The following is a 57,671-nucleotide window of genomic DNA, read 5'->3' on the forward strand; positions in this document are numbered from 1 at the left end:
TAAATAAATTAATCATGAAATGTAAACTGATCGTAACGTTTGTTCTTTTAACCACTTGTTTTTCTGCGTTTAGTCAAGAAAAGCACAACACGGCTGTTGTTGAAAAAGGCTTAATTAAAGTATCCGTCATGTACCCTTATGCCGAAGGTAAAACCTTTAATATGGAGTACTATGAAACGAAACACATGCCTATGGTAGCCGGGTTTTTAGGATCAAATTTGGTCAAATACACCATTGAAAAAGGGCTTGCCAGTGGTATTCCTAACCAACCATTGCCTTTTATGGCTATCGGCATATTTTATGTAAAAAGCATAAGCGACTATCAAGCGGCTATAGGGCCAAACAGAGACGCTATTCGTGCAGATTTTCCAAATTACACCAATATCAATCCTATCATTTTGGTAAGTGAGGTGGTAAAGTAAACAAGGGTATAGTGAGGTGATCCGGTTTAGCGGCACACCTCAGGTGATGGTCAAAAACATAAATAGGTCAGTGTACCCTGGTAAACAACCGCCCAAACTAGTCAATGTAGTTTGGGCGGCTTAGTATAAAATTAGTCCAACTTATTTCAGAGGCACAATCTGACTGTAGGCTTCGCCATATAAGCTATTCGGTATAAAGTAAGCCTGCGCCTGCTTGAAGTTTTGAAAACCACCACCTTGTACAGTTGAGCTTGTTGCAAATGAACCGTCAACCACCGGTAGCGTTAGGTAAGCCTGTTTCGAACCGTCTGAATAAATTACGATTACCTGCCCACTTCTAACTGGTTTTTGATGACCTGCCGTCTGAACTCGGCCGGATGCCCGGTTATTATGGGCATCAAAGCCCACAATTTGAACTTTCCGCCCGCTACGCACCTGCATTTGCGCTCCACCAATTAATCGGATTATATGCATGTGCTCGGTTGTGGGGTCAGGCATGTAAGCTGTCAAGGCCACTTGATTGGGGTGAAGTAAAAGTCTATGTAACTCTCCAGCGTTTGGGCCAGCAGTTAAGGCTCTCAATTCCATAGCACTCATGAATGGCACGAACGCCTGGCGTTCTTCGTCCCAATCCAGTCGTGACTCCATCATCACGGTCACCTCTCGCACTTCCTTCGCCTTGAGTTGAATCCAGCGGTTTGACAAATAAGTTCGGTAGAAAGGATTGTTCTGAGACAGAATCAAATACGCCACGGTTGGCCTGTCGTGCGGATTACCCACCTTCACGGTTGCAATGGTTCGCTCCGTTGGCGAGGCCGCAGCCAGGTTGCTGGTCGAGTAGTTTGACTGAGCGACATTATTGGCGGGGTTCATATCGACCAATAATGGAGGACCGGCGGTGGCATATGGAAGAATTTCGACGTAAATGCAGAAGTGCCCATCTTTGGGTGGTATCCACTGGTGGGCTGTAAATTCAACCGTCGCTCCGGCTGGTACGTTTTTAACTACCTTGGCCAGCAGTTGAACAGGCGGTGTATCTCCGCCCACATTGTAGTCTTTCACTGAAATATTAACCGCTACGTTTGGCGCGTCGGCAGTCCCACTGTTCGTGATTTTAGCCACTACGTCGTTAGGTTGTCCCGTCCAAGCCATGTTGAAGTAAGTAGCATCGTTCTTTGACTTTTCGTTGCGAACTTCAATATCCGGGCTTTGCCACGGCCGGTCGGGGCTGGCTGGCCAGGGTCTGATACCCAGGTCTACACCGAATACTTTGTACTGGACACGCACCGTTGCCAGCCCATTTTTTATACTTAATACACTAATCTTTAATTGCTTGCCATTCCCATTTGGATCCTGCTCTAAGTAGCTCTGGTTCGGTCCCAGAATCGGTCCGTTACTTTGAATGGTTGGATCGTTCAATAACAACATCACCTCTGGTCGCTGCGACGTTACCTGAAATCCCTGCGCAATCGCGTCGGTACAAACCACGCGATCATTGGCGGGTAGGGCAACATCACCAATTTGGCCCGGTTGATGCGAGCGGTATTCAATATAGTAGTTCCAATTCGACCCAATCCTGATTTCGGCCCCAATAAACGCTCCCACTGCAGGAGGACCCTTCTCGACTGCGCTGATAGAAAACGTTTCATCTACATCGTTCTTAATGTGGAAGTTGAATCGTTTCAGCCATTGAGGAAGCACCCAACCCAGTTTCAGTCGTGAGACCATTGAAAAGTGCGGGTTCGGCTGTTCAAACGCCATGGTATCCCAGGTATTTGCGCCAAAATCCCATAAATTCCGGAATGGCCCTGTTGTAGGATCGTTTGGCCCTACATCAAAGACCGTTGGCCCGTATAAATCGCCTAACCCGAGACTGTGGCCGAACTCATGACTCATGGTATCCTCGAACGTTCGATTCCCACTAAAGGTAGGCCAGTCGTCGGGCAGGTTAAAGGGATCTAAGTCTTTATCAACCGTTGCTCCTGGATTACCGGCCACGGGTGCAGGAATCTTCATCGTTACATACTGGCGACGTGGCCAGTAGCATTTAAACGCATCCGTCGGGCTCGTTGGTCGTACTGTCCGGATGAGCAGGCAGAGGATGTCAACGTTTTGTAAGTCAATCTGCTGGTTGGGAGCCAACGTTTTATTCCGGTCAACAACGGCATCAATGATCGGCTGATAATGATCCGCTGTGCCATAATAGCGACGCGTCACAATCTGCTTCTTTTTAGCAGGATCTGGTTCGGGGTCTGTTGGGTCTGGGCCTGTGTCATGGGTATATTCAGCCGGAAAGTAATCTTCCCACATGCCAGATAGAGAAATTGGTCCGTCCACGCGCCCATCAATCGTCAGCCCGATAGCCGGACTAGCGCCCTTTACGTAGTAAGACATCTCTTCGTAAAATGCTCGTACGCTGCGCGTTACATTATCCCCCAGCGTGTCAGCGATTCCGTCGGTTAGGGCACCCCGCATATTTGCCAGCATCGTTGTTGCCTCAGCTGCCGAAAACCGATCACTTTTCGTATCCACCAGTAAAACCAGCACCCGCTTAGCCCCTAGAGCTGGCTTCACTTCTGGGTACGTCTGCGTGATTGGCCCTCCTGCCCCACCTTCACCCCAGTCTGCCTGCCCCGATGTTAAGCCCTTGACGATCCCGTCGATCCATACAGGTGGGCCATCGCCCGACGCGGCCGTTCGTCGACCGTCCACCGTAAATTTCAACCGACCCACGATGCGCGGATTCTGGTTAAGCACTGGTGCCAGTACCAGCAAGGTGTACGTACCCGACCGTGCGCCCGCAAGTAAGACAATATGTGGATTGGCAGGGTCAAACGTTGGATCGTGTACGCTCGATACGTTGCCTCCACCGTCGGTAACCTGAAATTGAAGCTGATCAAAGACGACTTTTGAGGTTTTGGCAATCTGCAGTGGAAACCGACGCCATGAGCCAGGGTACAAGGTCGGCGTTTGGCCCCCTCGCACCGGAAATGTTACCTCGTCGGCCGTTAGGTTCGGAAAGATTCTAATGAGCTTGTTTAAATCCTGTTGCGACAGGTCAAGCACTCGTTTTGAAACATCAAGCGGGATAGAATCAAAGATTGTTTTCATACAAACGACTTAGTTAGGAATTTAACAAACGTGCCCCTTGCGCGTTGTCAACTCTATGATCGTCATTCAATACTTTGCCGATAACAATCTTTTCGTAAACGGTTGAAAAATTGTCTTATGTCGATATCTATTATCAGTTTTCCAATCAAAATTGACCATTTTCGGGCTCAAATCGGGAAACTTTTCATCCAACACATTCGATAGTCAGACGGGTTACAAACGCTTCGACGCGGGGCTATACGTAACGGCGGGCTATCAGCTACCACAAGGCCTGCGTTTAAATATTGCCCACGAGATAGGCTTGATCAATCTTCAGAAAAACAACCCTGATGAACAGGCCTATCCACTTAAAAAGTTAATAGCCCTCGTTAAGAAAAAATCACCAATCAACTAAGTCAACAGGTTCATCTTAAAAAACTATACTTTTAGTACTTATAAACTTAAAGTGTAGGCAGCTACTCATAAGGGATTTACGGTTTCAATCACGACGGTTTAGTTAGATATGCCTTCAGCATGTCTTCCAACAACGTTTCCCCGCACATATGCTCAGTATTGCTGCCTTCGAAGACTATCCATTGCCGGTTAAACCCGTCGTTCATTTCGGCCATCAGCCGGGACGCATCCTGGGTGAATCCAAAGGAGGAATAAACTTTTTCATAGTCGGTACCTGGAATAGGCACCGCGCTGATTGACCGATCTGTATGGTAACCCAGAATAGAGGCTACATTATCGGCCGAGTATCGGCTAGGTCCTTCGAGTTCGATGATACGGGGTCCCGTCCATGACTGGGCCAGCAGATCAGCCGCCAGCTTACCGATATCGTTTACGGCGATCATCGGTATAAGTAGGTCAGTAGGATTTAAAAAGCTGTGTAATAGTCCCGATTGAATAGCTGGAGGAATACTTCCGGTAAAGTTCTCCATAAACCAGCCCGCCCTAATGCCAGCGGTTGGAATGTCCAGACGGGTAAGTGCCTGTTCCAGGTCATACAATTTCCGGATCGCCCCTGTGCCTTTTCGTAAATGTCCACCGATAGAAGACAGATAAACCACCTTTTCAGGTCTGGCATTTTTTAGCGCCCCTAGAATGGCATCCAGCATCTGTTGGTGCTGTTCAATGACGTTTTCAAAGTCTAGCGCTGGAGGTGTCATAATAAACACACCTTCCGCACCGCGAAATGCTTCAGTGAGTGCGCTTTCGTCGAATAAATCCGCTATAGTTACAGCTGCACCCCGTGCAGCCCACTCAGTTCCCTTGGCTGGATTCCGTACGACCGCCCTGACTGGTCGGTGCTGATTTAACAATATCTCTCCAGTCACTCGGCCAACATGGCCTGTGATTCCAGTTATTGCAAACATGTTTTTTGTTTGGGGGGAGTAAAAGAAATTAATCGCAAACCGGCTATGTGCCGTTGTCTATTGCAAAGCAATGCCCGATTGTGGCTTGCTGTTCAGTTATTTATGGGTACAAATTTCTCGACTATGAATGGCGATGGATTTACCAAATGGTAAAAAATGAACTAAAAGAGATCATTTAAAAAAGCTTATTCCTGGATGAAAAGGTTACTATTCTGAAAGGATTACTATTCGGCATAAAGCGCTTAAAGGTGCAGAAGAGGGAAATACGGCAACCTACACGTCAGAAATAGCATAATGGTGGACTTACTTTTCAAAGGAATCCGAGGCTTGGTATGGTTCAATTGCCTGGGGCTAATTACGACTGGATATGGGCAAACCAAACCCACTGCTTTAACGCTGATTCAACCTTTTGAAAAAGTATATATCCAAACTGACCGGGTTCAATACGTAGCCGGAGATACCATCTGGTTAGCGGCTTATCGAGTGAACGCAACGGACCATAGCCCCAAGGCCCCCAGCCAAACCCTATATGTGCACTTGCTCGATTCCATGGGGCTATCCAAAGCGAGCCCAATTCTACACATCGACAGCAGTGGACATGCCTCCACGACCATTAGCCTACCCGACACGCTACCCGCTGGCACCTATCAACTCCTGGCTTATACCAACTGGATGCGCAATACAGACAGTGACTGGATGTTTCGCAAACGTATCCACATTGAAGCCACTACCCACCAGGTAACTCAGCCTGGCGCACTTCTCACGACGGGGCTCATCTTACAGCTCTTTCCCGAAGGAGGGCACCTGGTAATCGGACTCACCAGCCGGATCGCTTTTCAAGCCCTGGATAAACAAGGCCACAGCTTGTTTATCCAGGGAGTACTGGTGAATCAGCAAGGCGATACGCTGACCGATTTTCGCAGTATTCATCAAGGCATGGGTACCTTTTCGCTCACCCCCCAAGCCAATCAGCACTACCGGGCGATTGCTATCACTCAGGATGGACGAAAGGCAGTAGTCGATTTGCCCCCCGCCCTACTCACTGGCTATCAACTAGCGGTCGATAACCTGACGGATGCCCATCATGTGCGGGTAGTAATTCATTCCAGTCAGCCCCAACCAGGACAACTGATTCTGCTGGCTCATCTGCGCGGACAGATCTGTTATCAGCACCAACTCGATGCCAATCAGCCCGAACTACGGGTGAGTATCCCCTACGATTCGATTCCTCAGGATGGCATTCTGCATTTAACCCTGTTTGATACGCATATTCAGCCAGTCGCTGAGCGTCTGGCCTTCATCAACCGGCATCATCAACTCACCATCCGTATTCAGGCGAATCAAGCCAGCTATCAGCCGGGGCAACCGGTTTCGCTGTCAATCTCCGTTACCGATCCGGCTGGCAAACCCGTAACTACCCAACTGTCGCTAGCTGTCACTGATCGGGGGCAGGCGCTCGAGTTTGCCCCTAATGAGGCCACTCTGCGCAGCTATCTATTGCTTAGCTCCGACTTAAAAGGGTATATCGAGGAGCCAGAGTATTATTTTGATACCACCCAGGTTCATGCCCGCCAATACCTTGATTATGTGATGATGACCCATGGCTGGCGACGTTTTAGTTGGCAAGCGATTTTGAGCGATAGCACCCTGCAACCAGTTTTTAAGCCGGAAACCGGCTTGAGCATAGTCGGCCAGGTGCGCTACCGAGATGATCAGAAAGTAGCGCGTGAAGCGGTGCTGACGGGCATGTTGAAGACCAATCGGCAACTGGTGCCACTGAATATCACGACCGATAAAGAAGGTCGGCTAGCGCTTGAAAATCTGTTATTTTCGGATACGGCCACGCTAATCCTGCGCCATCGAACAAATCGACCAATTAAGTTTGCGTTGACTTCCCCGCCACCACCACCTTTTGTGGCTTTACCTCCCTGGGTTGTGGATCGCGTAGCGGAGCGGCAGGCCTCAGTCAACCAGACCCTTGAAATGCAGGCGTTTATGAAACAACTTCGTGCCAATGGAGGGCGGCTGCTGCAGGCGGTGAACGTGAAGGCGAAGCGGTTAGATGCCAGCCGAACGGATGCCCGGCGGCAAGGGTACGGGATACCGGATCAGACGATCAAAGTAACCGATCAGATGACCTCGGGCAAACATTCGGCGAGTCAATTAATTGGTCGTTCCCGGTTTACCAAGCCTATTTATATGATCGATGGGATGCCCGTCTCGGGGGATGCCCTTGACGCATTAAGTGCATCTGATGTGGCGGCCATTGATTTGGTTTATGCGGGAGCTCCGGACGGAGACGGGGTGATCAATATGCTAACCAAGCAAGGACCTGAGGCCGGTAAGCATATCAATCAGGTGATCAGGCAACTAGTGGGCTATGCGGTTAGCCGGGAATTTTATTCGTCTCCCTTAATGGAGCATCAGTCGCCCAAGCCTGTTGATTACCGATCGACCCTCTATTGGAATCCTGCTCTTCAAACGGATAAGAATGGCCAGGCGAGGATTTTATTTTATACAACCGACCGGGTTACGACGATTCAGGCCGTAGTCGAGGGGATTAACGGGTTTGGTCAGCCCGGATATGGACGAATCCTTTATAAAGTCCAACCAAAGTAATCCACTACAAATCCTTATTTTGAATCGTACAGTGACGTAATCCCTATCAGAGCCAGCGTTAAAGACCTGCCACGTTTAGATTCCTACACGATTAGACGAGCACCCAAACGATACCGCTATTTCCGGCTTAAAACCTCCTTTAACAAACATTCCAGTTCAGCCTGCTTTTGCTTCACAGCCTGTAACTCCTGCTGATCCTGTTGACGTGCCTTCTCCAACTGAATACTATACAGAGTCAGTTCCTCCACTTTCTCCAGCAGGGTAGCATTCATCTTTACCAGATCAACACCGTCCTCAACTACCTGCTCTGCCGACGGTAAACCTGGTAAATGCTGGTTCGCATCGATGTATTTCTTTACCTCGGCCAATGATTGCAAGTGATAGCCTGGTGCAAATACTTTATCGCTCCATTCAGAAGGATTATTAATCCGTAGCAGATACCGGGCCTTGACGACATCCCCTTGCTCGTTGACTGTGAGGAATTGATCGGTCGAGCGAGAGGTTGGACTAGATGCTGTTAGTTGTTCCAGTCGCACACCGGATTGATTAGCCTCTTGACTGTTTACATGGAGACTGGCCGTAGGCGCTGAAGTTCCTATACCAACGTTGGCCTGATTGCCCAGTATCAGGGCGTTGCTGATGGCGACTCGGGAACCGGAGCCAATAGCTGTGGCATTGTGCAGGCCGTCTTCACTATGACTATTATAGCCAATCAGAATATTGTCATCACTAGTTGTAATGGCCGTACCAGAGTTAGGGCCAATGACAATATTATTTGAGCCTGTGCTGAAATTGGCGGCAGCAGAAAAGCCAATAAAAATATTGTTACTGCTTTTTTGATTTGCAAAGCCTGCCAGTACGCCAAGGAACACGTTGTTGTTGCCGGTTTCATTATTACCCCCAGTAGCATTTCCTAAAAACACATTATTGATGCCTGATATATTTGCAGAGCCCGTACCGCTTCCAGCAAATAAATTGCTATTTCCGGTTGTGTTAGATTGGCCAGCCCCTAGACCTAGGAATACATTTTGGAATCCATATGTATTATGAAAACCAGCTGTGCTTCCCAAAAAAACATTTGCATTCCCTGTTGTATTATTATAGCCAGCTTTGTAGCCTGTAAATACATTATCCTCTCCAGTTGTGTTAGTATAGCCTGCGTTATAACCTAACAATGTATTATGCCCACCGTTTGAATTACTGTAGCCGGCCTTTGAGCCAACAAAAACATTATAGGAATTAACACTGTTCAGTCCAGCCGAATCGCCAACCATTACATTATTATGTCCTGCTTGATTGGCATAACCAGCAAATTGCCCAACAGAAATGTTACTGTAGCCAGTCGTATTTTTTGAGCCAGATGAAGAGCCAAAAAAAGTATTAAACCTACCCGATGAGTTACTAAGTCCGGCTTCCCTGCCAATAAACACGTTATCTAACCCTACTGTGTTAGCTAGACCGGCTGCCGTTCCGACAAACACATTACTTAAGCCTGTCGTATTACTCTGACCAGCTTGACTACCTATCATTGTATTGCCAGAACCTTCTGTATTATTCTGGCCAGCTTGAAAGCCAACAAATGTATTGTACCATCCATTTGAAGCCATATTTTGACCGACTCTTAGGCCAATTAAGATATTGTAAGCTCCAAGAGAGGTAGAGTTGGGTGTTCCGATAAAGTTGGTTTGTGAAAAGGATAGAATTGGAAGTAAAAAGAGGAAGGTAAAGAATCGTTTCATTGTGGAATTAAATTCGATGATTAAAAATTATATAATTTCAGTGTATTGTCTTGCTTAAAAAGAAATACATTCCCCAGGATTCCCAGTCCAATTACATCATTATAGTTATTGAGGCTCACCTTGGTTAATGAAAATACGACGTAATTATCCCGGAATATTAGACTGCTGATCGTTTTGTCCATAAGACTAGCGCCCAACATCTCTTTTTCTCCACTTGCTTTTACCTCCTCAAAAATCTCATTACCAGCTTTTTCCAAATAGAGCGCCTTAATCGTTGCCCGATGCTCGTCTATGTCTGGATTCGTGAGAATCAGTACCAGGATGACAAAAGCGCTGACAAACAGGCTAAGTTGGCTTCTTTTCATGGTGTAGAATGTTTTCTTCTCACCTTTAGTGTAAGTTAGTGTTCTCTGACAATCTCAGCAGGAATAAATTCATTAAGAGACTTGCCGCTTACTAAGGTGTCTACTGGAATGGGTACGAGGAGATGTCCCCTGGTCCAATGAAAAGACTAAGGATATAACGTAAACACAGGAAGACACCAGAAATCCTTTCATGTAATTGCCAATTGGCAAACTAAAGTACTTTGGCTACTTGGCTCTACTGTCGTCCTGATAGGGAAAATACACCTTTTTTATATCGTCTTTTTCCCGTTTCTTTTAGGCCAATGCTTCCGTCAGCACTTGTCTATAGCCTTCTATTTGCTCTTTTGACAATTGACTACCACGCTTCCCGGCTACATTCACTCAAAAAAAGCAGGAGGTCGCCGATTAGACTTGTTGCAGTGGGTTAATTTTGGAATATGAAACTTTTAATTACCGATTTAAAGACAGAACGGCAGTGGCGATCAGCAAGGGGTTTAGATCAAAAACGATTTGATAAACTCCTGCTAGTATTCGAAAAAGCTTATCTGGATTTATTTGACCAATCCATCGAGCAACGACAAGATGATTGTCCCGAACAACCTTGTTTGAATACCTACACTGACCTACTATTTTTTACCCTATTTTCCTTAAAATCAGGGCTTACATATGATTTTCTAGGCTTGGTAAAGCGGTTTGATTACTGTATCCGTGGCTCTCCTGCCCACTAGGCCCGTCAGTTAGGCATACCAAAGGAGTGGAATGTATAAGAAAACGGCACGGGTTATTTCTTTTTGACTAATGCAGTCAGTTTATTGAGCGGGTAGGCCACGTTGAGACTCCAGACACGATTCTTAACTTTGTCGTAAGCTCCGCCATTGGGAACCAGATTCACTAAGCCTAATTCATAGGCTACACTCAAACGCAGGCTTTGTGGTAATTGATACCCTGCCGTAAGCAGGAGTCCCGCATCGAAGTGTTTATAGCCGCTGTTTTTGTCGAATGCCGATACCGACCCTGGGAAAGCCGAATCGGTAATGGTTCCCCCTAATCCGTATGCCAGGTAAAAACCCAGGCCACCGAACACCTGCCCTTTCCCATTGGGCAGGTCGTGATTGTACAGGATGTAGGCTGGAACTTCGAGGTAAGTCATCCGGGTCGTGGACGTACCCATCTTGCCACCCTTGCCAATCAGTTGAAGTCCGTAGGCCACATCAAGATGATTCAGGAACGAATCGTTGTCGGTGGGTGCTACCGGCTCGGGCACTCCATCGATAGAGGCCACCAGTGTAGCCGGGTCGGGTGGATTAGGGCTTCGGTACGAATGTGGCGAATTCAGAAAGTCGCGCCAGTTATTGATTAGTTGGTTGACCCCAGTCAGTAATAAAATAGCCGCATTGTAGCGAAGGCTGGTACCCACTGCGTCCCGATTTGCATAGGGTGTACCAGCAGCGGAGGAGTTTAACAGTTCCTGTTTGGCCAGGTCGACCGACACGTTAAACAATATTTTCAGAGCCCTGTCCCCTTGTGGGTCCAATAGCGGAGTTTCCGGTGGTGGCGGCACTTTGGGGCCAATCAGCGGAGGATTCTGGCCCCGTCCCCCAATAGACCACAGCCCAAGCAGCAGCAGCAGTATCCATCTCGCGTTTTTCATAATTGTAGGAGCTTTGTCTGATCAATCAAAATTCCACTCCTACAATCGGCCATACAATAGTTAACGCTAACTAGTTTAGCTAATATCTCGTATCCTCTGTCGATAAGAATGACAAAAATTGGCGCTTCGGATCTGGCTTAACGTTCTTGCTTTTAGTGCCGAAATGGATTGAATTAACTTATTTTTCCTACTCCGCAACACGCTATAAAGGCGATAATTCCAGTGCCCTAAGTGCCACACGAAAAAAGCCCAGCTCTATAAGCCAGGCTTTGTCCTTAGGGGCTAGTCTACCTGCGCCCCATTGTGATAGAAAGCATGCAAAAGGGAACAGGCAGAAAAAAAGATTGTTATTTCAGCCTACATTTCCTACACTACCTACACCGATTATCTCATTATTTATGGTTTAACACCTGTTGTAGCATTTGTTTTAACTGAGCCTGCTCCCGCTTGATAGACTGTAGTTCCTCGTTTTGCTGCTGGTTCATCTTTTCCAGTTGAATGCTGTATAGAGTCAATTCTTCTACCTTCTCTAGCAGAGTAGCATTCATCTTGACCAAATCAACACCCTTGTTGACGACTTGCTCAGCCGAGGGTACACCCGGCAAATGCTGGTTGGCATCGATGTACTTCTTTACCTCAGCCAATGACTGCAGTCTATAGCCCGGTGCAAACACCTTATCACTCCATTCACTAGCGTTGTTGATCCGTAATTGATACCGTGCCTTGACCACATCGCCCCTCTCATTGACGGTCAGAAACTGATCAGTTGAACGAGTTGCGGGACTGTTCGAGGTTAACTGCTCCAAGCGTAAGCCAGATTCATTCGTCTGTGGACTAGTCACATGCAACATGGCGGTCGGCGCAGAGGTGCCAATGCCGACTTTGGTCTGATTGCCTAGAATCAAGGCATCACTAATGGCTACACGAGCACCTGAGCCAATGGCAGTAGCATTGTGCAGCCCATCCTCGGCCTGTGTGTTATAACCCATCAGCACGTTATCGCTCCCATCCGTAATGGCCGTACCTGAGGTTGGCCCAATAATGATATTGTTGTTACCCGTAGTGACGTTATAGCCCGCATGATAGCCAAGGAAGGTATTATTCGTCGCGGTGGTGTTATTGTAGCCTGACTTGGAGCCGATAAAGGTGTTACCCGAGACGGTGTTCTTGAACCCGGCCGAATCGCCAATTATGACATTAAAATTACCGCTGACATTCGTGTATCCAGCAGTATACCCCATTACCGTGTTCTGTTGACCACTTGTATTGCTACCACCAGCACCACTGCCCACAAAAGAATTTAAGCTCCCCGTTTTATTGGAAGCTCCTGATCCAGTGCCGACAAAGGAATTATTACTACCCGCTGAATTGTAGTAACCAGCTTGGCTGCCGACAAAGGAATTATTATTACCCGTTGAATTGAAATAGCCAGCATTTACGCCAAGAAAGGAATTACCTGCTCCGATGGTGTAAAAGCCAGCATTATACCCCAAAAAGGAATTATAACTCCCCGTACTATAAGCTCCCGCCCCAAAACCAACAAAGGAATTATTAGTCCCGCTCGTATTGGCTTGACCGGCCTGAGTACCTAAAAAAGAGTTACCAGACCCCGTTGTATTGGCTTGGCCGGCAGTATAGCCCACAAAGGAGTTACCAGACCCGGTTGAGTTGGTTTTTCCACTTTGTGAACCAATAAATACGTTGTCTGATCCTGTACTAGTATGTCCAGCCTGAAAGCCAATACTCACCGCATCGGATACCGAACCAGACCCTACTCCCGCTTGATAGCCAATCGATACGTTGTTGTTATTATTAGCTCCAGACCCTACACCAGCCTGATAGCCAACCGCCACATTCTGAGTGCCAGTCGTATTATTGTAAGCGGCTCCCAGACCCAGATAAACATTATTAGTACCAGAGGTTGTAGCATAACCCGCCTGATAACCGCTGAACAGGTTACCTTGACCCGAGGAGCCAACGTTAAACCCAGCTTGTACACCTACCAGCGTATTATAAGCACCGGTTGAGGAATTGTTGCCTGTATTAGCGACATAGTTGGTTTGGGCTAATCCTAACCTGGAAACAGTTAACCAAAGCAAGAGAGAAGAATACAGTTTAATCATGATCGAAGCTAGTTGAGGAGATATAAAGTCATATGACTTACAAACTATCTGTTTTTCAATTGACAGTCAACGAGTTAATCAAGTTTTAATATCTCTTTTATTAGGGGAGGTCTGCCATACCCCTTTTGAAAAAGGGTAGTCTAAAGCTGAGGAGCAGAACTCTTGATTGGAAATCGACGACTATTCTTGCCGTTATGGAACAACAAACGCCAGCCCTTTGCAGAGCCAGCGTTTGTTAACATCTCACTACTAAGATTCAATTCAGCCGCTGACATCATTGATCGACGTGGCAGAGATCAAGGAACAATTTTCGTACTTTGGGAAGTAAAGTACGAAAGGGGGTAATGATGATTCTACAATACAAATGGTCATTATATTGTCACGAGACAGGTGGAACCTGTTAGCTCGCCACTATTTATTATACCTAACCATTTTTGGGATTTTAAACATATTGCCGCTTATATAACACTCAAATTAATAGTATATTAAAGTTGTATATTAAAATATCACAATAAGCGCGCTTATTTGTTAATTGACCACGAATTAAATCCTATAGATTATGAAGTCCACATTGCTTTCCTTATTGGGTAGTTCTCTGCTTTGTGCGATGCTGGCTTGTTCAAAGCCTGAGACCAATGTAATACCGACTTCGCTGAGCAATGGTCAGACCAGTTTGAATAACATTGTAGTCGGTTCATTTAACCAAGCGACTGCTTCACTAACTCACGCCAGTACTAGTACTTCGGTATGGGTTATCGTTCTCACCAGCCCAGATACACGCAATACGTCTCTAAGTTTCAGTATTGTGCCTACTCAATCAGGCACTATTCCAGAAGGAACATTCTTCTTTAACAGTTTTCTTTATGATGGCAGCCCAGAATCACTGGCTATGTTTTGGCTCAGAGATGTGGATCCGGTTCTGCATACGGATTATCATGCTAATGGTACAAGCTTGTCCATTAAGCGACAGAATGGGCAATACGTTTTCACTTGGACTGGTGCGGTACGGAAAGGGCTAAGTTTAGCGGATACCACTACCTACCGCGTCACAGGACAGTACATGGGTGGGTTGAGAATCGTTCAATAGCTTTTTGCAGGCTTACTTTAGTAGCTGATTCACATTTGATACTTCTCTAAAAAATACAATACTTGGTCAAATTGATCAGCAACAAATAGTATACTTTTTTTGAAATTTATATAACTAAAATAAAAAAGGGAACTAATATATTATAGCAATAGAACTTAAAATAATTACATATAAGCGGTTACATACACTTCCTTGAGCAGTGTGTGTTTATTAAGCTTTTCGATCAAGTTTTTGTCTTCATCCGTAGGTTTTTTAATTTGATTCTCACCTTCCAGCTGAAAACTTATAGGCAGAAGATAAGTACCTTGATAAATGATTTTTCGATTCGGTAGCTCTGCTAATGCATCCATAACGGCTTGTTGAAAAGCCGGTATAACATCGGAAAAGTTCAGGATTTTAATTTGTTCGATTTTGCCTTGATCACTAATAACAAAGCTAGTGTAGACTTTAGCAACTAACTGTTGCTGACGGGCATTATCTGGATAGCGAATAAAGCGAGCAATTTCTCGAGTAAATGTAGAATCCTCCTGTAATGAGTAATTTTTTTTCTGACCAACGACCTGGCTTAAGGAGATAAAGCTCAGCAGTAAGTAAATACAGAAAGTTTTCATAGGCTTCAACGTTTTTGTTATATAATCTCCATGACTGTTGCAAAAGTCAGTTTTGCCAGCCTTCTGGCTTGAAGGGCGTTCGGCTATCACTCGGGACACAAACGGCCAGCGGGGGACGGTCCCGACCCGATGAGGGCTCATTAACTGGACCACGAGCGTTCAGGGCAAAAAATAAGCCAGGGGCAATACCCGTCGCATCACTTCGGCTTAACCAGTACCGGACCGATGAAACACTCGATACACTGAAGTAGCCGACCACGGCTTCATTTTCCTTCGCCACATTATGCACATTGCCCACTAACAAAGCAGGCTGACCACCCGCCACTCCACCCGTAGATTGGGTCTGCTCGTTCAATCGGTTAAAGTAGGCATAAGCCTGTTTGGTTAAAGAGCTTTGTCTAAGCTCAACCAGGCAAGACTCCTTGGAGTATAGAGGTACCCGACCAATGAGTAAGCCCTTGACCGGATTGCCATTGCTATACTTATCCGTGAACAAAACCAGGTCATGACTATAGAGAATTTCCCAACAGGCCGTTCGACAATTGTAATCAAAACTAGCCGTGAAGGATGAGTTTAGATTGGTACTGACACAGTCTTCGATTAAGTTGCCTTGGGCATCTTTGATTTGGTAGAGTCCCCGGTTGCAACTGCGGCACCACTCCTGGCGTTCCCAGTCCATCCAGTCCCACCGGTAATAATTGGGTTGATCGGCCGGATCGGTAAAGTCCACATAAAAATCATGAGCGGCCGAGTAGACATTATTTAATCGCTCAGTAGACGTAAGGCTAGTGGGATTAAATAGGGCTCGAACTTGCCCAATCGGCGCCACTGGCTGAAGTAGCTCCGGGGTGGATTCATAGCGGGTACCATCGGCTAAGGTGAACTTGAGTTGGTAAACATGACCGACTTGGCCCTTGAAGTCAGCAGGTAGTTGATAGCGACCATCGGTGGTTTCTTCGGCCACCACGACCTCAACGGAATCAACGACGATCTGAACATTGGCCTTGGTGACGGGTACATACCCGAATCGACCGGTGAGTCGATCTGCCTGAGAGCGACTAAGTCGAATAAGTTGCGTCTCTGCTTTATCGGTAAGGGTACCATCAACAATCAAGACATTCAGCGAGCTATTGATGGTTGATTCAACTGGGTCCACACAGGTAAGCAGGCTGAAACCCATGCTTAAACAAATCGACAAGTTCACCGCTAATGACCGCATACCGAGCTAGAAACAATTCCTCTGGTAAAGAAGCGGAGTACGCTAACCTACTTCCAGTTGTCTCTTGCTTAGAAAGAGTCTTGCCGACTTTAACAATATTAGCGGCTAAGATCGCCTATACTTATGTCCAGTTGATAGCAGCCAGAGTAAGTCATCTTAACCAGTTGTTCCGATCAAGACTTCTGGCTAAACGTTTACTTTTGGGGGATTGGTACCTATCGCCATTATTTCTTAGATCAGGAGACCAGGTTGACACTTAGTGAGGAGAAAAGCCAATAGATTACCTGAGTCTAATGGACATTTATAACACCCGAAGATTAATGAAGAATTAAAAACAGGAGTTACCATAACATAAGGCTTGTGTTCAGTAGTTTATAGTCAGATCGCAATGTTATATACGCTATGACTTACCTTAATCAATGGGTTCGATTGGCCTTGGCTCTGAGCGTTTCCGCTGGCGTTTTTGCCTGTAAGCAAGATTCTCAGCTGAACACAACGGTTCCTCCGATAGTAACCCAATCCATTCCTCAACCTTATCCCGCTAGCGACCACGCACCCATTGAGCCCATCATTGGCACCTATAAGGCCAACTCGTTTGAGGAAGTATCGTCTCCTGTTTCCTATCCCATTAATGGACAAACGGTTTCGTTAGTCATTAAACCCGCATCCGGCGACACGGTACAAGTCAGCATCCAGGCAACAGCAAATGGCAAGTACTCGCCTGGCAAGGATTTGTTTTATCCCAAAGCAGTAGTTGTCAGTAAAACCCACACGGACGGAACGGTAATTTATTATGTGTATTTAACTCCGCCTACCACCACAGATTGCGGCTATAATACTTTATACATTTATTCAAACCAGACCATAGATTATAATTTTATTCCACCTGGCAATGGTCCTTGTTTAGGTGCTCGTATTCGCTTTGGAAAGGAGTAGCGATTTTGCATTTGGCAAATACAAGTGGTTGATCATTTTGTACAAAACGTTCAGCCTTTATAGTAGTCCTCTGCCGATTTTACCCAGTTTGGGCCGTCAGCCACTTTCTTAACCCACATGCAGCAGATAAAAGCCCCTGCCAGTCCTTTAGGTATTTCTGGTTCGAGAGGAGGTTTGGGAAGGCTTTAAAATACCAGATGAGGTAGAAGCTGAACGGAGTAAAGAAAGCCTAAAAAATTGCTGGATTACTTAGATTAACGGTTTGGATAGGGTCATTCGACCTTTATTTAAGATAGGATATTTTCATTTTCGTACTATTCTAGGAAATACGAACATAAAGCTGGCTAAAAATGCCCACCTATGAAGCTTAAGGCAGGAAATTAGGGTAAAATGGGTGCCGGTTTTCGTACTTTAAGAAGAAAAGTACGAAATCAAATAAAGCCTCACTAACTCAAGCGATGCTGTGCAAATGAGACATTGATTAGTGAGATGGCAATTTGAGACAACAGCTAGTTCAAATTGTCAATGACAATGTAGGTAAAGCAATCTTCTTAGAAAAACGGGCGTTTTAGGGTACACTGAAATCAACAGCAGTAATCAATACTTGTGAATTGTATCAGCAGCTTCCGAAAAAGTAAGACATTTTGAGCGTTTCACGACAGCAATTTGGACGTTTCACGCAACTTACGTAAGTAGACGGTAACTTACTTTTGCCAGAAAAAAATCAACAGTTATGGCAAAGATAGTTTTGGTTACTGGGGCTTCCGCTGGAATAGGCAAAGCTACAGCAATTTATTTAGCACAAAACGGCTACGATGTTTATGGTGCAGCACGCAGGATAGAAAAAATGCGGGACCTCAAAGATTACGGCATTAAACCTATCACGCTGGACGTGACAAAAGATGAAAGTATTACGGCTTGTGTTGAACAGATTTTTAAAGAAACAGGAAGCATTGACATACTGGTAAACAATGCAGGTTTCGGTTCGGAAGGTGCTATTGAAGACGTAACAATAAAGGACGCAAAATACCAAATGGAAGTAAACGTGTTTGGAGCAATGCGTTTAACTCAATTAGTGTTACCGAAAATGCGACAAAACAACTATGGTAAAATCGTAAATATTTCTTCTGTTGGTGGAAAAATTGCTTTACCATTGGGCGGTTGGTACCATGCCAGTAAGTTCGCGATTGAAGCATTGAGTGACTCTATGCGAATGGAAGTAAAACCATTTGGTATAGATGTAATTGTTATTGAACCGGGCGGAATAAAATCAGAATGGGGCGACATCGCTATGGAAAGTTTGGTTCGTGTTTCGGGAAGCTCTGCATATAAAGAAATGGTTAAAGGGGCAGAAAAAAGTTATAAACAAACAGAAAATAATAACTCTGAACCTATTGTAATTGCAAGATTGATTAAAGAAGGAATTGAAGCAAACAAGCCCAAAACACGATACGCAGGTGGCTCTATGGCAAAAATGTTGTTATTCTTACGAAGTATTTTGTCTGACAAAATGCTGGAGAGGTTAATAATAAGCCAAACAAAATAGTAAACTTAAAAAAATAATATCAGCCTTCAAGTTCAAAGCAGTAATGACTGTCGAAATCCAAAGAAATTATGTAATGAAAATGTAGTTTCACTAAAAAATAAAAAATATGTATCCTACAATTTTGGCAATTCATTCCCTGGTTCGTTGGTTCGTTCTGATGAGCTTGCTCTTTATAATTTACCGTGCTTATACCGGCTGGTCTTTACGTAAATCGTTTTCAAAATTTGACGACAGGGTTAGACGCATTACTGTATCAATTGTAAATATCCAAGTTGTTGTTGGGCTTTATTTGTATTTTATCAGTCCAATCACTGACTACTTTTCGCATAATTACAAGATCGCCGTCAAAGTTGGGGAAATGCGTTTTTTTGGATTAGAGCATGTGTTATTGATGATCATTGCACTTACAATCATTTCGATTGGGTCTGTTAAAATAAAAAATAAAAGCAAAGACACCGAAAAATTCAAGACAATGGCTATTTGGTTTACAATAGGACTTCTTGCAATCCTTACATCTATCCCGTGGCCATTTTCACCTTTAGCAAGCAGACCATATATTAGACCATTTTAAATGATATTTGAGGTAATCAGTGTTAACAAAAATGCGACAAACTAAATACAGTACTATTGTAAGCATTCTTCGGTTAGCAGCATAATCATTGTTGTTAACACGAAAGCAAATTTACGATGCCAAAAAAAAATCGTTATGCAACAAGAGCAAAATAATAACAATATTATACTGTATGCTTGTGAAGGCGAAACACATTTTGGGCATGATCCATTTGTGTATGAACATTTCATTGGTATTATCACTTCGGGAAGCGCACATCACTTTACAGACAAAGGAGTCGTAGATTATCCGTCAGGTTCATTATGTTTGGTTAGAAGAAATCAATTAATGAAAGCAATAAAGAAACCAGACGGAGAAAAACCATACGCAACAATTACAGTTTTTTTAGAGCAAAAAACATTAAAAGAATATAGTTTGGAATATGACGTAAAAGCAAGTGGAGTTTATAGCGGAGAACCTATTCTGGTATTGGAAAATGATGCTTTTATGAAAGGGTATTTTGACTCGCTAATGCCGTACTTTGATCAGCCCGAAAAGCTGACACCGATTTTAGAGCAGGCAAAAACTACTGAAGTCATTACATTGTTACTCCGCAATCCTGCATTGAAAAACTTCCTGTTCGACTTCAGCGAGCCACGCAAAATAGATTTAGAAGCGTATATGAATAGATATTTTCCATACAACGTTCCTCTAACACAATTTGCGAAACTGACAGGGAGAAGTCTTTCAACATTTAAGCGTGACTTTGTGAAAATTTTCAATTTAACACCCGAAAAATGGTTGCAAAAACGCAGGTTGGAACAAGCTCATTTTCTTATCATGCAAAAGAACAAACGCCCATCTGATATTTATTTAGAATTAGGTTTTGAAACCTTATCGCACTTTTCTTATGCTTTCAAAAAGCAATTTGGACATCCACCGACAGAATTACAGAGCATATCAAGGGCAAGTCTCAATTAACACTCTTTAAATGGGAGTACTGATATAGTTCACTCAATAAATTGACCAGTCACGAAAAACAGCACCAGTCAAAAAGGTTCAGTTTCTGAAATCTCAGAATTTAGTAAATTTAGAGTGGGATTAAAATTGCCTATAGACTTATGATTCACTAGCATGATCAATAAACAGGTATTCTTTGCCCCTCATCCGGCCCTTCGACAGCTTGTCAATCATATCTTTATTAGCTCGAATGTTACCACTGATTTACAGGCCAAGTTAAGTTTTCCAAATCCGCCATTGCCCGGACATTCCATCTACTTTTTCCCTTATGACAGACCCATTGTCGAAAATGCATTTACTAAACAAGTTAAAACACTCTATGCCTGTACTATTGCCGGACCCCAAACAGAACGTACTATTCTGTCGCTTGGACATAATCATCTTATCATAAAAATCGGCTTTCAGCCGGGCGTTCTCCATCGGTTGCTCAGAGAACCTATGCAGCGGATGATTCAGCTAGACTATGATGGGGAAGCCGTATTTGGAAGATCCGCTAACTATGTGCTGGATGCGTTAGCGAATGCCGCTGACTTTGAGGTGATGAAAGCTATCGTGGAAGAATTCATGTTCCGTCAACTCACTAAAATTAAAAGACCTTTTTCTATTGATTATGTAATTCCTGAAATAATAAAGTATGGTGGCTCGGTTAAAATTGATGACCTAGTCAAGAAAGCCTGTCTGAGTAACCGCCAGTTTGAACGAGCGTTTAAAGATCGAATGGGCGTTTCCCCAAAATTCTACAGCCGGTTGGTTCGGTTTGGCAGGGCGTGGTTGCTCAAAGAACACAATCCGGCTATGACCTGGACCCAGGTAGCTTATGAATGCAATTATTTTGACCAAATGCATTTAATCCGGGATTTTAACGTGTTTGCGGGTACGAATCCAACCGAGATTTCAAGTGCTTTTGAAAAGCAGCCATTTTTAATTATGCGAGATATCTATCATTAGCTATAAAACGTCGTATTTGTACTATTAGCCAGGGAGGGTATGCCGGTAGTTTTGTAATAAACATTTATTTATTATGAAACAATCAATCTTACTTTCTGTATTCGCCTTACTTGGCACTACACTGTTTGCCCAACATGATCCGAAGGCGGAACTGGCTATTAAAAAAGTCATTCAACAACAAGGGGAGGCCCGCAATAAACAGGATTGGGACGCCCTGGGCAGTTCATTTACAGACGATGGGATATTAATAAACCCCGTTGGCCAGTTTTGGAAAGGAAGACGGGAAATAGTTGCCCATCTCAAAGAGCTTAGCGCTTGTTGTTTAGAACCTATTTTGACGAAAGTTGACGTTAAAACTATCCGATTTCTAACGCCTGTTGTAGCCATTGTGTATACGGAAGTAACAGAAGTTGCCAGGAAGGATTTTGCCCTTCCGTTTCGTCAGTATAAAAAGGGTGATACCGATTACAGCTGGAAAACCGATGTTTTTATAAAGCAAAATGATGAATGGAAAATTACCACAAGGCAAGTGACGCTGATCAATCAACTTGTTTCACCGCATCATTCTCCTGACAAAAATTAATACAAAAGCACGAACCTACAATAGCTATAGTTGCCCTAGCTGAAGGAGACGGAACGGATTACAGCCGGTTTAATTCGTTTCAACGTTTGTTATGGGCAGACACATAATGCTGGTGATCACTAACTATTCTCATTTAACCCTCTTTTTAAGATATACTCGACTCATCATCCCCCCACGTAGCTTTGTTCCGTACTCCTCCCCCTCCCACAGTGGTTTCAAATGGCAGTATGTTATAGATTAATCGCACCAAGAGAGATAAGGCCAATTAAGTAGTAGAGGAAGGAAGAGCTTTTTTCGTCTTTATGTATCCTGTTGGGTGAGCAGAACGTGTGATTGATAGGGACTTATATACTGTATAATTTATGCTGCTTTTTTGAAATATTAATCTGCATAACAGCCTCTTTATCAGTATCAAATGAAAATACTCTACCCTTCTTCCATGAAATCTACCTTGCTCCTTCTTTTACTTTTTTGCTGGGCAACTTCTACAAACGCCCAAGCTGTCCGACTATTCAATATTCAGGAACTACTTGGAAAGAGAGCAATCAAAACGCAGTCTACCTTGAGCTAACTGGTGGCCCTTCGTTGTACTCACTCAATTACCAGCGCATTGCTGCTTCTAACTCTCGGCTTGCCTTTATGTATCCTTTTGGCAGTTCCTACATTCCTCACTTCACCACAGCCACCTTCTACCTAGGCGGTGTACTGGGTAGACCTAGACGATCGGTTGAGTTCTTGGCAGGAATCGGTTACTTAGGGATAAAATATCCTAACCCAGAGCGGGTAAATTTTGCTCAAGAACAATCGGGCTTCAAATTCTTTCCCACAGTACTCACAAATGCGTTTTATGCGGATTGATGAAGGCATACCAAATAGCGTGTTATGACCAATAGTATGCGAAAGTGTTTAAAAGTGTTAAATAATTTCGCACCCCTATAAGCCTTTTAGGTAGTATTAATGACTTTGAGATACAACGAAGGCACCAATATTCACTCAATACCCCACTACTATTACTTAATAAACTAGTAGTAAAATGTATAAAAAAAGCCCATTTAAGGGCTTTAGATACTATTTAGTACTGTATTGCAAAATGGTTGTTCAGCCAGGTTAGTTTCCCTCCTTGAAAAACACTCGCTTTACCCGATCGCTGACGCCTGTCAGAATTTCGTAAGGAATTGTTTGCATCTGTTTAGCCAGTTCAGTGATGGGCAATTCCGGGCCAAAAATTAGTACCTCATCGCCTTCGGAAACCATAGCCGACGTAACATCGATCATGGTCATGTCCATGCAAATATTTCCTACGGTTGGGCAGCGTGTTCCGTTTACCCATACGTGGCCAATACTATTGCCCAATCGGCGGTCGTAGCCATCGGCATACCCAATCGCCAGGGTAGCAATGCGGGCTTCATGATCAAGAACACCTCGCCGACTATACCCAATCGACTCCCCTGCCCGAACCGTTTTAATCTGACTAACTACCGTCCGAAGCGTGCCGACGGTCTGTAAAGCCGACTGGTTAATACCACTGGCTTCGACTCCATAGAGCCCAATACCCAGACGAACCATATCGAGCTTATACTCAGGAAACCGCACAATGCCGGCAGAATTGAGCAAATGGCGTGTCGGTCGATAGCCTAAAGCTGCTTCGAGCACAGCCGTACTTCGCAGAAAAGTCTCGTACTGTTGCTTCGAAAACGCATTGAATTGCGCATCGTCAGAACCCGCTAAATGACTGAACACCGTAGCAACATGCAGGTTCGGGTGGTTTTTCAGGTAAGATGCTACTTCAGAGAGTTCCGTTTCCAGAAATCCCAGTCGATGCATGCCCGTATCTATTTTTAGGTGAATGGGGCGGGGAGCGCGGGGTAGAATGTCAGAAGATAAACCCGGCTCCAAACTCCCGGCTCCTTGCCCCTTGCTCCACGCTTCCTGCACAAACTCTCCCCACTCCCGCAAAATCCGCATGCTGTAGATTTCCGGCTCCAGATTATAGGCCAGCAAAGCGTCAAATGTTTCGGGAGCCGGATTCATGACCATGACGGGCAGGTCGATCCCATTTTGCCGGAGCGATATTCCTTCATCGGCATACGCAACAGCCAGGTAATCGACCCGGTGAAATTGAAGCAGTTGGGCTACCTCTGCGCTGCCGCTGCCATAAGCAAATGCCTTCACCATAACCATCAGTTTGGTGTCCGAGCCAACTTTTTCGCGATAATAGTTCAGGTTGTGGGTCAGAGCATCCAGGTTAATTTCGAGCACCGTACCATGAACTTTCCGCTCCAGTCGAGCGACAATCCGTTCGAATGAGAACGGCCTTGCCCCTTTCACCAGGACAGTGCTATCGCGAAGTTCATTAAAGGGGAACTGGGCTAAAAACGCATCGGTGGTTGTGTAGAATAAACTGTTGTCGGCAAAAAAGTGGGCATTCTGACTCACGATAGGGCCAATACCAACAAACTGCCCAACGTCATTAGCTCGAATGAGATCCCCGACCTGCTCATACAGATCGTTTTCGGGTTGCCCCGATTGCAATACATCGGATAGAATAACGACCCGACGCGATCGTGTACTTTGCTGATTCAGGAAGCTAAGCGCCAATTGCAACCCCGCAACATCATTGTTATACGAATCGTCGATGAGCACGCTGTTATTGATGCCTTCCTTCTGCTCCAGGCGCATCGAAACAGGGCGCAGCCGATTCAGCCGACTCTGAAGTGTCTCTTTAGGCCAGGGTTGCAGGGTTAGCATTGTTACCAGGCAATGAAGCAGATTTTCGACCGATGCCCGGTCGAAAAAAGGCAGTTTCAGCTCAATAGAACTACCGTCTGAGTTGGTCAATGTTAGTTTATCATCTTGTATAACACCCTGATAGGTTGCCTGCCGACCTTTCAGCGACCAGGTTACAAACTGTATATTCGGGTTAACGGCCTTAAGCAATAAGCGGGCTTCTTCGTCAATGTCGGTATAGTCAGCGCAGTAAATGAGCGTATCAGCGTGGATAAACAAGCGAAGCTTCTCCGCGATTTTTTGCTTACGGGTCCGAAATCCTTCATCGTGGGCAGTACCAATATTGGTAAAAATGCCAATTGTCGGTCGGATTATGGTTTCCAGTTCCTGCATCTCGTGCACTTTGGAAATCCCTGCTTCAAAGATCCCCAGCGTATGACTTTCATTAAGCTGGTGAACCGATAACGGAACTCCTAACTGCGAGTTGTAGCTCTTGGGGCTTTTGGCGATTATAAAATCAGGGAACACCTGTCCACCCTCAAGCAGTTGAGCCAGCCATTCTTTTACAATGGTTTTGCCGTTGCTTCCCGTAATGCCAATAATCGGAATATGAACCGTTCGCCGTTGTTCGGCAGCCAATGTTTGCAGCGTTTGCAGGCTGCTGTCTACCTCAATGAACGTTGCATCGGCATAGTGCATCAATTCAGTTCGACGATCGGGAGTTAGTGCCGACCGTTCCACGACAAATTGACGGATACCTTTTTTATATAACTCACCAATAAAGTCGTGTCCGTCATGATGCTCGCCCTGTATGGCAAAAAAAACGGCATCTGCCAGTTGCGCGTCGGAGGCAGCTCCTGTTACCTGTCGGGAATCTGTAAACCACTGGTGGTTAATTAATTGAAAATTCTTTGTTTTCATCGTAAAATACTTTACATCCATCCCCGCCGTCGGAAGTACACGATCATTCCCACTGTCACGAGAACCATCGTCCCCCAAACAACATAATAACCATAGGTTGTGTCCAACTCAGGCATGTGTTTAAAATTCATGCCATATACGCCCACAATGAACGTCAGCGGCATGAAAATAGCCGAAAATATAGTGAGCGTTTTCATGACCGAGTTCATCCGATTACTCACGATAGAATAATAGACGTCCATCAGCCCGGAAATAAGTTCTCGATATGAGTCCAACGTTTCAATAACCTGATTGGTGTGGTCGGCCAGATCGCGCAGATACGGAAGCGTGTTGTGCTGAATCACATCTGATTCTTCGCGAAGTAGCGTATTGATAATGTCGCGCACTGGGTAAACCGTGCGCCGAATAAACGATAGTTCACGCTTGAGTTTATATAGAACAGCCAGCGTCTGTTGAGTCGCTCGCTCTTCCACAATTTGCTCTTCCAGTTCATCCATCTTATCGCCAATACGCTCCGTAATCAGGAAATAATGGTCCACGATTACGTCCATCAGCGCATACATCAGATAATCGGCCCCATTTCGGCGTGTCTTTCCCGAAGACGCTTTGATGCGTTCGATCACCGGCTCGAAAATATCCTTAGTCCGCTCTTCCTGAAACGAGATTAGGTAATTCCTGCCCAAAACCAAGCTGATATGTTCGATATCTATTTCCTGACGCTGCCGATTGTGATGCAGCATTTTGAGGGTAACAAACACCACTGGCCCGGTCGATTTAGCAACTCCATTCCCATTGCCGGGGGACGTTCCGTCGTAGATATCGATTTTGGGTTTCTGCTCCGTATTGAGCACATCTTCGAGCAATAAGGGGTGTAGATGGTATTGCTGACCTAGGGCCGCTACGACTTGGGGCTCATGAATCCCGTCGACATCAATCCAATTGATATAGGGCGTTTCGAGTCCGGGCAGCCGACAGGCGCTTAGTTTACTGCTGTCGTCGATACGGTAATCGGTGGCATTGAATTCAATGCGCTTAATTTTTGTGGCGTGTTCAATTTCTTCACCTACGTACGTGAGCGTACCGGGCGAGGTGCCGAGCGTTTTTTCGGCTGAACGATACCGTCGGTGTTTCGACATAATTTACCGGATAGGCAATCCAACGGACAACTCCGTTTTGGAATCAAAGATAAACCAACTACACGGCGCGTTGTCAAAAGTTCAGAAAATCGTATTTTAACGCTATGTTCCGCTCCATCCTGCCCTTGTTGACAACTGCCGTTTTACTGACCGCCTGTAGCAGTGGAAAAACGGCGCTTCATCGAAATAAATTCGACCTTGCTGTTCAGAAAGCCTCGAAGCGGCTTCAGCAACGACCGGGCCTGAGCAAACGTGGTCACACAACTGCGGCTCAGGTGCTGGAGCAGGCATTCGTACAGGCCTATGAACAGCATCAGACTACTATCCGCCGATTGTCGGCTCCCACTACCAGCGAGCCTTTTCGATGGGAAGCGGTGTATCGGGAATATGAGCAACTCCAAACGCTTACCGACAATGCCCGCCGTGGATTTGCGAAGGCCGGAACGTGCAATGATTGCACCGAATGGCTAAATTCGTATCCAGCGTCTTATCAGGATCGACTGCACGACACCCGAGAACTGGCTGCCGCTGATCGCTACGAAATTGCTGAACAGGCATTTACCTATCGACAACAAAATCGACTAGCGGCTAAAGACGCTTTTCTGAATTATCGTAAAGCCGACGAGTGGGTGCCCGATTATCAACAGGCGCGAGCCAAAGCTGCCGACGCTCTCCCCTTCGCAATTCTCCGGGTGGTGGTCGAACCGTTGAGTCCAACACTGGAAATTAGCCCCCGCGAAAATCTGGAATTACAGCAATTAATCCTGAATCAACTTGGGCGAAATGCAGCTCCTTCCCAGTTTGTGCGCCTGTACCCACCCGAAGAATCGGCGGGCGAAGGCTTCACGATCCATCAAGCCATCCAGATGATTGTGACGAGTTATTCCCCTTTTCGCGAAAACAATTCCTCGTCGTCTACAACGGTTTATAGCACCCAGGAATACAAAGTCGGCGAAAAGAAAATCAATGACTCGACCAAGGTTGATATTAAGGAAAAGGTACACGGTACGCTGACAACTTATCGACGCGAAATTCACGCGGGGCTGGATCTACGCATGCGGGCAATTGACACACAAACGGGTGCCGTATTGTGGGAAGAGCCCATTTGGGAAAGCCGAACCTGGCAAACCGAATGGCAGACTTTCAGTGGTGACGATCGCGCCCTGAACGGCCAGTCGCTGAAAAGCGCCAGCGCGTTCCCTCCTTCGCGCTGGCAACTTTACGACAGTATGCGTGATGAACTGGCAAGCGATGTGGTCCGACGCTTGCAAACAAAATACAAAAACGAGTAGTATAGATTTTATTCTCCTTTCGTCAACGCCGTCTTTTGCGACTGGATCAGCTTTAGGGTGTACTCCATGATCCGGTCGCGATGATTCAGCATATCGTCAGCGGTAGGTTCGACGAGGTAATCGGGAATGATGCCCCGGTCGGCATGTTCGGCTACATTGGCCATATTGAAGCCGAACATACCGATGCCGAGATCAATTTTGCTATTCGGCAATTGCGTAATCGTAAAAATACCGCTGCTGTTTACCCGGTAACCTCCGCCACTCTCCTGCCCGATAAAGACAGCGCGCTTGTCGGCATGAATACGGGCAGCTAATTCGGTGGTGACCGAGAAACTAGTTCCGTTGAGCAACACGTAGAGCTTTCCCTGATAAGCTTCTGGTTTAGGTTTCGTATTGCGCAGTCCTTTATGCCAAGCTAGCGCATAAGCATTTCCGTGTTTCTTTACAGCTAATCCTTTCAGCATTCTGTATAGCTTCGATGTCCAGGCAGGAAATGAATATTTCTTTTTCTGATGTACGCTGATGTGGTCATAGTAACGGAACGGCTGTCGCGCTAAGTAACTGTATAACAGAATGCCCCAAGATTCCTCTCCGCCTTCATTATCTCGCAAATCGAGTACCAGATGCTGGACGTTTTTAGCCTTGATTTCCTGGAAAGAGTCGTGTAGAAACTGCTTGTAATCCTGTTCTTTTTTGTTGCCCATAAACCGCTCGATGGTCATTACAGCGGTTTGCGTATCCATGAACGTTAGCCGAAATGGCTTTTGCGGTGTGGGTTTATGAGCCTCAACATACGCCTTAATCGTTTGGTCCGTTACGGGCGAAACCGTTATAGTCTTTGTTTCGCTGCCGACCTGACAGACTACGTCAAATGCGGTTGGAGCGTCAATAAACGTGGCGTAATAGCCTGAAAAATAGTGATTCAGATCTTCCAGCTTACCGCCAATCCCATTTCCATCGGCAAACGTCATCATGGGCAGTAGCGTTTGAATAATCTGATGCATTGGCTTCCCATTGATCGCCTTTATCTCTGCTCCAATTGGCACTGGCGACGTACTATAATTGTCCATCATCCAGGCCTTTTCTCCCAGGAAATAAAGTTTTAGCGGAAACAGTTTATCCGTAAAAAACGGGTAATGTTCATCCCGCCCCGAAACAATCCATTTGATATGCCCATCACGCAGGGCAACCAGCAGCGGAGTCATCATCACATAAAACTCATGCTGGCTCATGGAGCGATTTAGTCGGGCGGCCGTTGCCTCAAAAAGTGAATCGAAAACCGGCTTCGGCGTGTAGCGATACATTTCTGGGTGAACTTCGTTGAGCGCCGTACGGAAACGTGAAAAATCGGCCTGAAGTTGGTCTGGTGTCAAGGACTGTCCCGCAAGCGGTAGGTGTAGCAGAACAGCGAGGAAGGTGGTAATTATGAGTGATTTCATTAGTAGTTGCTTTTTTTAACGAAGCAAAACTGGCGTTAAGAAATCGCGGCTGAAATGAATCCCATACCGAAAAGTAGGCTTTTGACGCTGAACCGTCGATTTTACTCACCCAACCAACGCTTCAAATCGCCTGCCTTTTCCCGACTCACGACGACTTCTTCTTCAAAAGCGGGTTGCAGATTTATCTTCAGCTTCCCGTTGAAATACAGGTGTACTTTATCCACCGCTCTCAATTCAGTAATCACCTGACGGTTAAGCCGAAAAAACCGACTGGGCTCAAGCATTTGTGCCAATTCATCGAGCGTGTAATCGATCAGCCACTCATGGTCATCCCGAGTTTTCAGGAACGACATCTTGTTACGCGTGAAAAAATAAGCAACTTCCTCAACGCTGACTGAAAACAACCGCTGCCCCTGCTTAATCAGAAATCGGTCTTTGAAAGTAGCCGGGAGCAAGGGGCTCGGAGCTGGGGGTAAAGGGCTGATCTGGTGGGACGTTTGTAGATGCAGAAGTAAATTGGCCAGCGATGCTTCCAGCGTATAGACTCCATGCCCCAAGCTCCCTGCTCCCTGCACTCCTTCCCCCTGCACCGCGCTCCCTGCTCCTCGCATCAGTACTTCCTTAAGCCCTTGTAGCTTGGTCAGTGCCTGCCGCAAGTCATCTTCTTTAATGGGCTTGAGCAAGTAGTCGATACTGTTGACCCTGAAGGCTTTAATGGCATATTCGTCGTAAGCTGTTGTGAAAATAACCGGGCTTTTTACGAGTACCTGATTGAAAATATCGAAACTCTGCCCATCGGCGAGTTCAATATCCATAAATATCAGATCCGGTTGTGGGTTCGTCTGCAACCAGTTTACCGACTCTTCGACACTAACCATCGTGCCAACAACCTGAGCCGTAGGTTCTATATCGACCAGTAAGCGCTGAAGTTTTCGGGCGGTAGGTTCTTCGTCTTCAATGATGAGAATAGTCATAGCGGGTTTCCTGAATAAGCGGCACCATCACCTGAAAGCAATTGTCCGACTGGTTAATAACCACGTCGGGCTGACCAAGTAACCGATATTTAGCGGTGATATTGGCCAGTCCGGTTCGATTTGACGGCACGATCGTGTGCTTCGGGCGTAGTGTATTGCTGACAATAAGGCGATTGGACGAGTCGGTATAAATTCGAATGACTAAGGGTTTGCTAGGTAAAGCAACATTGTGCTTCACCGCATTTTCGACCAGTAACTGCAACGTAAGCGGTGGTATTAAAAAAGCAAGCTGCGACTCATCGACTGTAATCTCCAATTCGACGCTTCGTCCAAACCGCATTTGTAGCAGATGAAAATACGCTCGAATAAACTGGAGTTCGCTGGCCAACGACGTCAGCAATTGCTCATTGGTTTGCAACACATACCGATACACCGACGCCAGTTCTTCGATAAACTTCTCCGCCTGTTTTGGATTTTCGCTTACCAGTGATGACAATGTACTCAGGCTGTTGAACAAAAAATGGGGATTAATCTGCGCTTTCAACGAATCGAGCTGACTTTGAAGGGCCTCTTTCTTAAGCTGTTCCGCTTCGTAATACGTAGCCCACCACTGCCGATATAAATAAAGAGCCTCGTAGATCAATGTCAGTGGAACCACAAACAAGAAAGGAACCAGCGTATTGACCCAATACGCACGTTCAGTTAGTGGGTATCCCCAGAACTGGGTTACATCATACGTGTAAACGATGGCTATTCGCTGGACAATCGTCGTACTTATGAACCAGGAAACCTGCATCATTATGCGCGTCCGTGTCTGGTTCAGGCGGGGATAACGCTGGCGCGCCCAGATAATACCAAAGCGAGCCACCTCCCAGATCAGGACGCACTCAATCAGGCTTACCCCGAGCGCTACCCAGCGACTGATGTGCCGGGCATCGTTGTCGGGTTGAAAAAATATAAAATTCGAGACGATTGAAATAAGCGGTACGCCAACCAGACGTAACCATCGGTCGTTCAGTTTTTCCATCCGATGTAAATATGCCATAACAGCGGGGGATGCAAAAGCGTAGCCCAACCGAACTGTCAGAAAAGCAATCTAAAGCGTAATGAAATACCTCTCCAAGCCGTATCTGCACTAACTTTGTTTACTGAACAACATACTATGCAACCTACCGATACAGCCCTTGTCCACCTGGCAAAGGACCCAATTATGGCTCGCCTGATTAGCGAGACGGCCTCCCCTAAAATTTTCAACGATTATGCTGGCGATGTGTACCTGGCTCTACTCGAAAGCATTGTCTCTCAGCAGATTTCGGTAAAAGCTGCCGATGCTATTTTTGCCCGTTTTCGAAATTTATTTCCTGATAATTACCCCGAAGCCAATGCGTTACTATTGAAAACCACTGACGAATTGCGGAGTGCGGGATTATCATTCCAAAAAATCAAATACTTACAAAGCGTTGCGGAATTCTCGCTCAATAATCTAATTGACCGTGCGCACCTTGATGTAATGACCGATGAAGAAATCGTTCAATATTTGCTTCCCATCAAAGGTGTGGGTCGATGGACGGTCGAGATGTTGCTCATGTTCGTACTTGACCGACCCGATATCTTCCCCATTGATGATCTGGTCATTCGGCAACGGATGATTCTGGCCTATTCTGAACAAACCAGCGGTCTGACGGGCAAGCCGTTATATAAAGTATTGCACGAAATCGCTGCTGCCTGGCGGCCGCATCGCACAACAGCAAGCCGGTATTTGTGGCGCTGGAAACCAATTGTTTAAGCAGTCTAACTACTCTAAAACCGCTTCACCTTCACCGCTACTTTAGACTGTACTTTAATCAGGATCTGGATTCCTTTCGGTTGAACAACAATTCGCTGGGGCACCAGTTTGAAGGTATCAATATCGAGAGCCGTTTTCTGGCCAACTTTCGCCTTGGCAAAAGCCGTTTCTATTTTTTGGGGTATTGTCGAAATTGGTTGTCGCAGGGGAACTACCATAGCGGCCTGAATGGTATCGCGCAAGTGATCATGCAGTAGCCAGTCGGCGGTGGAGAACAGGCGCTCTTTCGTATCGACATCGAAATCTACATTCTGAATCCGCAACGTATTGGTCAGTGTATCGTAGGTGGGGTTGCCATGAAAATAGAGCGTTCCATGAACCGTTCCACCCACATCGGCTTTCAAGATCAGCTTCTTACCGCTCCCGTATATACTTGTGTTTTTAATCGTGATGTTACCGCCCATCAGGCTTAGTTTCTCTTTTTCCAGTGTCCGGGCCAATACCTGGCTCACATCGGCATAGGGAATAAAGGCCAGAACCTCCAATCGGGAAGCTTCCGGCACTTCCTGCCGTCGTAAGAGTCGGGGTAGTCGTTCCAGGCTATCACCCGTCGGTTTGGGCCCTAAGCGCGTATCGACCCGAAAAGCAATTTGAATGGGAACAGTAATTTGTTTCGTATCACCGTAAACGGGGGCGGCTGCAATACTAAATGGTTTCGGCACTAACCATATGTTTTCAGGTACTTTCGCAATCCGTAGCGGCTTTTGCATATCCCGCCAGATTTTGCTCACCTCCTTGTCAAGACGTAGCCCCTTATGAACAGCATGATCAATAGCCTGCTCAATATCGGCCTTCCGTTTATCAAGAATTGTTTCAGCGATCTTTTTGATACTAATTTTTATGCCCAGCAATTGAACCTTGGGCTCCTGTGTCCAATGATAATCTTCAAATCTGGCTTTCGTTTGTAAACGCCAGTTTGGTCCTACGCCAACAGGGCTGGTGAAATTAACAGCCAGTGCGCATAAGGGACGGCTCTTCCGATTTCCACTCTTACGAAGGCCAATTGGATTACTATACCAGACCTGCAATGGAGCCGAAAAGAATACCCGTCGGTTCTCATACCGAATCTGCACAGGGCCGGTGCGTTCTACCCGCAGTCGCCAGGCTTCTCCTTTTCTCCCCTCAAACGTTTGTTCGGAAACCAATGTAGTAGACAGCCCCTTGTTTACCTTACGTTCCAGATCACGGATATTGAACGTAAGTTTCCCGGCCATATACGATACCGGATCTGTTACGGGTGGTTCGAATGCTTCTGCGGCAGGCGCTTCGGGCCGCACACGTTTACACCCATCGAACCCAATTACTATGGTCAGTAAAACGAAAAAACCGATGATCCGTTGAGCATTCATTGCTACAAGAACCATCGGAATACTAAAATGTTAGCTGACAATAATCATATTCACTTTTCGGTAGCCAACCGCTTGGATTTGACGTCTGTCGCACACCCACATCCTTTACCACAGCCAGCCTGTTTTTTCGAAAAGCTTTGGTACACCCGCCGACCCAAATAGGCCAGCGCAGCCGCAAAAACGAGAAAAATGATGAGCTCTTGCATGAGTATGTATGCTATATTGATATAGGATGTATGTCGTCGTGCAAGAATCATACATCCTATATCATATAGCATACATTTTTTCACTCCCAACCGTTCCGTTCGGCTAGTCGATAGGCGTGTTGGTAATGATGTTCACTATGCCAGGCGTAGAGGGCAATTACTTCCTGCACAGCAAATGTGCGTTGACTACCAGGATGATAGTACGTCCGTTGTAAATCGGTTTCCGTTAGTGATTCCAGAATTGTTACCCAACGTAAATGCAAACTCCGGAGCAGAACCAGGGATGGTGCAATATCAAGTTTAGAGTCCGGTAGTTTAGCCCATTCGCCCTCTTCGTATGGACTGATGGTCGGGTTCGATTCGGTCAGAGCCAGCTTTGTACGAACGTAAGCGTTCATATGGCTATCGGCTATATGATGAACAAGCTGCCGAATTGTCCAGCCGCCGGGCCGATAAGGTGTATCGAGCCGATCGTCTCCCCACTTACCCACCAGTTCAGTTAGTTTGACAGGTAATGCGTCAATAATCGCAATATGTTGTTTGGTATCATCGGTAGAGAACGATTGGCCGTATACAAAATCACCAATCGGGTAACGGAGCGTATCAATATCCTGCATCTTATAGGGGCTGGCGGTTACTAGTTAGCACATTTGTTGATACAAATATTGCTTACTTTCGGACTAGTCGAATCATCCGATTTTCAGAATATGGCTAGTCCAGTAGCAACGAATTCCTATTACTTCCAAAACTCCTGAATAACCTTTATCACCTCAGGATGAACCCCGCAACCGGCAAGCACATCGCCCCGGAACAGAAACTCGTCGCCCCCATCAAAATCGGTTACGATGCCACCAGCTTCCTGAATGAGTAGTACACCGGCGGCCATATCCCAGGAGTTAAGGTTGTATTCATAAAAAGCCTCAAACCGCCCGCAGGCTACGTAAGCCAGGTCGATAGCCGCAGAGCCCATTCGGCGCAGACCGTGCGTTTGGGTCATCAACGATTCCAGAATGCGCAGGTATTTCTGCATCTGATCGAAGTGATAATAGGGAAACCCCGTAGCAATCAGGCTCTCACCTAACTGCGTAGCGGGCGAAACCGAAATCTTGTTCCCATTACAATACGCCCCTCCACCCTGCCAGGCCGAAAAGCACTCGTCACGATTAGGATCGTAGACCACTCCGGCAATGGGTGTTTTCCCTTGCGCCAGCCCGATGCTAACCGAGAACACGGGTAGGCTATGGATAAAATTAGCGGTACCATCGAGCGGGTCGATAACCCAGTTGAGGGCCTCTTTATCAGCCTCCTGCCCGGTTGTGCCTTCTTCGGTAATGAAGCCTGCTTCGGGCAACAACTGGCTTAGTTTAGCCACTAGTTGTTTTTCGGTTTCTTTATCGACGTACGAAACCAGATTATTCAGGCCTTTGTATTCAATGGATTCGCGTTGAAATCGGCTTCGTTCCTGTAAAAGAAATGCACCCGCATCGGTAGCAATGGCAGCTATTTCGCGCGTGAGAGCGGCTAGGTCGTAAGGCATTAGTAGTAGAAGTTAATACCCCCCACCCTCTTCAGGGGGTGGGGGGTATTTTAGTAAAGCGGCTAGATCAATCGTCTCAATATCAATTCCTATTTCATTATTACACTCAACGCATTGTCGTACAAGCCCTTTGCATCGGCAAGCGTTAGAATCGGCGTTTCGTCGATTACAAAATTGTCGGCAGTCACAGTGCCTAACAGCAGGAAGGGAATTACACTATCGTTCAGATAACCTTCTACATGTTGTTGCTGCTCGGGCGAAATCGAAATAACGACCCGGCTCTGACTTTCTCCAAACAGGAACGCATCGGTACGGTGCCGGGTATCAGGGTGAATCTGAAAACCAGTATTACCTGCCATCGCCGATTCGGCCAGCGTTACGAACAGACCACCGTCTGATACATCGTGTGCCGACTGAAGCCAGCCGTGACGAATCATTGTTTTAATACCCTCCTGCGTACGCCATTCGGTTTCAAAATCGAATGACGGAGCGGGTGATGCTTTGATGCCCTGATATGAATACAGATACTCCGACGAAGAAATATCATCTTCCGATGGGCCAACAAGATAGATTAGATCGCCTTCGTTTTTGAAGTTGAGCGTCATACGGTGATCGGGTTTTTCCATCAGTCCCAACATGCCAATCGTAGGCGTTGGGAACACTGGACCGTCATCGGAGCTTTGGTTGTAGAAACTGACATTTCCGCCCGTAACGGGTGTGCTGAACCGAAGACAGGCTTCGCCCATACCCTGTACCGCTTCGACAAACTGCCAGTAGACTTCCGGTACGTACGGATTCCCGAAGTTCAGGTTGTTCGTAACAGCCAGTGGCTCACCACCTGAGCAAACGATGTTACGGCAGGCTTCGGCAACGGCAATCATGGCTCCCTGACGCGGATTGGCATTCACGTAACGGCTGTTGCAATCGACGGTAATGACAATCGACTTGTCGGTGGCGGGTAGGCCGGGACCTTTCACTCGAACGACGGCCGCATCGGAGGGCGCATTCGTGCTACGGTTCGCCGTCCCGACAGTGGAATCATATTGCTCATAGACCCACTTGCGCGAACAGATATTTGGATGCGACAGCAAGTGTACGGCGACCTTTTTGATCTCGTCGGTTTCAATATCATCCACGTCCGCGATCTTGAATTTGGCAAACTCTTTAATGTAGGCGGGTTCTTTGTATTCGCGGTGATACTGGGGCGCTCCCCCACCTAACACAAGGTCATACGCAGGAACGTCGGCCACCAGTTCGCCGTAGCGATAGAAATGCAGACGGCCGAGGTCGTTTTCACCTTTTGGAGTTACTTCACCAATCTGGGCGCAGTTCAAGTCCCATTTATCGAAAATACCCTGAATGATATGCTCTTTTCCTTTTTCAATGACGACCAGCATTCGCTCCTGTGATTCCGACAGTAGAATCTCGAACGGAGCCATGTTAGGCTGGCGGGTCGGTACTTTGTCGAGGTCGATGATCATACCGTGCTCACCCTTTGCGCTCATTTCGGAGGTTGAGCAGATGATACCAGCCGCGCCCATATCCTGAATACCGATCACATAGCCCGTTTCGATGATTTCGAGCGTAGCTTCGAGCAGTAGTTTTTCCATGAATGGATCACCCACCTGCACAGCCGGCAATTTATCGGTCGAAGCTGCTGAAATGTCTTCCGACGCGAACGTTGCGCCGTGAATACCATCTTTCCCCGTGGCCGATCCTACGATAAATACTGGATTACCAACACCATACGACGTCGCTTTCGCAGATTTGCCTACTTCAACAATCCCCGCAGAGAACGCATTGACAAGCGGGTTTGTGTTGTAGCATTCATCGAAGAACAGCTCACCTCCCACCGTCGGAATACCAAAGGCATTACCATAATCGCCGATACCTTTTACTACGCCACGCAGCAGCCGTTTGGTTTTTGCCAGCGACAGATCTCCGAAACGGAGCGAGTTTAGTTGTGCAATAGGACGGGCGCCCATCGTGAAAATATCGCGGTTGATCCCGCCAACGCCGGTAGCCGCGCCCTGGTAAGGTTCCAGCGCCGATGGGTGGTTATGCGACTCGATCTTGAATGAGCAAGCCAATCCATCGCCAATATCAACCAGACCCGCATTTTCTTCTCCGGCTTTGGCCAGCATCCGGTCTGAGTCACGCGGGAGTGTTTTGAGCCAGACGATGGAGTTCTTATAGGAACAATGTTCTGACCACATCACCGAGAAGATACTCAGTTCGGTAAAATTGGGCCGACGGCCTAAAATTTCGGCAATCCGATCAAATTCTTCTGGCAACAAGCCCAATTTACGGGCAGTTTCAAGCGAGGGTAGCGATTCAGTAGCGTCCATGTTAGCGAATTGTGAATGAATGAGTTAGTAAATGATCGAATGTGCTATATGGTCTATTCACCCAGTTACTACCTCATTCATTCGCTCATTGAATAATGGCAAAACTACGGTTTTTGCCCGAAAATGGCCCGCAGTGGGTTGACAAATCTCAAAACGCTCGTATATTTGCACCCAGAAAGAGAGATGGCAGAGTGGTCGATTGCGGTGGTCTTGAAAACCACTGACTGTAACAGGTCCGGGGGTTCGAATCCCTCTCTCTCTGCTGAGGCCTCTTTTAGCCACCTGATTATCACCGAGCCGCACCCTAAAAAGTGCGGCTCGTTTCGTTTAAACGCACTTTTCCCGCCTTGGCTGCATCTCTATGCGGTTTTAACCCGGTTGCACGTCGGGTTACATTTAGCACCCAGGTTACATAGGCATCATTTTGGTAGAGCGGTCGCACGAGGGTGCACATCCCGCTTACCATGTACCATATTAATAGAATGTGCGTTCTTTTCTGGTTCCGCAAATCCACCAATCTTAAACTAGTACCCACCACTAAAACGAAACAAGTATCCACCGATGACACTAATATTGACGATTCACCAGGCTTTATCCAAATGCGATTCACGTATAATGCTGACCGTGACGAGTTTGGATCGACTCACATTGATTGCAAAAAATCTCAATGGGATCCCGAAAACCAGGCATTTAAGGGAAAATCCATTTGGGCACAGGAGCAAAATAAAAAACTCAATACCTACAAACAACGGATTGAGAAACTCATAGAGGATTTAGAGCGCGAAAATGAGGAAGTGACTATTTCACTCATTAAACATGCGTTTTCAACTAAACAACGAAGTAGAGCAGGCGTAGGAACAATCTCCGAGCGCCGAACTATTTTTACATTACTAGAAGTTTGTGCCTACCATTATCAGCAACAGGAAAAGCGGCAAAAGCTGGGCAAGGTTACACAGTCTACGTTGGAAATTCAGGCCAATTATGCCGCCAATATCTCCGATTTTGTCAAGGCGACTAAGCGGGATAAATTACCAGCTACCTCCTTAAATCAGGATTTCATGGACGATGTGGCCATTTATCTGGCCGATGTGGAAAAATTTGGCTCCGCTCACATCGAAAAGCATCTTAAGTACATTAAGCAGGCCATGAAATTAGCCGCCGAGCGGCAAATGATTAGTAAGAATCCGCTGGCTAGTTTCCGAGTGGAGACTAACGAAGAAGAGCCCGACACGACTCATTTAACCGTTGAGCAGTTACAGCGGCTGATTACGTTTGATTTCCTGGCGATGGCTAAAGCGGGTGAACTTCACCCGGCAGCGGCTGAATCCTTGGATAAAGAACGTGACGCCTTTGTGTTCAACTGCTTCACCGGTATGCACCATTATGATTACACCTCGAAGCTGTTTAGAATTGACAAGGATCTAAAAGCTGACTACTGGTTAGTCGGTAAGCGCCAGAAAACCAAAAAGGAGTTTTTCCTTAAGTTACTAGAGCCAGGGGTGGCTGTATTAAAAAAGTATGGGGAGAGCCTGGAGGCTTTGCCCGTCAAATCGAACCAGAAACGAAATGATTCCTTAAAGCTGATTGCGGCCTATGTGGGTTTGCCGGTACGCTTATCCACTAAAATAGCCCGCAAAACATTTGCCGATTTAGCCTTGAATGAGATGTTAATCCCAGCCGATGATGTGGCCACGATGTTAGGTCTCACATCCACCGAGCGGCTAAAACATTACGCCCGACCACGGCGTAACCGCTTAGCCAGGCTCTTATCGAGTTGGAAAAGTCTTTCCAACCAGTTGAACCAGAATGACCAGCAAACCGCCTGATATTCAGGTTGCTAAGCTTTAATAAATCTATTTTTTAAATCTTGCACCCTCAATAACACAAAACAGCCTCATTATGAGGCTGTTTTGTAAAAACACCCCCCACTTTTACCCGTTTTTTTCTTTCCTGACCCCGCCCTTTAGCATTTTGGAACTTTCCACTTTCCGAATATATGAAACGGCTCTAACCAAATCTGGAAAGTGCCCGACTTAGAAATAAGTTAAGTCAAAATCTCCACCGCCCTGGCCCATCCGTCCCCCTTTCATCTTCCAAAGGATATAGTAATCGACTGTGTCACTTAGGTGTGTGGCTAGCTCCTGGTCTACCTTGCTGCCTTCGCTCTTCTTGCTCTTCGTGTAGTCTATGTTCAATGGGCTGTTATCCATGCTGATCACTGTGGCCTTCCCGTATGCCATCCACCCTTACCCGTATTAGGTTGGTGGTACGCTCGGCAAAGACGTTGCTTAAGTCCTTAAACTTGTCGATGTGGGGAGGGTTGTAATTTAGCGGCTGTGTAGAAACCTGCCATTTTCCAGAAGCCTCCAGAATTTCAGCCACCTGCTGAAACATGGATTTTGTAGAGCCTGCCGATTTATTCTTACCATTACGGTCTCCAGTCAGTACCGCCTCCTTAGTCTTGTGCCCCTCGTACTCGGTGGCTATCATCGTGGCCAGCGTCTGGGCCATCGTCATGGCCACCCCGTCCGCGTCTATGGCTGGCTCCTTACAGTATAGGTTATCTATAAGCCTGGCTGTTGTATAGTCGCTCTGCCATAGGGTAGCACTGGTAAAGTGAGCATTGAAATCTAAGCTAATCTCCAGCGGTAGACTAGGGTTATAGAGTGGCTCCCCGCTAAAGGCTGCTCTCCCTTCCAGTTCGTCGCTCTCATCCTTAACAACGTGGATAGCGTGTTGAAAGGTGGGGTAAAAGTTATGCGGCATTTTAGTCAGCCGCTTTCCTTCCACTTCCACCTCATACTCCAATTTAGTGAGGCTCTTTTTCAGCGTGTCTAAATAGTCATCTGGCAGAAAGGCCAAATTATCCCGCGTTTTTACTTCCAGGAAAAAGTACTTTTCTGGCTCGGTTTTGGAAAGCGCTTCTATGTCATACATCCACTGGCCTCCTAGATCCCAGGGAGGGGAACTAAAAACCGCTAACATTTGGTGGAATGTAGAGTCAAACTTTCCCACGTTGGCCCTGAGTGTAGGGAGCACCACCTTAAGCCAATCCTTTTTAAAGTTTAGCCCTTCGTCGATAACGTATAAATCGTAGTTGGCCCCCCGGTTTTCGGCAGCGGCCATTTTAAAGCTCTCAAATTCGATGACAAACCCGTTTGGAAAACTAATACAGTTCTCCCAAATGTCGGGCGCTTCATAAGGCCGGTCAAAGTGTGCCGGTGGCTCTCTCCAGAGCACAAAGCAGCCGCTGCCAGTTTTAAAATCATACTCCTGGATTCCGTGGCGTTTCCAGCCTGCTTTTAAGCCAGAGGTCAGTTTCGATTTGGCCTTTTTAATGGTTGGCACTCCCCAACCGCATTTGGCCTTTGGGAGCTCATCACTAGCCAGGTAAAGAAAATCGGAGAGCGTAATGGATTTGCCAGAGCCCCGCCCGCCAATCATACCGGCAATTTTAAAATGATTGTTAAAAACGGCCTCCAGGAAAATGGCTTGTTTTTCGTTCACTTCCACCTCCAAAACGTCACTTTCCAGAACGTCACGATTTTGGGCGCTCTCGTTATTGTTCGATTTCATAGGTTGTATTTTCGACTTGTTTAGGATCCTGGCCAGTGTTGTTATTTAGGGTTAATTGCTTCACTTTAAAGACCACTTTAGACGGTTTTTTGTAGGTGTCCGCGTTCACGGTTTTCTCGTTATCGTAAGCACCATCTATTTTGGCCGCTTTGTCCAGGAGAATACCAAAGTTGTAATAATCGCCTGCCTCTTTGGCTTCTTTTGCGGCATCTCGGAATAGTTCGGCGTATAGATCCTTTACGCCCTCTTTGGCCCTGGATTGGCGCAATTCAGCGAAAACAGCGTAAGAAAGCGTTAAGATTTCTCTGGCTCTGCGCTCCTGAAGTTTGCTAGAATTTTTCAGCATGGCCAGCACCTGGCTATCTGTATGGCCAGCCTTTAGCCAGGCTCTGGCCGAATCTATTTTATCCCAGGTGGCCCACTGTTCCGGTGTGAGCTCACCACCGGCCAAAAGATAGGCCTGGAAAACGTCTAATTCGCCCCGTACTTTCTCCAGGTACTTATTATTACTCTTTAATTGCTTCATAGCTTAAAAGTCTTAGTTCGTCTTTGTATTGCTCCAGGATGGCCTGGAGCCTGGCCAGCTCCTGTTTCCAGGCCGTGGCGTTTTTGTGCTCTGGCCGTTCTTCTAGTTTGGTTTGAGTCTTGTAGATATTTACCCGCGTTTTCTGGATCTCCAGTTTAATCTCAGCGGCCTGGAGCCCCTGGCTGGCCATTGTGGGCTTTGCTTCTTTTTCTTCTCTGCGTTTCTGGCCGGTGGCTGCTTCGTGCCGGGCATCTTTCCAGCGCTCCCGAATGGCCAGGATTTGCTCCACGACGGGCTTTCTCCCTGCTACGTCGTTATCGTCAAAATCGGCCAGGGTATTACTCAAAAGAGCGGCCTCACGGTGTAGGCCTTCAGCCAGCACCATAAGCCGCTCTTTTTCGGAATCCGGCGCGGATTCAGGCGTTAACTGTTTTTTTTTGCTGCTTCGGCCTGTGCCGCTGCTTTTTCGACTACTGGCGTAACGGCTGGAGTGGCCGAATTTGCAGAAGGTGCCAATTTTTCGAGCTCGTCTATTTTCTGGTCTTTCTCATTTAATTGGTTTTTGAGAAAAGAAACTTCTTGCTCTAGGCTGTGTTTCTGGTATTCCAATTGCCGGTTGGCTTCTTCCAGTCGGCCTAACTCCTGAATGAAATTTTCGGCCACGCTAGGCTCCGTTTCCGGGGTCAATTGTTCGACCTCTTTTGCGGCCTGTTCGTACTCCGTTTGTGCCTTGTCCCAGGCTGCTTTTTTGTGCTCGGTTTGGTCGGCATTATAGGCCATTTCGGCTAGTTGAGCGATTGCCTTAATTTGGCTTAGTGTTGGTTGGTTTGTGTTCATTTGCTGTTTAAGAAAAAGAATAATATTTGGTTTTTCGTCGAGTCTACAGCTCGTTATTTAAAATACTATTTCGGCACTATGCCGCTTTTTCGGCTTTTGTTTTGTCTGTTACTGGAGTCGCTTCTGACTCATTTACAACTTTGCAATAAACTCCAGGATAATCCTTTTCGATGCGTTCAGCGTCGGCCACGGCCATTTGATCGCTCACGATTACAGTACGTTCCTCGAACCCGAATTTTACGCCTGTTGCCTCATTGAGAACTACTACTTTTTTTGCCATTGGGAAGGATAAAAAAGGCCTCACCGCCTGCCGCAGGAACGCCTGCCGGTAGTGAGGCCTTTTAACTGATTAAAGGGTGAATTGATTAAGCCAGCGTTACGCCTGCAATAGCCAGCGCGTTACCTAATGGAATATAACCGAACATGTAGCCATCATTTTTGGCCTTCATTGTCCACTCTCTCCGGTCGCCACCTTTAGCTCCAGAGGTGTGGGTGACTTCAAATTGTAGACCTGATAACGACGTACCTAAAACCACTCGCTGGCCATCATTTAGGATGGCAACGGCCACCACTTCTGTATTAATTAGCTTTTCGACTGCGGCCACTTGATCCTTAGTGTAACCGGCCACTTTTACCTCCAGGCTCTGCTCCCAGGATTGGTAGCCCGTTGGCCCCTTTAAGGCTTCATCAACTTTTAGGGAGTTGTCCGATACTTGCACTTCGACAAACGTGCCTACGGGTGGCCCTGTTACCAGTGTAGGCACTACCGTTAGTTCTCCGGCTGTAATATCAGCTCGTTTGGGCCATTCGCCCGTAATTTGATCCGTAGGAATCAAAAACAAACGTCGGCCACCGCCAGGGTTTACGGTTTGCTGTGGTGTCCGGTTGAGCGCGGCCAGGGTGGCAACGGCCAAGCCGTGGCTAGCAAACAGGGATACGCCAGTCGTGGCCGTAACCGCATAGCTGGCCAGCGGTATGGCCACCACTCCGGCCAATACGCTGCCGGTTTCGGTGGCCACCAGTGCCCCGATAAATACCAGGGCCAAACTCATTAAAATCTTTAAAAGCTGCATTTGTATTTGCTGTTGTTAGTTAATTGAACTTGAAAAAATTAGAGAAGAAATGTAAACCGGCCACCCCTATACGTGGTGGCCGGTTGGGCTAGTTAAACTTTGTCGTTTAAGAAGGTGAACTTACCGAACCCGTAATCAAAGCCTACGCTCATACGGATGTTGATTTTGACCGCTTTAACATCTTTTACAACCGTCAACGTGTAGGCGCTCACATCTTCGTTACACACGAAATTCAGGTTAGAGCTTGGCGTAATAACCTGCGTAAACTTGCCCGAAAGGCCCACGTCCGGCACCAGGGTAATGTTTTCGTACCCGTCGATTTTGGTCATGTTCTCGCCTGGCCGTACCGTGTTTGGAAACTTCGCCTGCCGTCGTCGGTTGATGCTCCGAACCAAACCAGGAGAGCAACGGAATTGCAACGGAATTTCCAGCATGGCCTGGTTTTGCGCTTCTACCACCTGGCAAAGGGCCAGCATTTGCTCGTAACTGTTGGTGTCGTCAATGGTCGTTGCCGCCGTTAACACGTTACCGGCTGGAATGTCGCCCGTTCCAGCCTGTCGGCCAGCGGTCATTTTCGACAATAGGCCCGTAATGGCGTAAACCGAACCTGTATTGGCGGCATTCTTAACCGCTTTCCAGCTTGCTCGCTCTACCAGGTTGGCGCGGGCTGTGCGTAGGATCTGCTCTAAAAAGAACACCTCGAAGGGATTGGCCAGCACTTCCTTTTCCGAGCTTAAGCCCTTCACATACTGGAGATACGAACGGTAAAGCGTCTGAATTTCGCCCGTAGTGAATTGTAAATCAATGTCCACGTCTTCAAAACTGGGAATCCGAGCCCCGAACTGGAGCGCTCCCGCTGATGGGCTGAAATCGTCAGTAGCTGCCCGAAGAATATCCATAATCTGGAGATTAATCAGCGGGCTCTTATTATCCGTCACCAGAAGCTGATAGAGCTCCCGAATTTTAGCGTCACCGTCTACCAGTACGTCGGTGATAATCTCTTTTTTGCCATCAAAAACCTGCATTAAGGCGCTTGGTAGCTTGGTAAAATCGTACCCTTGTGTTTGTGCCATGTAAAGCGATTAAAATAATTTAGTAGAAGTTTGTTACTTACTGAATCATGCCCCGTCTAAGGGCTAGTTTCGGCTTTTTCGGAATACCTCCAGCGCCTGCTGGTTATACGGGGTTAGGGTTTGCTCGCCCTTGCTGGTTTCATCCCCTTCTGGTAGTTGAGCCCCTACCCCGGCCTGTTTCTCAAACCAGGCTTTGTACTTGTCCCGGTCTGTTTGGGTCTGGTTGAGTGAGTTCTGGAGCGTGGTTTTATCGCTTTCCAGTGTCGTCTTTTCCCCTTGCAGGGTGTTAATTGTGGTCTGGAGCGTTCCTTTCTCGGTTTCCAGGTTCGTTACCTGGGTTTGTAGCCCGGTGAGTTTTTCCTGGAGCTCCAGCGCTTCAGAAGTAAATTGGTTGTGCTCATCGGTGGAGAGCTTTTCAGAAATTACGGTTTCGGACTTTCCGAAAAAGGAGGCCATAAACGCGGCCAGGGTCTGCTTTACTTGTGCCATAGATTGACGGGTGAATGAATGAGTGAGTGAATTAGGCCGTTGCCTGAGCGCTCTTTTTAATGGCCTGGTTGAGTGTGCCTTTGAAATCGGCCAGGCCAATGGCTAGGGCTTTATTGGTGCCGTATAGTTTGGCCGTTTTCCATTCGTCGGATTTCAATAGGCCAGCCCGGCCCCGCTGAACGTAGCCCACAAATTGGGTTTGGCAGGCGTCCAGCATGGTCTGAATTTCGGCCCGTACCTCGTCCGAAAGTGGCTCGATGCCGTTGGCGGTGGCTTTGTCTACGCTCTCGGTCGCGCGGAAAATCTCCACGGCCAGGCCTTGCTGCTCTAGCGCCTTGCTCTGATCGGTGTAGACCATCAGCGTGCCAATGGATCCAATAACTGGCAACGGAGAATCCTCTAGCCAAATGTAGCGGGCCTGGCTGGCGATAAAATAGGCCGCGCTGGCGCAAAAGTTCGTCCATACATCCACCGGCTTTTTCATGGCCCGGATCGCGTCGGCCAGTGCTTTGAGGCCATCGACGGCCCCGCCCCCGGAATCAATGCGTAGCAGGATGGATTTAATGTCCTCCATCTTGTCGGCTACGGCCAGCAGTCCGGCTAGATCCTCATAGCCCCAGGAACACAACCCGTACCGCGTAAGCGTGCCAATGATGGGAATCACACAAACCCCGTCCACGGTGTATTGAGTGGCCACATACTCATAATAGGAGATGGTGCCCGCCATTACCTGGAGGCCCGCTGTTTGCAAGGTGGCCCGAATGGCCAGGCTAGGGTGCTCCGAGATTAGCCCCGGTGCAATTGGCTCTTTTCCGGCCAGGATCCGTGGCCTGGCCATTGCCTCCATTCGAGCCGCAAAGGAAGCCTCTACGTGCCAGAGTCCCGAAATGGTTAAAAGTCCATTCATTAAAAAAATGCGTTCAATTTGTTGTTTATCGCCTTATTTGGCGTTGTTGTCGTAAAGTTGCCACGGCCAAAAGGCTCTGGAAAGGACATAAAAAAACCAGCCGTTTCGGCGTTCCGATCTGGCTGGAGCTGGCTCGTGATTTTGTTAGTAAATTTTGTAGCTTGTGGCGACTAATAAGACAGTGTCGATTTGAAGCTTATTAACATAACGTTAGATTATACAACAGATTTGAATGATAAAAACCTATACTCTTAGTCTGTTTGCCGACTACTTTCAGGTATTTATTTACGATGCTTGCTTAGATTGGTCAACAGTTCGAATTGAAGCAGATTGGTGGACTGAGCAGGATAGTATAGATATGTTCGCTTCAAAAGAGAATGGCAGGTTAATAGTAATGGAGACGTTTAGAAACTTCAATGTTCCTATCGAAGTAGCTGTTTTAGAAACAGAACCGCCCATTCATTCCTTAGACAAATGGGACCAAAGTGTTGAATGCTCGATAAGAACCCAATCTTCAGGTATCTTAATTGCTGAATTAGCTAACGAGGGACAGAATGGATTGCTAATTGAAGGGGCTGGCCCTAATTGGCGGCTTCGGATCTACTATGGTGGCCAGAATACAATTGATCGGATGGGTATTGAGGGGAAAGATCATTACTTGATTGAACTGTGGCCAGTTGAATCCATATCGAGTGCCGTAATAATCAAGCAAAGGCATCTAGATTAACATATTGCCACTTATACAACACATTACTTATGGATAGCAAAGCTACTTTTTCGAATGCTTTTGGACCTCAAAAAGACATTGAAGCAGGCCTTTTATCGCTTAAAAATATAGGGTTGAGCCAAGCGGATTCGATAAAACTATTAATTCAAGTATTAAATATTTCCCTCTCTGAGGCTGATAAAATAGTGCTAAACTCGGCTACGTGGAAAGACTACAAAAACGATACAATCTCTCTACGTGAAGCCATTTATGAGACTTGGAAAGATTTGCAATAAAACCAGATGACACGCATATAATCTATCTTGCAAATTCTGTCTTTATTCGAATAACATAACATGAGTTATTCAACAAATTTAAGAAAAATGCAAAACGGCCAGTCTTATCTAGGTCTGGCCTTTTTGCATTTTATCCCTTTCCTGCCTGGCTTCTGAATTTGCGCCAATTCCACCACCCAAACAGCCGAACCCCGGCGTAATAGATCTTATTTCTGAACCGCCCAGGGTTAAACCGTTCCATTAGCTCCAGGTAAACGCCATCTGCGTAAGCCCTGGCTGCTTTGGGAGTTAACCTCAGTAACTCCTGATAAGTATCCGTAAATGCCTCCCAATCCGTATAGAGTCGATCATGGCCCATTGCGGCCAGGTTCGTTTTATTGTCATAGGCTGGCAGTACGCTCTGGCTCCAGGGTGGTGTGCTGTGGCAATCGGTCAGAAAGTCGGCAGGAATCAACAAAACCCGCAAATCGGCCAATTCGACTAGTATATCGTGAAATACTAGCATTTGGTCGGTTTTGGGTAACTGGCTGGACATGACAACGATTAGGCTGTAATCCGTATCCAATCGACCAATAAAAATGGGCTCCCCTTGTTCCATGCTTACAATTCGCCCCGGTGGTCGATGTTGGCTATTTCGCCCTGAATCAGCGCGTAGATAAGGGTCGTAACCGGCGTTTTGTCACTTATCGGTAAGCCCATCTTTTTCAGGTCTCCCAGGGTAATGGCCTGGAAATAATCCCGCTGGCTTATGGCGCCCTCGGTTCCTAGCTCCACCACCTGGCCAGCGGCATTCACCAAAGAGCCAACGGTTTGCCGCGTTACGATTTGATCGGCGTACCGTTGCAGGCTGGCCTGGCGTTGTGCTGGTGTTAGTGTTTCGTCGGCTTCTATCAGGTCGGTCATTGGCTTACTGGTGGCCGTGTCCAGGGTAATTACCCGTACCTGTTGAACCATGTTCAAATCTTCGGTAATTACAAAGTTTAAATGCTTGCCTACCCGTTTAAATCCGGTTGGCTTTTCGGGGCTGATGGGTTGACTAATTGACTCCATAAAGTGTAGTAAAAAAAGGTTGTTAGAATGTACTGAGGGCAGTCCGTTTCCAGCCTGCTGTTGTTTTGACATAGACATAATTGGCATCCCAGGCCACTTGCCCTATCGCTCCGTTAGCATCGCTGCTGCTGGTGGGCGTGTAGGAAGTCTCTAACCGCAACTGCTGGTGGCCGGTGGCTCCTTTTACATGCAAGGCGCTGGTAGGTGAGCCCGTATTCACCCCCATCTTTCCATTGGTGGCATTACCCGAGTTGACGTTCACCGTGGCCCCATCCAGGTTAAGATTCAGGTAAACACCGTTCGTGCGGTCGTAACACAAAATAGCCCCATTCCCTGGTGAAGCCCCATAAATGATTTCGACCCCAGAATCCGAGGTGGGAACCGTGAACGACTTGACACGAGTCATACCCGTCACGTCCACCAACCCATTGCCCTGAATCCGCATGAGTTCTTTACTGGTGGCCGGAGTCAGCCCCGCATAAAAAGCATGAGCCGATGAGGTGTCGGAAACCTGATACCGGAAAATGGCACTGTTGATACCCAACCCGAAAAATTGGTGGTCATTGCCCGTTGCATCGTAGAGAACGATGCGTCTACTGCCCAGTACCGACGCCAGCTTAACGACCTGGCTAACTTCGTTGATGAGGATCGGATAGGCCACAGCCGCCCCATAAGGTCGATACTTCAAGACCGCATCCGAATCAACGCCAAACTGTTGTATCCCAACTCCCGGAACCAGAAATTCGAGATAAGCTGGCCCACTCCCAATCGAGCCCTGCACTTGAAGTGCTGACTGATAGAGGGCTGTAGCGGCCATTGTTGCCGCCGTCGATTGAACTTTGGTATCCAGACTGCCCGTCAGGGAAATTTTGCCCGCCCGGTAAATCGCATCGGCATTACTGCCACCAGGCTGGTTATCGGATGTCCGTAGCCAGGTAGTCAGGTTGCCATTGATGGCCGTCTTGACCCAATCAATGAGGGTAAATAAAGCCGCCCGTACAAAGGCCGCTGTGCCCCGGCGTGGTAGGCCAGGGTTTGCATCGGGAATGTTGGAATTAATGAGCGCCTTTAGCGCTGTGTCGTCTGGTGCTGCCATTCGTTAGTCGTGTTGTTAGTTGTTGGTTTACGCGTTAAAGGATAGGTCAAAGGCTAAATCGAAATCGACATCGGCAAAGAGTTGGGTCGAGTCGAAGGTTTCCAGGAACCAGGCCGGATGGGTAGCCCGGCCCCGAAAGGTGAGCGTTTGGCTGTTGATGGATCCTACGGCCCTACTGGCCTCCATGCGTAAACCATTACCCCATTCGCCCGCCAGGTAAGCTAGGCCATTCCGGTCGAGCCAGAGAGCCAGCCAGCGCCTGGCTTTGTTTCGGTGGATCCAATCCAGCAGGCCAGCCTGGTTTTTGGGAATGGTGGCCATCAGCTCCAGGCTCCAGGCCGTTCCGGCTCCGCTGGTTTCGCTGCTCTCCTGGAATGAGCCCCCGCCAATGGGAAAGATTAACTCCGTGGCTACGGATCCACCGGCCACGGCCAGGCCAAAACGGGAAATGATTCCCGGCGCTGGAGCTGGCCACTCCCCCGGTGGTGAGAGTGCCAGCACGGCCTCTATCGGTAGGAGCTTAAGTCTGGCCACCTGGCCAGCGTTAGGCTGTTGTTGATAGCTGCCAAACGATTGCTCGGTTAGTACCATAATAGGCCAAAAGTAATGGCCTGGCCCACCACTGGAAAGGACATAAGTTTATAGGGTACCAGAAAACAAAAACGCCCTCCATGTCAAATGGAGGGCGTTTTTGTGGCTAAACAGCCCGGCCCAAACTGCACGCATCCGGCCTAATCTGTTTAAATCCGGCCCAAACTGCTCCAGGCCGGACTTTTTAATGCAAACTTTTTTACGAGTTTACTCAGCGGCCACCAGTTCCCGGTTTGCTTTGTCCATTCGCTCCAGGTAGTCCCGGTAGATTTTACGAACGGTATCAAAGTCAATATCCACATCGGCCTCGATATGATAGCGGGCCAGGAAATTGCGGATAAAGCGGGAATAGTCGCCCCCGCATAGCTCATGCAAGGCCCTGACCTCACAAATCAGCGAGCGCCGAAACTGTTCATCTAACGACTTAACCAGGCTGGCGTATTTCTCAGGAGGCACCTCCATCGTACGATCCCGATTGGGGTAATAAATAACCAGCTTGGCGCCCGTAATGTCGGGTTTGGGAATGGGGTATAAAATCGGCCTGGTAATACTGGCGATGTAGGAGCCAACCAGAGAGCGACCGCTAACCGAAAGAGCCCCGTCTACCAGGTCGCCAAATTCAGGATTTAACAGATACTTTTTGAGGTACTTGGGGACAGAAAGAACAACGCGTTTACGCATTCAGAAAGAAGAGATTTATTCATACAGTAGATCGCTAACGGGATTGGTAAAGATATGAAATAATACACAATTCAGTATTTATTGATTTTTCCACATAACTATCCTATGTAAGACAATAAACAACTTGGGAATATTAAGAGAGAAACAGTAATCTTGTAGCGCTTAAAAATCACTTAATTCGTATGATTTCCAAACTCACCATTTTAATTTTCACCTTAGTAAGTCTCACTCTTCACGCTCAGAATGAAGAGAAAAAATATGAACTAGAGCGGCTGACTCGTAAAAAGAATCACATTAAAGAGGGATTTATTTATGATTATGATATTGTCACAAACGATAGCAGCCTAGTTTCACATAATTTTTATGATAGTACTGGCAATATGACAAAGAGAAAAAATTATAATCCCAATGGAAAGCATAGCTATGATGGGATATTTACTTATAATGATAAAGGCCTAAAAATTCAAGAAACAGGTTATGATGAAAATGGGGATCTCATGCAAGTATTTGTCTATACCTATGACAACGATGGAAATCAAACCGATTATCAACAATTGAGCCCCAATAGGAAAATACTAGTTCATCAAAAACGTGTTTTCAATTCGAAAAGGCAACAAACAGAGCTATATAATAAGCTATATAATGAAGATAAATTTCATTTGGCAGCCACATATTCGTACAATGCCGAAGGGAACCAAATTGGCTCTACTACATATACAAAGAATGGTGATACAGGTGATCTTAGTGAGTATACTTATGATAGTTATGGCAATTTGACTGCTATTTATCATACTGGAAATCAAGGAAAAATACTCGTTCGCACAGATCATTACGACGATAAGCAACAGCTAATAGAGTCGAAATTCTATCAACGGAATAAGTATTATACGGATGGTCAGCTAGCACTAGCCCCAACTGATCGAAGAACTGTTTTCAAATATGATATAGATGGAAACAAAATTGAAGAATTAGAGTGGAATAAAACTGTCCTGGTTAAACGTACCCGATATTACTTCATCAAGTAAATAAACCCCAAAAGGCAGCTTGTTTAATAAGCTGCCTTTTTGATTAAAAATATCATTTAAAAGAGGAAATTCGGCTAATTAAGGCATCCAAACGCCCCGCCTGGTTCGTGCCCCAAACGGCCCCCTGTACGCCATCCACCGCGTTTTTCACCTGGTAAACGGCTCCCTCTACCGCGTTCACGGATCTCTTTAAGCCACCTACCTGGCCAGCCATCGTATCCAGGCCGTTCTGGGTAGTGGTAGCCAGGTTGGCCAGTGCCTGGTTATTGTTCCTAGTAAGGGTAGATAGTGAGTTATCTATGTTGCTGGCCAGCGTTCTCATAGCCCGCTTTAAATCCTCTCCGGTGGCTTTGTTTACGTCGATAATTTCACTTAACAGCTTAATCTGCATTTTACCCTGTTCCATTGCCTGGCTTTGGGCTCGCTGGCCTTCTGCCAGGCCTCCAGCAGCTTCTGGATCATCGTTAAGCACCACCCCACCGGCATCATACCGGCGCTTATTACCAACTATCCCACCATAGACAAACATAGAGTTAGAATACCTGGCCGCGTCCAACAAACCACCCTCTCGGAAGGCAGCGCCCCGGTAGTCCGTTACTGGTTTATTGCGCTGGCCTGGCGTTCTGGCGTTTCTAAACATTTTCTGGATTAGTGGCATATTGGCGCGGGTTTGTTCCCGGCTTATTATGGCCTCTTCGCCCTCCATTTCGCCCCGCTCCTGGCCGGTGGCCCTATCAATAATGGCCAGCCCTCCAGTGCCGTAACTGGATCCATGCCGCCCTCCCTGTGGAATAAAGCCGCCCTGTGCAAACTGTGGCGTTGACTGGTTGCGAATGCTGTTTACCTGGATAGCCGTCATTACTGCCGATGCGGCTGCAAATACCAGGTTCACCGGCCAGAATCCAGAGGCCAGCGCTTTGAGCGTGGCCAGTGCCCCGGTAATCAGTGCACTGGCAATATCGGCTTTCTTTTGAGCCTCCCAGGCCTTTGTTTTAGCCGCTACTTCTATGGCTTTGGCTTTCTTATTCTCGGCATCTATAGCAGCCTCCAAATCCTTTTTGTTCTGGATACGGGTCGCTTTTTCCTGCTCCAGCAGTTTGAGTTTAGCGGCCTTCTCTTCCTCTGCCGTTTTGACCTTTGCCGCTGCTTCGTCTTTGGCTGTCTGGATCAATTCTTTGGCCCGGTCTTTATCAGCAGTCTCCAGCTCCTTCAAGAGTTTAATCTTGCTCTCGGCTTCCTCGGTGGCATCTTTGGTCTTTTTCTCGTATTCCTCCTTTGATAATTTGGTCTTCGTCTCAAAGTCCTCTTTGGCCTGTTTGATCTCCAGTTCAGCGCGGTCTTTGCTCTCCTGGATCATCTTTTTGCGGGTGGCTGAATCCAGCTCTGTCCGCTTGTTGATGCTAGCTATTTCCGCATCTCGGGTGGCTTCGGCAGCGTCTATTTTTTGCTGCTTTTCATCTTTGGCGTTCTCTATGGCATCGTCATGTACCGCTTTGGCCGCTGCTGTCTTTTCCGCTTTCTCCTGCCTGGAGCGCTCAATTTCGGCCTCCATATCGGCCTTACCTTGTGCGTTACTGGCATTGGAGTAGAGTGTTTCCAGGCTGGTGATTTTGTCGGTTTCTTCCTGTTTGAGCGCTTTTATTTTCTCGCTCGATTCGGTCTTGGTTTTGTCGATGGCAGCGGTTGCGTCAGTGATCGCGTTCTGCTCTACGGCCACCTGGTCATTTAGAATCGCTACTTTCTCATCTCGTTCTCGTTTGGCTTCGGCGATCTCTTTATCGGCCCGTTGTTTGGCCAGATCGGCCAGGAACTGTGCGGCCTGTTTGGCCATCTCCCCAACGGCTGCGTATTTCTCGGTATTCTCCTGGAGCCGCTTTTGCCAGGCCTGCTGTTCGCCCGTTACAATCTTATTGGCGTGGTCGATAAAGCCCGATAGATCGCCCTTTAGAATGGCGCTAAAGGCCTGGCTGGTCTCTGACCAAATGGCGTTCTTTTTCTCCTTTAGCTCAGTTTCAATTTTGGCAATTTCTGCCGCGTTTTTGCCGGTGGCCAGTTCCCGCTCTGTTCGGTAGCGATTCTCAATGGCCGTTAGGGTGGTGGCTAGTTGGTCTTTATCCGTTATCTCACGGGTGGCTTTGGCCTTTTCGGCGGCTTCTTCGGCATCTAGCTTTTGAATCGTGGCGTTTAACTGGATCGTAAGCCGCTCCTGGTGGATCGCAGCCAACTTGGTGGCGTTGCCTTTGGCCTGGAGCTCCTTCAGATCGAGCATGGCGTTTTCGGCCAGTCGTTCCTGCTCCAAAACAAACTTGGTATTGGCCAGCCGTTTGGCTTCTTCTTCTTCGGTTTTCTGGCGCTTTTTCTCGGCAAATTCGCCTACTACCCTGGCCACATCTTCCTCCATTTTGAGGTCTAGCGCGGCTATCTGTTTGTTTTTTAGATCCTCGCTTTGGATGCCCCTCATGATGGCCTCTGCGGCCAAATCCCGCTTGGCTCCAATCTTGGCTATTTCCCGCTGGAGCTCATCCTTTATGCCCGCTATGTGAGCGTCTGCCTCAATTTGGGCCAAATCCTCCAGCGCTTTCTGGTTGGCTTTTTCTCGTTCCTTAAGTGCCTGCTCATGCTCTTTTAAATCGGCCTTTCGGGCCTTTTCTTCCTCTTTTGCCGCTTGGGTCAGTGCCTTCTTTTGCTCATCACTGAGCCCTTTAGCGTGGGCTTCGCCCTGCTTCTTTCCGGCAAATTCGGCCTTTGTCACGCTGGCCGGATCCGCCCAAATGGCCACCACGGCAGCGGCTCCCTCCTTGACATTGGTTTTAACGTCGGCTATCACTTTGGCCCCCGCTGCTTTGGTCTGATCCCAGGCCTTACCAGCGGCCTCGAAATTGCCACTTAAAAACAGGCCAATGGCCGTCCCTAAGTTTTTCATCACCCCCGCCGATCCCACCGCAAAATCGGCCAGCGTACTCCAGTAGGTGGTAACGACGGTTATGAGTGTTCCCACTACTTTAACCATTGTGCTAATGACCGTTATGCCATAGCTCATGGTCGAAATGATGGCTGAAAAAACCGGTTTCAACTGCTCGCCAATCTCCGTTTTGAGCGCGTCGAAATTGTCCCCCAGGTTCGAGGTTTGGCCGTCCAGGGTTTTCATCATGTCGGCGTTCTGACCCGCTACGCCTTTCATTTCGCCAAACTTGACAATCGCCCCTTGGATGGCTTCGGGCGTATTCTTCACCGTCTCATTGACGCCCTTAAAGGAAAGCGTTACCTGGTCGCCTGATTTTTTAGCTGAAATCCCGAACTCTTTCAATCGTTCATTTTCGCCCGTTTGGGCATCCAGTGCGGCCTCCACCAACTGGTCAAAGGTTTTGCCCTGGCTGGCCGCTAAATCGGTCATAGCCACCATTTCTTTTTGGCTCGGCCTCATGCCCCGATTCACCATTTTTACGTACCCTTCGGTGAGTTCCTCCACCGAAAAGGCGGTTTCAGAGCCCAGCTTTTTCAACGCGGCCATTGCACTCTGTGCCTCTTTCTGGCTTCCCAGAGCGGTCTCTAAAACCTTCCCGTACTTCTCGAACTTGCTGGTGGTCTCAAAGATGCTTTTGCCGATGTCGATTATGAACCCGATAATCTGGAGGGCCATAAACGATTGGAACACCTTCGACATGTTCCCGGCCCCGGTGGTAATCTTATTCCAGAGCGTTGGCTGGCCTAGAGCCTCCCCGCCCTCTTTGAGTTTGTTTACCTCCTCCTTTACGGCCTTAAATTGCTTTTCGGCGTCGCCTAGTCGCTTGGAGGCTGCTACAAACTCGTCGGTTCCTGGCTTAAGTCCTTTTAGATCTTTGGTCAATTGCTTCACCAAATTGTCGAGCTGGCCATAGTTGAGTGTGGTCAGATCCACCTCCTTTTTAAGTGCTGCCGTGGCCGTTTGTACGTCGGCCAATTCGCCCTTGTATTTCTTCCAGTTTTCGCTCCCCTTGCCGCCATCTTTCTCTATTTCGTTGATGGTCTTTTTTAGCTCTTTGGCTTTGGTGTTGAGCTCGTCTATACTCTTGCTGACATCACCGTTATTTAGCTTAAGGGTGAGTGTGGCTACCTCGTTTAGATTTAATGCCATTAGTCGGAAAAGGCCACTTTAAAGGCCCGGCTGGCCGTTAAGTTGCAGGCCGTGGCCAAATCAGAAAACAGGTAGGGTAAAACGTCCTTTAACAATGGATCGGAGTAGATGCCCCGGTAGCCGCGTACCACGTTGGGCTGGCGTATGAACTTCATTTTGAACGCCCAGGCTAGGCGCTCCACGGCTTTGGCTTCGGTGGCTGGAAAGCGCCCCGGCGCATAGCCTGGCACCTCCCGAAAGTTGGCCGTTCCCACCTTTTCCACGTAGTTCTCTATTGCGATTAATGGAGGTGTACGGCTGTAGTTCATACGCCGTAAATCCTTAATCCGGCCATAGCCAGCCATTTCCAGTTTAGCCGAAACATAGTCCTGGCCAATAATGGCCGCTTCGTGTCGAAAGCTGGAAAGGAGCTCTCCGGTTAGGGTTAAGCCAGCCGCCTGGATTCGGCTTATAAATGCCTTTTCGGCCTGGAGAATGTATTGGTCGAGTATTTTGGCTGCGTCTCGATTACTGGTGAGCCATTCGGCCCTGGTATCCCCACGGATGCCGGTAGTTTGTTCCATAGCTTGCTGTTTTGGGAGCAAGCTAAAACGAAGGCCAAGGGCTGGAAAGGACATAAAAGTGCTATGTAATTGAGATCTATGAAATGTAGTCTTTATTGTTATGTTGCTAATTCTTAGTAGTTTGCAAACATTATTTATCGCTTAATCAAAGAAAGCGTTTTTTTGTATTTTTACGATAAATGGTTACAATTTTATAGTTTATAAGTATGAATCTAGTTTCTATCCAAAGACAACTTAGAAAAAATTTAGAGGCAGGGGAAATTGGTTTAGCCATCAAACTATTTAACAGCTCTATAGTTGAAAATGACTTAGAAGGTGAACTTATTTCAGATACTCTTCTTACTTTATCCTCACAATTTACTCGACTTAAACATGACAATATTAAGAATGTTATTGACTATGGTACATTTCAAAAAGAGTATTCCAAAATAACTGCTAATCTTTCAGAACTAATAAATGACCTTCCTCTTTTAAAGAGTAGATTTAGACAAGAAAATGTCTCATTATCATTGAACAACTCGGACAGCTTATTGATGAGTATTCAAACAACGCAGACTAATAAAATTGAAGAATCCAGAGGAGAGTTAATAAATATCAATCAGGTTATAGTAGTCTTAATAGAAGAATTAAATGTTAAAAGAAAAGAAGCAAAAGATCATGAAAAAAATAGAGAATCTTTATTGAAAGAAATTGAACTTTTATCTTTAAGGATTGATAAGGAACAAAGGAAGTACGATGCGCTAAAAGAAGAATACAATATACTAAAAGAAGAAAAAAATGAATTAATTAACTTAAAAAAAGAACTTGAATTGCTGCGAAAGCAAACGGAGGAAAGAGCAGAACACATCAAAATATTATCTGACGTATTTGTTACTTACAAGCAAATGTTAACTGAAAAAGATTTAATAATCGAAAAATTAAAATCAGAGATCTCAAAGAAGTAGTTATGATTAAAGATGATGTTTATCAATTAATACAAAATAGCGCCACTCTTGATGCTTTAAACTTATTGATAAATTATTTGTATTCCAAAAATAAGGAACTATATAATCAAGCAATATTATGTAAAGCCAGATATATTAACTATAGGCGTGATGCTAACAAGAATATATTGGTTAATTCAGAAATAATTATTTCTCAAATAAACAATACAATTTTATCCATAGCAGATGAAATTGAAGGCTACAATTATACAGAAAATAGCTACAATCACAATCATCAAATTGAACCTTTAGCGACAACTTTAAATAACAATTTGAACTTGCGAGTTTTTTTATCATACTCTCACAGTGATGAAGACTTAAAAATAGCCCTAGACAAGCATCTGTCTTCTCTAAAGCGTACCAATAAAATATCTATATGGAATGACCGGAAAATTCTTCCGGGGGCTGAATGGGATGAAGAA

General features: G+C 46.7%; 54 protein-coding genes and 1 tRNA gene (1 of these 55 running past the window's edge). 20 read left to right on the forward strand and 35 right to left on the reverse strand.

Annotated elements, in window-relative coordinates; all coding sequences use genetic code 11:
- Nucleotides 1-422 (forward strand): EthD family reductase (locus GO755_RS39105; protein ID WP_317166046.1); only part of this gene is annotated, 422 nt, incomplete at its 5' end.
- A gap of 141 nt (nt 423-563) precedes the next feature.
- Here GO755_RS39105 and GO755_RS39110 read toward each other — a convergent pair.
- Nucleotides 564-3,533, reverse strand: a complete 2,970-nt coding sequence (locus GO755_RS39110) for a hypothetical protein (protein ID WP_157590890.1) — start codon at nt 3,531-3,533, stop codon at nt 564-566.
- A 151-nt stretch (nt 3,534-3,684) separates the two neighbouring features.
- On the opposite strand from GO755_RS39110, the gene GO755_RS39115 reads away from it, so the two are divergent.
- On the forward strand, nt 3,685-3,927 hold the full coding sequence (locus GO755_RS39115; RefSeq protein ID WP_157590891.1) for a hypothetical protein: 243 nt from the start codon (nt 3,685-3,687) through the stop codon (nt 3,925-3,927).
- 88 nt (nt 3,928-4,015) lie between these two features.
- On the opposite strand, the gene GO755_RS39120 is transcribed toward GO755_RS39115, so the two are convergent.
- Nucleotides 4,016-4,891 (reverse strand): NmrA family NAD(P)-binding protein, encoded by an 876-nt coding sequence (locus GO755_RS39120; protein ID WP_157590892.1) that lies wholly within the window; start codon nt 4,889-4,891, stop codon nt 4,016-4,018.
- Nucleotides 4,892-5,185: 294 nt separating this feature from the next.
- On the opposite strand from GO755_RS39120, the gene GO755_RS39125 reads away from it, so the two are divergent.
- Complete coding sequence (locus tag GO755_RS39125) at nt 5,186-7,510, forward strand: hypothetical protein (RefSeq protein ID WP_157590893.1); 2,325 nt, start codon at nt 5,186-5,188, stop codon at nt 7,508-7,510.
- A gap of 116 nt (nt 7,511-7,626) precedes the next feature.
- On the opposite strand, the gene GO755_RS39130 is transcribed toward GO755_RS39125, so the two are convergent.
- Nucleotides 7,627-9,249 (reverse strand): hypothetical protein, encoded by a 1,623-nt coding sequence (locus GO755_RS39130; RefSeq protein ID WP_157590894.1) that lies wholly within the window; start codon nt 9,247-9,249, stop codon nt 7,627-7,629.
- A gap of 20 nt (nt 9,250-9,269) precedes the next feature.
- Nucleotides 9,270-9,614: a DUF4359 domain-containing protein gene (locus GO755_RS39135; protein ID WP_157590895.1), complete on the reverse strand. Its 345-nt coding sequence runs from the start codon at nt 9,612-9,614 to the stop codon at nt 9,270-9,272.
- 437 nt (nt 9,615-10,051) lie between these two features.
- Here GO755_RS39135 and GO755_RS39140 point away from each other — a divergent pair, with 437 nt between their 5' ends.
- Nucleotides 10,052-10,342 carry a hypothetical protein gene (locus GO755_RS39140; RefSeq protein WP_157590896.1) on the forward strand — a complete coding sequence of 97 codons (291 nt, stop codon included), beginning with the start codon at nt 10,052-10,054 and terminating at the stop codon, nt 10,340-10,342.
- A 53-nt stretch (nt 10,343-10,395) separates the two neighbouring features.
- Here GO755_RS39140 and GO755_RS39145 read toward each other — a convergent pair whose 3' ends face one another.
- Nucleotides 10,396-11,265 carry an outer membrane beta-barrel protein gene (locus GO755_RS39145; protein WP_157590897.1) on the reverse strand — a complete coding sequence of 290 codons (870 nt, stop codon included), beginning with the start codon at nt 11,263-11,265 and terminating at the stop codon, nt 10,396-10,398.
- Nucleotides 11,266-11,657: 392 nt separating this feature from the next.
- On the reverse strand, nt 11,658-13,388 hold the full coding sequence (locus GO755_RS39150) for a beta strand repeat-containing protein (RefSeq protein WP_227687275.1): 1,731 nt from the start codon (nt 13,386-13,388) through the stop codon (nt 11,658-11,660).
- Between the two features lie 559 nt (nt 13,389-13,947).
- Here GO755_RS39150 and GO755_RS39155 point away from each other — a divergent pair.
- A complete protein-coding gene (locus GO755_RS39155) occupies nt 13,948-14,475 on the forward strand; it encodes a hypothetical protein (RefSeq protein WP_157590898.1) in 528 nt (175 codons plus the stop codon).
- A 164-nt stretch (nt 14,476-14,639) separates the two neighbouring features.
- Here GO755_RS39155 and GO755_RS39160 read toward each other — a convergent pair whose 3' ends face one another.
- Nucleotides 14,640-15,086: an energy transducer TonB gene (locus GO755_RS39160; RefSeq protein WP_198175062.1), complete on the reverse strand. Its 447-nt coding sequence runs from the start codon at nt 15,084-15,086 to the stop codon at nt 14,640-14,642.
- 46 nt (nt 15,087-15,132) lie between these two features.
- Entirely contained in the window at nt 15,133-16,266 is a 1,134-nt protein-coding gene (locus GO755_RS39165) for a DUF4249 domain-containing protein (RefSeq protein WP_227687276.1), read from the reverse strand.
- 441 nt (nt 16,267-16,707) lie between these two features.
- Here GO755_RS39165 and GO755_RS39170 point away from each other — a divergent pair, with 441 nt between their 5' ends.
- The 6 genes from GO755_RS39170 (at nt 16,708) to GO755_RS39195 (ending at nt 21,888) form a co-directional block, all read left to right on the forward strand.
- Entirely contained in the window at nt 16,708-17,241 is a 534-nt protein-coding gene (locus GO755_RS39170) for a hypothetical protein (protein ID WP_157590901.1), read from the forward strand.
- Between the two features lie 733 nt (nt 17,242-17,974).
- On the forward strand, nt 17,975-18,787 hold the full coding sequence (locus GO755_RS39175; RefSeq protein WP_157590902.1) for an oxidoreductase: 813 nt from the start codon (nt 17,975-17,977) through the stop codon (nt 18,785-18,787).
- A 106-nt stretch (nt 18,788-18,893) separates the two neighbouring features.
- Nucleotides 18,894-19,358: a hypothetical protein gene (locus GO755_RS39180; protein ID WP_157590903.1), complete on the forward strand. Its 465-nt coding sequence runs from the start codon at nt 18,894-18,896 to the stop codon at nt 19,356-19,358.
- 135 nt (nt 19,359-19,493) lie between these two features.
- On the forward strand, nt 19,494-20,318 hold the full coding sequence (locus tag GO755_RS39185; RefSeq protein ID WP_157590904.1) for a helix-turn-helix domain-containing protein: 825 nt from the start codon (nt 19,494-19,496) through the stop codon (nt 20,316-20,318).
- A 153-nt stretch (nt 20,319-20,471) separates the two neighbouring features.
- The gene (locus tag GO755_RS39190; protein ID WP_157590905.1) at nt 20,472-21,305 is read left to right on the forward strand and encodes a helix-turn-helix domain-containing protein; all 834 of its coding nucleotides are present in this window, start codon (nt 20,472-20,474) and stop codon (nt 21,303-21,305) included.
- A 73-nt stretch (nt 21,306-21,378) separates the two neighbouring features.
- On the forward strand, nt 21,379-21,888 hold the full coding sequence (locus tag GO755_RS39195) for an SgcJ/EcaC family oxidoreductase (protein WP_157590906.1): 510 nt from the start codon (nt 21,379-21,381) through the stop codon (nt 21,886-21,888).
- Nucleotides 21,889-22,995: 1,107 nt separating this feature from the next.
- Here the strand turns inward: GO755_RS39195 and GO755_RS39200 are convergent.
- Nucleotides 22,996-25,536 carry a bifunctional UDP-N-acetylmuramoyl-tripeptide:D-alanyl-D-alanine ligase/alanine racemase gene (locus tag GO755_RS39200; RefSeq protein ID WP_157590907.1) on the reverse strand — a complete coding sequence of 847 codons (2,541 nt, stop codon included), beginning with the start codon at nt 25,534-25,536 and terminating at the stop codon, nt 22,996-22,998.
- Nucleotides 25,537-25,547: 11 nt separating this feature from the next.
- Nucleotides 25,548-26,672 (reverse strand): magnesium/cobalt transporter CorA, encoded by a 1,125-nt coding sequence (gene corA / locus GO755_RS39205; protein ID WP_157590908.1) that lies wholly within the window; start codon nt 26,670-26,672, stop codon nt 25,548-25,550.
- A 104-nt stretch (nt 26,673-26,776) separates the two neighbouring features.
- On the opposite strand from corA, the gene GO755_RS39210 reads away from it, so the two are divergent.
- Nucleotides 26,777-27,964, forward strand: a complete 1,188-nt coding sequence (locus GO755_RS39210; RefSeq protein ID WP_157590909.1) for a hypothetical protein — start codon at nt 26,777-26,779, stop codon at nt 27,962-27,964.
- 8 nt (nt 27,965-27,972) lie between these two features.
- On the opposite strand, the gene GO755_RS39215 is transcribed toward GO755_RS39210, so the two are convergent.
- The 3 genes from GO755_RS39215 to GO755_RS39225 all read right to left on the reverse strand — a co-directional run bounded on the left by GO755_RS39215 (nt 27,973) and on the right by GO755_RS39225 (nt 31,422).
- Complete coding sequence (locus GO755_RS39215) at nt 27,973-29,403, reverse strand: S41 family peptidase (RefSeq protein WP_157590910.1); 1,431 nt, start codon at nt 29,401-29,403, stop codon at nt 27,973-27,975.
- 101 nt (nt 29,404-29,504) lie between these two features.
- A complete protein-coding gene (locus tag GO755_RS39220) occupies nt 29,505-30,377 on the reverse strand; it encodes a LytR/AlgR family response regulator transcription factor (RefSeq protein WP_157590911.1) in 873 nt (290 codons plus the stop codon).
- Nucleotides 30,358-31,422 carry a sensor histidine kinase gene (locus tag GO755_RS39225; RefSeq protein WP_227687277.1) on the reverse strand — a complete coding sequence of 355 codons (1,065 nt, stop codon included), beginning with the start codon at nt 31,420-31,422 and terminating at the stop codon, nt 30,358-30,360. The genes GO755_RS39220 and GO755_RS39225 overlap by 20 nt, the downstream gene beginning before the upstream one ends.
- Before the next feature lie 117 nt (nt 31,423-31,539).
- Between GO755_RS39225 and GO755_RS39230 the strand changes: the two genes are divergently transcribed.
- On the forward strand, nt 31,540-32,163 hold the full coding sequence (locus GO755_RS39230) for a DNA-3-methyladenine glycosylase family protein (protein ID WP_157590912.1): 624 nt from the start codon (nt 31,540-31,542) through the stop codon (nt 32,161-32,163).
- A gap of 14 nt (nt 32,164-32,177) precedes the next feature.
- Here the strand turns inward: GO755_RS39230 and GO755_RS39235 are convergent, their stop codons facing one another.
- The 5 genes from GO755_RS39235 to purL all read right to left on the reverse strand — a co-directional run bounded on the left by GO755_RS39235 (nt 32,178) and on the right by purL (nt 37,663).
- Nucleotides 32,178-33,587, reverse strand: coding sequence for a DUF4403 family protein (locus GO755_RS39235; protein ID WP_317166047.1), 1,410 nt, complete (start codon nt 33,585-33,587; stop codon nt 32,178-32,180).
- Nucleotides 33,588-33,622: 35 nt separating this feature from the next.
- A complete protein-coding gene (locus tag GO755_RS39240) occupies nt 33,623-33,778 on the reverse strand; it encodes a FeoB-associated Cys-rich membrane protein (protein WP_157590913.1) in 156 nt (51 codons plus the stop codon).
- An 80-nt stretch (nt 33,779-33,858) separates the two neighbouring features.
- On the reverse strand, nt 33,859-34,395 hold the full coding sequence (locus tag GO755_RS39245; RefSeq protein ID WP_157590914.1) for a YfiT family bacillithiol transferase: 537 nt from the start codon (nt 34,393-34,395) through the stop codon (nt 33,859-33,861).
- 119 nt (nt 34,396-34,514) lie between these two features.
- Nucleotides 34,515-35,315 carry an inositol monophosphatase family protein gene (locus GO755_RS39250; RefSeq protein ID WP_157590915.1) on the reverse strand — a complete coding sequence of 267 codons (801 nt, stop codon included), beginning with the start codon at nt 35,313-35,315 and terminating at the stop codon, nt 34,515-34,517.
- A gap of 89 nt (nt 35,316-35,404) precedes the next feature.
- The gene (gene purL / locus GO755_RS39255) at nt 35,405-37,663 is read right to left on the reverse strand and encodes a phosphoribosylformylglycinamidine synthase subunit PurL (RefSeq protein ID WP_157590916.1); all 2,259 of its coding nucleotides are present in this window, start codon (nt 37,661-37,663) and stop codon (nt 35,405-35,407) included.
- 177 nt (nt 37,664-37,840) lie between these two features.
- Between purL and GO755_RS39260 the strand changes: the two genes are divergently transcribed.
- Nucleotides 37,841-37,925, forward strand: a tRNA-Ser gene (locus tag GO755_RS39260).
- A gap of 202 nt (nt 37,926-38,127) precedes the next feature.
- A complete protein-coding gene (locus GO755_RS39265; RefSeq protein WP_157590917.1) occupies nt 38,128-39,489 on the forward strand; it encodes a phage integrase SAM-like domain-containing protein in 1,362 nt (453 codons plus the stop codon).
- A 207-nt stretch (nt 39,490-39,696) separates the two neighbouring features.
- Here the strand turns inward: GO755_RS39265 and GO755_RS41690 are convergent, their stop codons facing one another.
- The 10 genes from GO755_RS41690 to GO755_RS39310 form a co-directional block, all read right to left on the reverse strand.
- Nucleotides 39,697-39,873 (reverse strand): hypothetical protein, encoded by a 177-nt coding sequence (locus GO755_RS41690; protein ID WP_227687278.1) that lies wholly within the window; start codon nt 39,871-39,873, stop codon nt 39,697-39,699.
- Nucleotides 39,866-41,239, reverse strand: a complete 1,374-nt coding sequence (locus GO755_RS39270) for a terminase family protein (RefSeq protein ID WP_227687279.1) — start codon at nt 41,237-41,239, stop codon at nt 39,866-39,868. The genes GO755_RS41690 and GO755_RS39270 overlap by 8 nt, the downstream gene beginning before the upstream one ends.
- Nucleotides 41,223-41,765 (reverse strand): hypothetical protein, encoded by a 543-nt coding sequence (locus GO755_RS39275; RefSeq protein WP_157590918.1) that lies wholly within the window; start codon nt 41,763-41,765, stop codon nt 41,223-41,225. Before GO755_RS39275 ends, GO755_RS39270 begins: the two co-directional genes overlap by 17 nt.
- Complete coding sequence (locus GO755_RS39280; RefSeq protein ID WP_157590919.1) at nt 41,746-42,150, reverse strand: hypothetical protein; 405 nt, start codon at nt 42,148-42,150, stop codon at nt 41,746-41,748. Before GO755_RS39280 ends, GO755_RS39275 begins: the two co-directional genes overlap by 20 nt.
- A gap of 38 nt (nt 42,151-42,188) precedes the next feature.
- Nucleotides 42,189-42,602 carry a hypothetical protein gene (locus tag GO755_RS39285; protein ID WP_157590920.1) on the reverse strand — a complete coding sequence of 138 codons (414 nt, stop codon included), beginning with the start codon at nt 42,600-42,602 and terminating at the stop codon, nt 42,189-42,191.
- A gap of 76 nt (nt 42,603-42,678) precedes the next feature.
- The gene (locus GO755_RS39290) at nt 42,679-42,882 is read right to left on the reverse strand and encodes a hypothetical protein (protein ID WP_157590921.1); all 204 of its coding nucleotides are present in this window, start codon (nt 42,880-42,882) and stop codon (nt 42,679-42,681) included.
- 85 nt (nt 42,883-42,967) lie between these two features.
- Complete coding sequence (locus GO755_RS39295) at nt 42,968-43,675, reverse strand: hypothetical protein (RefSeq protein WP_157590922.1); 708 nt, start codon at nt 43,673-43,675, stop codon at nt 42,968-42,970.
- Nucleotides 43,676-43,767: 92 nt separating this feature from the next.
- Nucleotides 43,768-44,748 carry a hypothetical protein gene (locus tag GO755_RS39300; RefSeq protein ID WP_157590923.1) on the reverse strand — a complete coding sequence of 327 codons (981 nt, stop codon included), beginning with the start codon at nt 44,746-44,748 and terminating at the stop codon, nt 43,768-43,770.
- Nucleotides 44,749-44,811: 63 nt separating this feature from the next.
- A complete protein-coding gene (locus tag GO755_RS39305; RefSeq protein ID WP_157590924.1) occupies nt 44,812-45,237 on the reverse strand; it encodes a hypothetical protein in 426 nt (141 codons plus the stop codon).
- 31 nt (nt 45,238-45,268) lie between these two features.
- Nucleotides 45,269-46,144, reverse strand: coding sequence for a S49 family peptidase (locus tag GO755_RS39310; RefSeq protein WP_157590925.1), 876 nt, complete (start codon nt 46,142-46,144; stop codon nt 45,269-45,271).
- A 232-nt stretch (nt 46,145-46,376) separates the two neighbouring features.
- On the opposite strand from GO755_RS39310, the gene GO755_RS39315 reads away from it, so the two are divergent.
- Nucleotides 46,377-46,871 (forward strand): hypothetical protein, encoded by a 495-nt coding sequence (locus tag GO755_RS39315; RefSeq protein ID WP_157590926.1) that lies wholly within the window; start codon nt 46,377-46,379, stop codon nt 46,869-46,871.
- Nucleotides 46,872-46,900: 29 nt separating this feature from the next.
- Entirely contained in the window at nt 46,901-47,146 is a 246-nt protein-coding gene (locus GO755_RS39320) for a hypothetical protein (RefSeq protein ID WP_157590927.1), read from the forward strand.
- Nucleotides 47,147-47,276: 130 nt separating this feature from the next.
- Here GO755_RS39320 and GO755_RS39325 read toward each other — a convergent pair whose 3' ends face one another.
- The 5 genes from GO755_RS39325 to GO755_RS39345 form a co-directional block, all read right to left on the reverse strand.
- On the reverse strand, nt 47,277-47,744 hold the full coding sequence (locus GO755_RS39325) for a DUF1353 domain-containing protein (protein WP_157590928.1): 468 nt from the start codon (nt 47,742-47,744) through the stop codon (nt 47,277-47,279).
- A 2-nt stretch (nt 47,745-47,746) separates the two neighbouring features.
- Nucleotides 47,747-48,196 carry a hypothetical protein gene (locus tag GO755_RS39330; protein ID WP_157590929.1) on the reverse strand — a complete coding sequence of 150 codons (450 nt, stop codon included), beginning with the start codon at nt 48,194-48,196 and terminating at the stop codon, nt 47,747-47,749.
- Between the two features lie 22 nt (nt 48,197-48,218).
- A complete protein-coding gene (locus tag GO755_RS39335) occupies nt 48,219-49,292 on the reverse strand; it encodes a hypothetical protein (protein WP_157590930.1) in 1,074 nt (357 codons plus the stop codon).
- Nucleotides 49,293-49,319: 27 nt separating this feature from the next.
- On the reverse strand, nt 49,320-49,883 hold the full coding sequence (locus GO755_RS39340; protein WP_157590931.1) for a hypothetical protein: 564 nt from the start codon (nt 49,881-49,883) through the stop codon (nt 49,320-49,322).
- Between the two features lie 207 nt (nt 49,884-50,090).
- Nucleotides 50,091-50,564 (reverse strand): hypothetical protein, encoded by a 474-nt coding sequence (locus GO755_RS39345; protein WP_157590932.1) that lies wholly within the window; start codon nt 50,562-50,564, stop codon nt 50,091-50,093.
- A gap of 182 nt (nt 50,565-50,746) precedes the next feature.
- Here GO755_RS39345 and GO755_RS39350 point away from each other — a divergent pair, with 182 nt between their 5' ends.
- Nucleotides 50,747-51,589 (forward strand): hypothetical protein, encoded by an 843-nt coding sequence (locus tag GO755_RS39350; RefSeq protein ID WP_157590933.1) that lies wholly within the window; start codon nt 50,747-50,749, stop codon nt 51,587-51,589.
- 52 nt (nt 51,590-51,641) lie between these two features.
- On the opposite strand, the gene GO755_RS39355 is transcribed toward GO755_RS39350, so the two are convergent.
- Both GO755_RS39355 and GO755_RS39360 read right to left on the reverse strand, forming a co-directional pair.
- The gene (locus GO755_RS39355) at nt 51,642-55,703 is read right to left on the reverse strand and encodes a hypothetical protein (RefSeq protein ID WP_157590934.1); all 4,062 of its coding nucleotides are present in this window, start codon (nt 55,701-55,703) and stop codon (nt 51,642-51,644) included.
- A complete protein-coding gene (locus tag GO755_RS39360) occupies nt 55,703-56,266 on the reverse strand; it encodes a hypothetical protein (protein ID WP_157590935.1) in 564 nt (187 codons plus the stop codon). The genes GO755_RS39355 and GO755_RS39360 overlap by 1 nt, the downstream gene beginning before the upstream one ends.
- 206 nt (nt 56,267-56,472) lie before the next feature.
- Here GO755_RS39360 and GO755_RS39365 point away from each other — a divergent pair, with 206 nt between their 5' ends.
- Entirely contained in the window at nt 56,473-57,210 is a 738-nt protein-coding gene (locus tag GO755_RS39365) for a hypothetical protein (RefSeq protein ID WP_157590936.1), read from the forward strand.
- Nucleotides 57,211-57,212: 2 nt separating this feature from the next.
- Nucleotides 57,213-57,671, forward strand: the 5' portion of a protein-coding gene (locus GO755_RS39370; RefSeq protein WP_157590937.1) for a TIR domain-containing protein. It continues 309 nt past the right edge of the window; the window shows 459 of its 768 coding nt (coding positions 1-459); the start codon lies at nt 57,213-57,215; the stop codon falls past the right edge of the window.

It is taken from the genome of Spirosoma arboris (assembly GCF_009754945.1).
GTDB classification, from domain to species: domain Bacteria; phylum Bacteroidota; class Bacteroidia; order Cytophagales; family Spirosomataceae; genus Spirosoma; species Spirosoma arboris.

Excerpts from the sequence above, each read along its gene's own strand:
- GO755_RS39130 (WP_157590894.1), bottom strand. The coding sequence starts at position 9,249 with ATGAAACGATTCTTTACCTTCCTCTTTTTACTTCCAATTCTATCCTTT.
- GO755_RS39265 (WP_157590917.1), top strand. The coding sequence starts at position 38,128 with ATGTACCATATTAATAGAATGTGCGTTCTTTTCTGGTTCCGCAAATCC.
- GO755_RS39315 (WP_157590926.1), top strand. The coding sequence starts at position 46,377 with ATGATAAAAACCTATACTCTTAGTCTGTTTGCCGACTACTTTCAGGTA.
- GO755_RS39190 (WP_157590905.1), top strand. The coding sequence starts at position 20,472 with ATGATCAATAAACAGGTATTCTTTGCCCCTCATCCGGCCCTTCGACAG.
- GO755_RS39325 (WP_157590928.1), bottom strand. The coding sequence starts at position 47,744 with ATGGAACAAGGGGAGCCCATTTTTATTGGTCGATTGGATACGGATTAC.
- GO755_RS39235 (WP_317166047.1), bottom strand. The coding sequence starts at position 33,587 with ATGGTTCTTGTAGCAATGAATGCTCAACGGATCATCGGTTTTTTCGTT.
- corA (WP_157590908.1), bottom strand. The coding sequence starts at position 26,672 with ATGTCGAAACACCGACGGTATCGTTCAGCCGAAAAAACGCTCGGCACC.
- GO755_RS39280 (WP_157590919.1), bottom strand. The coding sequence starts at position 42,150 with ATGGTGCTGGCTGAAGGCCTACACCGTGAGGCCGCTCTTTTGAGTAAT.
- GO755_RS39285 (WP_157590920.1), bottom strand. The coding sequence starts at position 42,602 with ATGAACACAAACCAACCAACACTAAGCCAAATTAAGGCAATCGCTCAA.
- GO755_RS39150 (WP_227687275.1), bottom strand. The coding sequence starts at position 13,388 with ATGATTAAACTGTATTCTTCTCTCTTGCTTTGGTTAACTGTTTCCAGG.
- GO755_RS39195 (WP_157590906.1), top strand. The coding sequence starts at position 21,379 with ATGAAACAATCAATCTTACTTTCTGTATTCGCCTTACTTGGCACTACA.
- GO755_RS39230 (WP_157590912.1), top strand. The coding sequence starts at position 31,540 with ATGCAACCTACCGATACAGCCCTTGTCCACCTGGCAAAGGACCCAATT.
- GO755_RS39335 (WP_157590930.1), bottom strand. The coding sequence starts at position 49,292 with ATGGCAGCACCAGACGACACAGCGCTAAAGGCGCTCATTAATTCCAAC.
- GO755_RS39305 (WP_157590924.1), bottom strand. The coding sequence starts at position 45,237 with ATGGCACAAGTAAAGCAGACCCTGGCCGCGTTTATGGCCTCCTTTTTC.
- GO755_RS39250 (WP_157590915.1), bottom strand. The coding sequence starts at position 35,315 with ATGCCTTACGACCTAGCCGCTCTCACGCGCGAAATAGCTGCCATTGCT.
- GO755_RS39240 (WP_157590913.1), bottom strand. The coding sequence starts at position 33,778 with ATGCAAGAGCTCATCATTTTTCTCGTTTTTGCGGCTGCGCTGGCCTAT.
- GO755_RS39200 (WP_157590907.1), bottom strand. The coding sequence starts at position 25,536 with ATGAAAACAAAGAATTTTCAATTAATTAACCACCAGTGGTTTACAGAT.
- GO755_RS39290 (WP_157590921.1), bottom strand. The coding sequence starts at position 42,882 with ATGGCAAAAAAAGTAGTAGTTCTCAATGAGGCAACAGGCGTAAAATTC.
- GO755_RS39295 (WP_157590922.1), bottom strand. The coding sequence starts at position 43,675 with ATGCAGCTTTTAAAGATTTTAATGAGTTTGGCCCTGGTATTTATCGGG.
- GO755_RS39310 (WP_157590925.1), bottom strand. The coding sequence starts at position 46,144 with ATGAATGGACTTTTAACCATTTCGGGACTCTGGCACGTAGAGGCTTCC.
- GO755_RS39125 (WP_157590893.1), top strand. The coding sequence starts at position 5,186 with ATGGTGGACTTACTTTTCAAAGGAATCCGAGGCTTGGTATGGTTCAAT.
- GO755_RS39345 (WP_157590932.1), bottom strand. The coding sequence starts at position 50,564 with ATGCGTAAACGCGTTGTTCTTTCTGTCCCCAAGTACCTCAAAAAGTAT.
- GO755_RS39300 (WP_157590923.1), bottom strand. The coding sequence starts at position 44,748 with ATGGCACAAACACAAGGGTACGATTTTACCAAGCTACCAAGCGCCTTA.
- GO755_RS39170 (WP_157590901.1), top strand. The coding sequence starts at position 16,708 with ATGACTTACCTTAATCAATGGGTTCGATTGGCCTTGGCTCTGAGCGTT.
- GO755_RS39140 (WP_157590896.1), top strand. The coding sequence starts at position 10,052 with ATGAAACTTTTAATTACCGATTTAAAGACAGAACGGCAGTGGCGATCA.
- GO755_RS39120 (WP_157590892.1), bottom strand. The coding sequence starts at position 4,891 with ATGTTTGCAATAACTGGAATCACAGGCCATGTTGGCCGAGTGACTGGA.
- GO755_RS39330 (WP_157590929.1), bottom strand. The coding sequence starts at position 48,196 with ATGGAGTCAATTAGTCAACCCATCAGCCCCGAAAAGCCAACCGGATTT.
- GO755_RS39215 (WP_157590910.1), bottom strand. The coding sequence starts at position 29,403 with ATGAAATCACTCATAATTACCACCTTCCTCGCTGTTCTGCTACACCTA.
- GO755_RS39160 (WP_198175062.1), bottom strand. The coding sequence starts at position 15,086 with ATGAAAACTTTCTGTATTTACTTACTGCTGAGCTTTATCTCCTTAAGC.
- GO755_RS39180 (WP_157590903.1), top strand. The coding sequence starts at position 18,894 with ATGTATCCTACAATTTTGGCAATTCATTCCCTGGTTCGTTGGTTCGTT.
- GO755_RS39340 (WP_157590931.1), bottom strand. The coding sequence starts at position 49,883 with ATGGTACTAACCGAGCAATCGTTTGGCAGCTATCAACAACAGCCTAAC.
- GO755_RS39320 (WP_157590927.1), top strand. The coding sequence starts at position 46,901 with ATGGATAGCAAAGCTACTTTTTCGAATGCTTTTGGACCTCAAAAAGAC.
- GO755_RS41690 (WP_227687278.1), bottom strand. The coding sequence starts at position 39,873 with ATGGATAACAGCCCATTGAACATAGACTACACGAAGAGCAAGAAGAGC.
- GO755_RS39225 (WP_227687277.1), bottom strand. The coding sequence starts at position 31,422 with ATGGCATATTTACATCGGATGGAAAAACTGAACGACCGATGGTTACGT.
- GO755_RS39155 (WP_157590898.1), top strand. The coding sequence starts at position 13,948 with ATGAAGTCCACATTGCTTTCCTTATTGGGTAGTTCTCTGCTTTGTGCG.
- GO755_RS39220 (WP_157590911.1), bottom strand. The coding sequence starts at position 30,377 with ATGACTATTCTCATCATTGAAGACGAAGAACCTACCGCCCGAAAACTT.
- GO755_RS39210 (WP_157590909.1), top strand. The coding sequence starts at position 26,777 with ATGTTCCGCTCCATCCTGCCCTTGTTGACAACTGCCGTTTTACTGACC.
- GO755_RS39185 (WP_157590904.1), top strand. The coding sequence starts at position 19,494 with ATGCAACAAGAGCAAAATAATAACAATATTATACTGTATGCTTGTGAA.
- GO755_RS39145 (WP_157590897.1), bottom strand. The coding sequence starts at position 11,265 with ATGAAAAACGCGAGATGGATACTGCTGCTGCTGCTTGGGCTGTGGTCT.
- GO755_RS39175 (WP_157590902.1), top strand. The coding sequence starts at position 17,975 with ATGGCAAAGATAGTTTTGGTTACTGGGGCTTCCGCTGGAATAGGCAAA.
- GO755_RS39135 (WP_157590895.1), bottom strand. The coding sequence starts at position 9,614 with ATGAAAAGAAGCCAACTTAGCCTGTTTGTCAGCGCTTTTGTCATCCTG.
- GO755_RS39350 (WP_157590933.1), top strand. The coding sequence starts at position 50,747 with ATGATTTCCAAACTCACCATTTTAATTTTCACCTTAGTAAGTCTCACT.
- GO755_RS39165 (WP_227687276.1), bottom strand. The coding sequence starts at position 16,266 with ATGGGTTTCAGCCTGCTTACCTGTGTGGACCCAGTTGAATCAACCATC.
- GO755_RS39365 (WP_157590936.1), top strand. The coding sequence starts at position 56,473 with ATGAATCTAGTTTCTATCCAAAGACAACTTAGAAAAAATTTAGAGGCA.
- GO755_RS39355 (WP_157590934.1), bottom strand. The coding sequence starts at position 55,703 with ATGGCATTAAATCTAAACGAGGTAGCCACACTCACCCTTAAGCTAAAT.
- purL (WP_157590916.1), bottom strand. The coding sequence starts at position 37,663 with ATGGACGCTACTGAATCGCTACCCTCGCTTGAAACTGCCCGTAAATTG.
- GO755_RS39110 (WP_157590890.1), bottom strand. The coding sequence starts at position 3,533 with ATGAAAACAATCTTTGATTCTATCCCGCTTGATGTTTCAAAACGAGTG.
- GO755_RS39275 (WP_157590918.1), bottom strand. The coding sequence starts at position 41,765 with ATGAAGCAATTAAAGAGTAATAATAAGTACCTGGAGAAAGTACGGGGC.
- GO755_RS39245 (WP_157590914.1), bottom strand. The coding sequence starts at position 34,395 with ATGCAGGATATTGATACGCTCCGTTACCCGATTGGTGATTTTGTATAC.
- GO755_RS39270 (WP_227687279.1), bottom strand. The coding sequence starts at position 41,239 with ATGAAATCGAACAATAACGAGAGCGCCCAAAATCGTGACGTTCTGGAA.
- GO755_RS39360 (WP_157590935.1), bottom strand. The coding sequence starts at position 56,266 with ATGGAACAAACTACCGGCATCCGTGGGGATACCAGGGCCGAATGGCTC.